Genomic DNA, 57,671 nt, shown 5'->3' with positions numbered 1-57,671 from the left:
CAATGGTTGAACTTTCATCACCATGCCAGGACCACCACCAAAGGGGCGATCATCGACTGTTGATCTTTTATCGGGTGCGTAATCTCGTGGATTCCAAAAGTTGACCTTGGCTATTTCCCGGGTAAATGCTCGACCTGATACACCTTGTAAGGTAATCGCATCAAACATTTCAGGAAATAAGGTCACAATATCGAACCGCACTAAAACTCCGGATCCCAATCAACCGTCATTTGCTGTGCTTTGAGGTCAACCTCTAACACAACGTCATCTGGCAGAAACGGTAATACGTGTTCTTTTCGCTCGCCTTTATATTGGCCACGGATCACAAGAACATCGTTAGAACCGGTTTCCATTAAGTGATGAATTTTGCCAAGCGCGAAACCTTCGCGAGTGACAACATTCAAACCTTCCAGGTCTGTCCAGTAATAATCGCCTTCATCTAAATTGGGCAGTAACCTGCGTTCAATTAGAATATTGCTTCCGGTCAGGCTCTTCGCCTGATCGCAGTCGTTACTACAATCAACCTTGGCAAGATAATACTTGCCACTCGGACGTCTGCTCTCCACCTTTACCTGAGTACGCTGGCCATTTTTCTCCAGCACCCAGTTCGGGTGTTTAAAAACAGTTTCAGGGTCATCAGTAAAAGTCTGAACCCTTACCCAACCACGCAAACCATGCGCAGCACCAATTTGACCGAGAACTACCATTTCAGATTCAGACATCTTAGCCATTTCCAATTAAGCAGCTTGCTTTTGCTTGATCAGATTCGCTACGCGAGTAGAAGGCTGGGCACCTTTCTCAACCCAGTGAGTAATGCGATCCATGTCCAGACGCAATTTTTCCTCACCACCTTGAGCGATAGGGTTAAAGAAGCCAATACGCTCGATGTGACGACCATCGCGCGGGCTACGGCTGTCGGCTACCACGATGTGATAGAACGGACGTTTCTTAGAACCGCCACGAGACAGACGAATACTTACCATGAGTAATACCTCTTAGTTACCAGGTACCGGCGGTACAAATGCCCCGGCATAGCTGGTGGTTTACAATTGTGTCTGACGGAATGACAGACACAACGAAGCGGCGGATTCTAACGGAAAACAGCTGCCGATAAAAGCACCTTTTGCCGGTTAAACCTGCCGCTATCAATGAACGCTGAACTAGAACGGCATACCGCCACCGCCCGGTGGCATCATGCCTTTCATTCCACGCATCATATTCTTTAGACCACCCTTGCGGGTCATCTTTTTCATCATCTTTTGCATTTGCGCGAACTGCTTGAGCAAGCGGTTAACATCTTGCACCTGAGTACCAGAACCCATTGCAATACGACGCTTGCGCGAACCCTTGATTAACTCTGGGTGTTGGCGCTCTTTTGGTGTCATCGACTGGATCATGGCTTCCATTTGCTTCAATGGCTTATCACTGATCTTGCCTTTCATCTCTGCAGACATATTGCCCATACCCGGCAATTTATCCATCATCGACATGACACCGCCCATGTTGTTCATTTGCTGCAACTGGGCCATAAAGTCTTCTAGATCGAAGCCTTTACCTTTCTTTAACTTGGTCGCTAGCTTTTGCGCTTTTTCTTGGTCAACCTTTTGCTCCACTTCTTCGATGAGCGACAATACATCGCCCATGCCAAGAATTCGTGAAGCCATGCGGTCTGGGTGGAAAGGCTCTAATGCATCGAGCTTCTCACCACTACCGAGGAATTTAATCGGTTTGCCAGTTAAGTGGCGAATCGATAACGCTGCACCACCGCGTGCATCACCATCGGTTTTGGTAAGGATGACACCGGTTAATGGCAAAGCTTCATTAAATGCTTTGGCTGTATTGGCTGCATCCTGACCGGTCATACTATCGACCACGAACAAGGTTTCTACCGGATCAACCGTTTGATGAATGGCTTTAACCTCATCCATCATCGCTTCATCTATATGAAGTCGGCCGGCGGTATCGACAATCAGCACATCGGCAAAGCTGGTTTTGGCGAGCTCTAAAGCGTTGGCAACAATATCGACTGGCTTGGAAGTCAGTTCACTTGGACAGAATTGCGCACCTACTTGACCGGCAACTGTTTCCAGCTGCTTGATTGCCGCTGGACGATATACGTCAGCCGACACCATCAAGACAGATTTCTTTTCCCGTTCAATTAAGTAGCGCGCTAATTTACCGGCACTAGTGGTTTTACCTGCGCCTTGTAAACCTGCTAACAAAATCACGGCAGGTGGTTGCGCTTTTAGGTCGAGGCTTTCATTCGCCGCGCCCATTACGTCAACTAACTGTTCCTTGACCACTTTGATCATCGCCTGACCAGGCGACAGAGATTGTTGAACCTCCTGACCTAAAGCCCGTTCTTTTACGCTAGAGATAAATTCTCTAACCACAGGCAAGGCAACATCAGCTTCAAGTAACGCCATACGCACATCGCGCATTGCATCCTTAATGTTTTCCTCGGTCAATCGCCCCTGGCCGCTAAGATTTTTTAGCGTCCGATTGAGCCTTTCAGTGAGGTTCTCAAACATGAAACAGTTTCCGTAGATCAAAAATCAACAAAGTCGGCAATTGTAACGCGTTGCTTAACCTGACGACAGCCTGAGCGCAGGAATAGTCAAATTGAGCGATATTTTTTTGTTTTGAATGGCCAATCTGCAAGGTTTTCACTCACAACCTCAGATTTTCCTTATTAACCTTGAGTGCGGCGCTTTTACGGCGTAACCAATTGTGTAATCATTCAAGAATCATTCTCAATTCAGGCGCTCGCGTGACTGAGCTCAGTATTATTGCCGTTGCCGGCTACATTGCTGCCTTCGTGCTGATCCACCCAAAAGTGGTGACACCTTGCCCCACCAGCAGGATTTTTACTCTGCTCGCTGGCTTTATTGCTTTGGCCGCCCACGGCTGGCAATTGCATATGTGGATTGATACCGCTGCCGGACAAAACCTGAGTTTTTTTAATGTCACATCGATGGTGGCCTGGATTGCTGGCTTAATGGTCTGCTTGGGCGCTTTGCGTTATCCGCTCCATAATATGCTGTTGTTCACTACACCAATGGCGGCTTTATCTATTTTCTGTGCCAGTTTCATCGCCGGCGAAACCTTGCTGGTGTTAAAAGACAACCCACAGGCATTGGCACATATTCTGATTTCTCTGGCGGCTTACAGCATTCTTTTAGTGGCGGCGATTCAAGCTTTACTATTGCTTTATCTTGATCGACAACTTCACAAACATCGCAAACTTTCAATACTGAAGCTACTGCCTCCATTGCAAACCATGGAGCAGTTGTTATTCCAGATTCTATGGATTGGCTTTACCGCATTAGTGATCGCTTTAGCGACCGGCATCAGCTTTATGACCGATATGAGCCAACAAAAAGTTGCTCATCACACCGTGCTATCGATTATCGCAGCAACGGTAATTGGCGGTTTGTTATTCGGTCGCCACAGATATGGCTGGCGCGGTAAAACCGCAGTACGCTGGACTTTAATTGGCTATGGTTTATTACTGCTGGCCTATTTCGGCAGCAAGGCTGTGCTTGAGATGTTACTCGGTGCTTGATCTTGAGCCCAATTCCAATACCATCGGAATTTCAGCACTTTTAATATTCACTCAAAAAAAGGATCCTTAATTGGACGAGATCTCCACTGGTAGCATGTTGTTACTGCTGCTATTTCTGATTCTCTGTTCGGCTTTTTTTTCCAGCTCAGAAACTGGAATGATGGCACTGAACCGCTATCGGCTTAAGCATCTGGCAAAACAAGGCCACAAAGGTGCCAAGCGAGCTAGTAAGTTACTGGAACGGCCAGATCGATTGCTTGGTCTAATCCTTATCGGCAATAACTTCGTCAACATTTTGCTGACTTCTTTAGCCACCGCGCTAGCCATATCTCTATTGAGCGATGACAGCTTAGCCGTTGCCTTAACACCGGTAATTTTAACGCCCATCGTATTGATTTTTGCTGAAGTCGCGCCGAAAACACTGGCGGCACTCAATCCCGAAAAATTGGCATTTACCAGTTCAATTATCTTAAAGCCTTTACTGGTTTTAATGTATCCGCTGGTTTGGTTGGTCAACTGGATCTCCAATATTGTGGTTCGCATGCTCGGTGCTGATCCAAATAAAATGGACGGCGATAGCCTAAGCCAGGAAGAACTTCGCACTGTAGTTCATGAAGCTGGCGGCATGATTCCCAAACGCCACCAACAAATGTTGCTGAGCATTCTTGACCTGGAAAAGGTCACCGTAGAAGACATCATGATTCCGCGTACCGAACTCATCGGCATTGATCTGGAAGATGACTGGCAAGATATCGTTGAACAACTGGCAAATACTCAGCACACTCGCATCCCGGTGTTCGAAGGTGATATCAACAATATTCAGGGCATAGTTCACGCACGTAACGCACTGCATTTATTGGCCAAGGGCCGCTTCACTCGTGACACCTTGATGCAACAAATGCGCGATGCTTACTTCGTTCCTGAAGGCACGCCTCTGCATACCCAACTATTAAACTTTCAGCGTAAAAAGCGCAGAAATGGTCTGGTAGTTGATGAGTATGGTGATATTCAGGGCATGGTCACGCTGGAAGATATTCTGGAAGAAATTGTTGGTGAATTTACCACCGATACCGCTTCTTTAGATAAAGGCGTTCACCCCCAAGAAGATGGCTCATTTGTAGTTGATGGCGGTATTAGCATTCGCGAATTAAATCGCCTGTTATCTTTAACATTTCCTGAAGATGGACCAAAAACTTTATCTGGATTAATTACCGAATACCTAGAAGAAATCCCAGAGCAAGGTACCAGCATGCGCTTGGCAGGTTATCCGGTGGAAGTCATGCAAACCAAAGATAATACGGTAAAAAAAGCCCGGGTTTTACCCGAGCTTTTCGATGAAGCGAAAGCTAAACAGTTTTTAGATAATCGCTAATATCACCTTTTAGAACTTGCCGCTTAATAGGCCAGATTGAAATAGATCTGGCCTGACGTATTTTCTATTTTAACCAACGTACACCGAGAAAGATCGCCACCTGCTCCCACAGAACATTGATCCGGATTGGTTAAATCTGAATGGTTTCGACGACGATAATCCACCGAAAAATTAACGCTAGCAACCGATTCAGACAACCAATTATCCAATATTGGCCAACTCAAAGTTACACCCAAAACATTTTCTTCAAAACTGCTATTTTCAGGATCTCGAGTAAGCTCAGGTACGCCTAATGGCGCATCATTATAATAAAAAGATGCTTTGTTCCGATTATGACTACGGACCCTTAAACTTAATCGGCCGTCAAAAAATGGCTGTTGATAATTGATCGCAAAGGTCAACCCTGTTCGCCCCCAGCTATCAGATAAATACTCAGTAGATAATTCTACCCAACGATCGCCGCCCAAATCGCGAGTCGCATCGAAGCTAATCTGATTTGAGGTTCGAGAATAAGGCAAGCGCTCTCCTGTAGGAGTGCCCAGCTGATAAGCCAAGACATAAGGATCGCCAACATAACCCCACGAGCGATTTAGGATATAACTTAAAGAAACCCGCCAATCTGGATTCATTTCTTGCTGCAATTGAAACCAGTACAAGTCTCTAAATTGTCGATTGGTGAAATCTACGTCTGGCCGGAATAAATCTAATTCATAATGTTTTAGACCATAACTAAAAGCGGTCATCTCACCATAAAATTGGTGGGCACCAAAAACACCAAAACCAGTCCCTTCAATTGGGTCGCTTTCGATATTTTCTAAATCCAACGTCCAGACCCCTACACCAGAACGGTAACTGGTTTTTAACTGTGCCGTGTTAACTGAATAATCAATCGCTAACGCGCGGGAGCTTAAGCTGACATCACCTCTTTTAATATCATCTTTTGCCAGATTCAATTGATAGGAAAAACTTTTAAAATGACCTTGAGCATCCAGTTGATAACCTGTGATATCCCAATCATCACCTTGGGAGGTATGACTGGAAATGCCAATTTGGTCTTTATTTTCAGAAGCTAAAGAAGCTGTACCAGCCAGCGCTAATGTCAGAGATAAAAATGAATAAGCAGCAAACGGTTTATTAAACAAAGACATTAAACGCACCCCACTGAAATCATCGTTCCAGAGCGGAGTTTCTCCGTTCGGCAACGTAATTTGAGTTCTTGAACTGCTTTGGAATTAATATCTTCAGCCTCTTGCCAAGATCGTTGCCAGGGCTTAATCCAAGGATCTGGCACTGGCTTTTCATTGATACTACAACCACCTAGCATAACAATTATTAAGCTAGGGAGTATCCAGCCAGCGATGAAGTTGTTGCTCATATTCCTTTACCTGTCGACGACTGAATCCTTGATAAATGGCTCTTACCACGCCATCACGATCAATAATTAAAGTGTATGGCAGTTGTGGCACCCGCAGCTTTTTCGATATTCTTGCTAAAGGATCTCGCAAGCTAACAAAATTAAAGTCTATATTGTCGATCGCCGCATGATATGCCGCGTCAGACTCATCTAAATTAATGCCTATCCAAGTAGGTTTATTTACCTGACCATCAAAGCGTTTAGATAGATCGGACATCGCATCAATTGATCGATCACAAGCGTCACACCAGCTAGCCCAAAAATGAAGAAAGACTACATCACCAAGCTTCGATTGAAGATTAAATGCCTCTCCTCGATACGGAAGAATAATTCCAGGCATGTTTTTCCCTTCATTTAATCCCCGACCTGGCGCTTCATTTACCGCTTGCGCAGAAAAACTCAGCGATGGTAAAAGAAGTAGAATACTAAAAAGTAATTTCTTCATTGCTCGCCCTAAAAAGAAATGCCCAAAGCCACAACTAACTGCATATTATTGCCGTATGAAGTTTCGCCAATCTTCTCAAATTTAAAAATATGATCTTTAATAGCCAATTCCAAACGATAACGGTCATAAGGAATTCGAATACCCCCACCAAGTACAAGCGTAGGGTAATACTCATCAGAAAAGTGAGTAATACCGGCACCAAACTGCCAAAACAAACCAGTGTTGATATAGGTATTTTTAGAAAATTGCCACTGCCCTTGTAAAAATGAATCAGAAAACATCAATTCAGACCAGACTAATGTTTGCTCTCCACCTTCCAGTATTAATGATGGCGCTGGCACTCCCTGACGATAATTTTCATCGGTTAGCGTGACAAAACCGGTAGTTAATTCAAGTTCAAGACTAGAATCGAGCCGATAACCCAGAGTGAACTGCGCACCCGCAGTACTATCAAAACCCACCGTGCGATAACCGGCATAGCCTGCAGATAAATGCCAGTTATATGCTGGAACATCTAACTGGTAACTTTCTGCCTTTACTGCCGTAGTAATAGTCACGGTCAACAAACTGACGAAAAGTAGACAAAGTCGCAGCATCATAGCGTTCTTCACCTTCATATTTAGAATTTATATTCGACTAAAAAAAACAAACCTTTTAGATTGTCTGCTTCATTTAATCTTGCTTTAAATAGGCTGTGATATTGCGCCCGTGCCACGATATTAAATCGATCACCTAAACGGTAGCCAATTGCTCCGGCGATACCGATATGGGGCCGGTGGGATGCGTCTATTGTATCGTCATCAAATGATCGATAATAACCGCCGCCTGAAAACTCTAAATAAGTTTTCCATGACTCAGTATCCAATGGGATAATCTGCAAACCGCCCTGATAAAGCACGGCACTACCGGTGTCTAAACCAATGCCTGCAACACTTCCATTTAAAGCTAAAAAGTCATTTAACCTACGAGTTAAACTCATCTGAATTGCAGGACTATCGGCTACTACACCACCACCAAAACCTAGCTGGTGTAAATCGGTAAACCAATTCTTAGGTAAAATGCTAGATAAAAGAGGTCCATCAGGTTCAGTTCTACAACCTAATAACTGCTGGTAAGAAATCCAGTAATGGCGCTTTTCCCTAGTTTCAACTTGAAACCAGTTGCCCTGTTGCCTAGTTAGATCAAGCCAGTCTCCTCTTTGAGCAACATCTATCCGCTCAAAATCTTCATCTGGCCCAGCAAATAAATTAATAAAGCTTTGATCAACCCAAATCTTGTTGACTTTTACTGTTTCAGCCTGCAAAACCGCGCACTGAAAAAGCAATAAAGCAGTCAGAAACAACTGTCGCATAAAAGCGCCCCTGAAAATTATTCTTGTTATTAGCTGCAGCCCTCTAGGTGCAAATTTAAAGGGCTGCAAACAGTCAGGTCGTAAATTCAATCGTGAAGGTGTTATCCCAAACGTCTACGTCTTTTTCGCCAAAATTGAATGAACGAACTCTGGCTAAGATTCTGCGCTCCATTGCCGAATCTTCTAACGAACTGGAAACCAACTCAACTTTGCTTACTGCCCCATCTGGTGCAATCACAATTCGAATAACCATTTGCCCAGCTAAGCCAGGATTTTTTCGTAGCGCACGATTATGGATCAGCTTGAGCTTTCCGTAATTACGGTTAATAACCAGACGAATTTCTTCGCGAGTTCGATTGGTCGCAATCTGATTACCTTCAGCAGTAATCTCATCCGCACCGCCAATGGTACTTTCTACTGCAGTCGCATCCAGTCCACCTAAAGCCTCACCGGCAACACTCGTACTGGCTCTGGCCACTTGAATACCACCGCTACCGGCAGCTGCATTTCTAGACAAGGTATTGCGAGCCACGGTTGTTGCCTTGCCGCCACCAGATTTCAGTTGCTTATTCGATGCTTTTTTCAAGCTTTTAAGTGCCTGATTATTTCTCAAGCTCGCCAAAGCATTTTGGACATTTTTTAAGCGCTTTTTAGCTACTTTTTTTGCCTTGTTAGGCTTCTTTACATCCGGCTTTTTAGGCTTGGGCTTTTCCGGCTCCGCTTTCTTTACCTCTGGCTCAGGTTTTTTCTTTTCAACCTTTGGCGGTGGAGGTGGCGGCGGCGGTTTTCTCACCACAAATTTGGCTAGCCGGGGTGGCAATTCTTCAATTCGTTCCAGATCTTCAACCGGAAGTGGAATACGAGGAATTAATAAACCCAATACAACAAAACCTAAAACCAATGGAATTAAAAATACTCGAAAGCGATTTTTTTCCGCCGTAGGCACATGCCATGGTAAAACCGGCATTGCATGAATTTTAGATAAACTCATGATGCCTCCTTTTTAAATGGCACTCGATTTACTGCAAGCGAAATCTGGCTATAACTTTGCTGAGAACAAGTATTCATGACCTTTCTGAGCAGCTGATAAGACAATCCTTTATCAGCAAGAATGGTTACTTTACGTCCATCCTTTGGCATTTCCTCTGTTGAATGCAATGCCTGCCAACGTTGAGTTTTCAACTGCAATGCTGCAGCCAAAGGCGCAATTTGATCACTATCTTGTTGCAGCAGGTTTTCTATACGTGCGACTAACTTGCCATCAATTAAAATCTCATCACGATTGACCTGAACCACTACATTTTCTTCAGGAATTTTTTCCGCATGTGACTTTGGCAGTTTAATTGTCTTACTACTGGGTAATTGATGTGCATTGGATGAATTTACCAAAAGGAAAAAAACCAAAATGGTAAAAATATCCATCAATGAAACCAGATTTAGCGCTACACCACGCTTATGCTTAGAACGAGAGCGACTCATCCGTTTAGCCCGACGAGACATTTTCATCCTGCATCTCCTTTAGGGGCCTGAGGTGCGTCACCGATCGATACCTCTGGAAATAAAGGCAGCAAAATTGTCACTGCATCTGCAGCAAGCTCTTGTTCCTTATTTGCAGATTCGTTTTCAGCTTCAGGGAACCGAACTCTCACTGCATCCATCGCCTGAACCAGTACGTCATACTCAACCTCTGGTTCAAAAAGCAATGTAATTTCTTCAGTATCATCTGGAGTATCGGCAAGGGCTTCTTTAATCGTCACCAGCTGTTTATTCAACTGATTAAAATCAAAGCCATCTTCTGTTTTTTTAATCGGCTCGCCATATGTAACACCGCTTCGATCAGCAACCTGAATGGTTTCTTTTCGAATCAGCAACTCAAGTTGTAATTTTGGTTTTGAATCTTCCAGCGCTTCACTCTGCCCTACAGGCAGATTTAGCTCGAGAATCGTGACCTGGGAAAAAACCGCTGTTAACAGCAAAAACGGAATTAACACCACCATTAAATTTAAAAAGGCAGTGATATTCAGTTCGGCGTCCCCCCGGTCTTTATGCCGGTGAAATCGAAGCGCCATTAGTTGCTCCCGTTACCTGCCTCCGTGGGACTTGCCGCAGGACGCTTGGCTTTTGCCGGTCCTTGTGACTGCGCTTGTGCTTTTTGCTGTGTCAATTTGTCTACTGACGGCAACATATTCACAAACTTCACCACGATCATTTCTAGACTGCTACCGATATCTTGCGCACGGCTTTGTAAATAGGCATAAAACAATAACAAAGGAATTGCTGCCATCAAACCAAATGCAGTGGTGTTCATCGCAGTCGAAATACTGGCCGATAATAAATTGGCTTTATCAGCAGGATCGGCATTGGCAACTGCGCTAAATGCTGCAATCAGACCAATGATGGTTCCCAACAAACCTAGCAGCGTTGCAATGTTTGCCAAGGTCGCAACATATTGAGTACGTTTTTCCAGTTGTGGAAGCACTTCCATCAGGCCTTCTTCCAAAGCCATCTCAACTTCTTCTAACCGAGTTGCAGTCTTTAATCGCTCAAGACCGTAATCTATGATGCGAGCAACTTCAGATTTACTTTCTTGGGATAAGCTGTGAGCTTGCTTCAGCTGCCCTTGTTGCATACGCGGCAAGACTTCCCGCCAGAATTTATCGTTGCGACTACGCAAAGTACCCAGACTAAATATCCGCTCTAGCGAAATTGCTAGGCCGAATACCAGCACCAGTCCGATTGGGTACATAAACGCACCGCCATCTTGAAAAAACGCGACTACCGTTTCCATCAACTACGTCCTCATATCTGCATCAAACTAAGGCTAGAGGCCCCACGGATAAACCGATGGGACTTCACCCCCGATTTTATTGTTTAGGTGTTATTTTTTTATGAATTTTTAGTGTTTGCAGGAAGTTATCCCGCTCCAGAGGCTTCCAATCGAGCGCTTTATTTGGACCAAACTGGACCTGCTGAAGGTTTGGATTCAATTCTTTCCAAGGCAATACAAATAATACCTGCGGTGCTTCTTGGTCAGCCTGAATTTGTACTCTTATGCCGCTATCGCCACTTTTAGCACTTTTTTGTTTTACTGGTGGCTGGGCTTTTTTGGCTATCGATGTTGGCTCAGCTACCTCTTTCACTGTTTCAGCTGAAACAACCAAAGGTGTCAACACCAACAACAGAGATAAGAGCAATCCATTTATGTTCACTGACTTACCTCCTGAGCTTTCACTCTTTGCAATCTTGCTTCTATGTCTTTAATCCACCCCGCAACCAGTGGGTCTGGCTCACTTAAAAGCTTCTGATGTTGGTTGTAATGTGACAAAGCTTTATCTATCTGGAATAAATACAGCTCATATAAGATGCCCAAGTTAAGCTGCGCTAACGGGTAACCCGGCGCTGCATCAATCGATGCCAGATAAAAAGTCTCAGCCTTGGCAAACTCACCTAATTTTCGATAAGCAATACCGATAGAGTTTAAAGAACTGTGATCCATCTCTGACTTGTTCGCTGCAACAACCAACCATTCTTTTGCCTGGTCGATATTTTTCTGCTGAATCGATAAAGCCGCTAAGCTTAATGGCGGCTGAGGATAGTCTGGCCACTCTGAGGCAATGGCTTTTAGTTTTTGTTTTGTTACATCCATTTGTTGGTTGGATATTATTGGTGCAATTTCATCCAGCTTCTTTTGTAATTCAGCGGGCAATATAATTGCTGGCACTTTAACTAAAACAATTTCTGCCGCAGCCTCTGAATTATCTGTAGCCGTCGTTTTACCCGGTGTTACCAGCGCTTCAGTCGGCTGTCCAGCACTGACTACCTCAGAAGATGATCCACTAGCATTCGGAATTTTAGTTGATGCGCAGGCCAATAAACTGGCAGCAAAAATCAGGCTAGAAGTGAGCCGGAAGCAAGAAGCCATCATGCTTTTCTCCTCTTTGATATCTTCCGGGTTGTAAATCACCTAATGCCAGATAACTTTTCTTTACCCACTGATCATAAACACCTTGAGATGCTCTTTGTGCATTGGTCAGATGCAACTCAATTGCCTGCTCTTCCAGCGGAAAAGCTTCATCTTCGAGCAATAAAACATATTCTTCTAAAGTATCTGCATCGAGATCTTTAGGACGCTCTGAATCCAAAAGGCCTTTACCTAACAGCCGGTATAACTCTGCAATTCGATACGTTGCTGCTGTTGCAAAATCAGCCACACCTAATTCGACAACATTGCCATATGCTTTCAGCGCTTTTTCCATCGCTTTTTGCTTGCGAGCTAGGCTTCTTTCCAAAGGCAGTTTTAATCTCAAAGATTCAAAACGATTAAATTGGGGTTCAGCTAATTCATATCCAGCCCATGCCGCTAACCATGCTGTACGATCGGTAGATAGAGACGCAGCTTTTTTATGTCCAACAGTAATTTTCTTTAGCCAGAAATTCCGTCGGTAATCATCTTTTTGTGCAGCATACAAATCAGCAAGGTACTTTCGCGCTTCCATATTAGGTGCAACTGGCGCAGGGAAGTCATAAACAAACCGTTTATACATATCAATTGCTAACTGAGTTTCATTTTGTTTTCTTGCTAATTCAGCAGCATGCCAGCGACTCTCCCTTGCCAATTGGCTACTGCCTTCACGCTTAGCAATTTTTCCTAGCACCTGAGCAGCGAGGGTAAGCTGGCCAGATTTTTCGTAGGCTAGCGCAAACTTCTCATTAATATTTTTGGTAAACTTATGACCATTAAATCGGCGATTAAATATTTTTAATTGCTCAATCGCTGACTGCCAACGTTCATTATTTAACAATAATGTGGCGGCATCATATTCAGCATTGACCAAAACACTCGACTTGGGATGCAGCTTACGAATTCTTAAATAGTCTTCAACCGCCAAATCTATTTCATTTGCCTGTGCATGGATTTCTGCTTGCTTGAATACCGCAGAGGTCAATTGATTTTGATAGTTTATATATTGTTTATTACGACGCGGCGTCAGCTCTAACAATTGTAAATAGCCAACTTCAGCTGCTAGGTAATCTTGGTTATCCAGCGCTGCCTGAGCGACTAGCTTCCAAGCTGGCTGCAATGACTCTTTATCTGTTGGCTTAGCAAGCTTAATCACTCGCTTGGAGGTTTTAATAGCCAAATCCCAATTGTTTTCAGCAGCCTGATCTTGGGCAACTTTCAATAGCACTGGCACTACACGCTTATCCGAAGCAAAAGTATCAGCAAATTTAAGCGCATAAAAGGTTTCTTGCTCTAGAGAAAAATGCCTTTCCTCTTCAGTTTGTTGCTTTGCTTTAACACCTATCTGCGCTTGATAAGCAACCAAAACTGCGTAGGCAGATTCTGCCGATTTTTCATCGGTAGGATAATCATATGCACTGACAGCAAAAGCTTCTGCAGCTTTTAAATACTGCCCAGACTCCATATAAACTTCTGCTAACTGATAATTTTTTTGTGCATTACCACCAGAGGTTTCTAAATACTGGAGATAGTATGCGGCTGCTTTATCTCTAAATAGCGGATCACTTTTCTCACGTGCTGCGGCATGATAATGCTCAGCTAGCTGAATTAGTTCTGGGGTTAATAATGCCGCCAGTTCTTTTTTCTTTTCTAATGGCCGTTTGAGCCAAAACTGGCTACCTGGGCCAAACTCTAAAGCTAATTGCTCTTTTGCTGGCAATAATTGACTCGGAAAACCGCCGTTTTTGAAAGCCTCAATAACTTGAAGCTGCATTTTCAATGCTTCTGATGTGCCCGGATGACGTTTGGAGTAGCCTCTAAAAACATCTGCAGCATCTAAGTATCTGCGCCCTTCAAGATAGAAATTGCCCAAATTATTAAACAGCTGGAATTCATAAGGACGAATACCCTTTTGCTCTAATAAAGCAATAACCGATTCATTACCGTCCTGGTAACTAAATGTCAGAGATAACAAGTAAAAAATATCTTGCCTTAAACTAACAGCAGTATCATCGCTGAGATTTTCGTCTTTCCATAGCTCAGTAACATCTAATAATTCAAGCAACTGCTCAGTAGACTTCTGATATTCATTGTTTTTGTATAGGCTCCAAGCATATTTATAACTAGCTCGCCGCCAGAAATCACTACCTTGCTTAGTATTTGAAACGACTTCCAGATATGCTTTTTCTGCATCAATGAATTGGCTTAACGAAAACTGCAACTCTCCAATTCGAAACCATTGCTCGTTAAGATGTTTACTGCTTGGAAAGCGAGCAACACTCAGCTGAAGAACTTCCAATTGATCTTCTAGCTTACCTTGCAAATCTAAGACATGGGCAAGCTGGTAATAGAGGCGATCTAACTCGTAATAATCAGGATGATCTTCAATCACTTTACTAATCTGCTCTTGAGCAAACTCAAAAGTAAAGGGTGCTAACGCTTCAGCCAAAGGATCGGTAGCTTCAATCAGCTCTCCAGCAATCAAATACCAATTAGCTTCTGCTGCATCCAATGCCAATAAAGCACTTCGCACTTGTATTCTGGCTAAAAGCTCTGGTTTTTTAGTTATTTTTGATAACTTTTGATAGCGCTCTAATGCAGCCAATACATTATTGACCTGCTGCCTTTCAGCAACAATATCTGATTCTATTGAGTTAGATTCAGCCGAAATTATTTGTGCTTCAGTATTTTTTTTAGGCAAGTCAGTTTGTGCTTGAGCGTTAATAGCAACGCCAAGACATGTTAATAAAATCAACATCGATTTTTTCATAAACTAGCCCCCTGGCGGCGACTAATGCTTTGATCATAAAGCCTGGCTGTTCCATCTAGAGCAACTTCCAGCAAGTTATTTAACAATGTTCTTCTTTGTACAATTTGCTGTTGCATGTGATCTTGCAGCTGATTCTTAATTCGATCTTCAACACCATTTTTAAATGCCAATATGGCATTCAATCGCGCTGAAGCTTGAGTGAGTAATTGACGGGACTGATTCAGCTGAGTGGGAAGTCCATCAGCTAAAGCTTGTAATTCTTGAACTTGTTGCTGCAAATCTTTAACCAACACTTTAGTTTGCATCACTTGCTTGTCTAAGCGACGTAAATTTGAGTAGTAATCCTGCTCAACCTGCCATAACAAACGCCCCTTCAAGAATCTAGCTCTTTGTTGCTCTGATTTAACATCACCAAGGGAACGCTGCAGCTTTGAGCTAATCGTTTCAAGTTGTATTAGTTGTTGTTGCTGTTGATTGTCAGCAACCAGAGTTGATGCTAATTCACCGCCCTGACTTGCCAATATTTTCTTGCCTTCAATTTCTTTCAAGCGTTGCATAAGCAGGGACTTTCGCTCCATTAACAATGGAGAAATTTGCTGGTAACGCTGCTGTTTTTTGATTCGGAAATCCAGCTGAAAGATAGCTTGACTCAATTTTGGCTGCCAAACATCTAAACCATCACCCAGAAAATTAAGCTGCTGGTAATTTGCTAGCAAATCCTGAAAGTTATTATTTTCTAGCAATGCAATAAAATAACCTGGATAAATTAATCCCTCAGCACCGTTTTCAACCAATTGAGCAATCCACTGCTGCTGATCCAATTCCAATTCAATCTGTTTCAGCCGAATCAATTCATCATTAAAATCCAGCAAAGCCTGCTCATAAAAATCGATAGCTTGGGTTGGTTTGCTAGCCTCTAACAAATAAGGCAAAGCTATTTTTGACTCTAAAGTAACCACATTAGATAAATTTCCTCGAGACAGTTTTTTCCAAGCTAAAACAGATTGCTGCTGACGGCCTGCTTTTGCTTCACTCCAACCAATACCTAACAGCGCCCGGGTACGATCTGGAGATGTTTCAGAGACTTGTTCAAAATAACGTTTCGCTTCAGCGTAATTTTCTTGCGACAAAAAAAACTGCCCGAGCATTAAGCTAGCTCTTGAGCTAACAGCAATTTGCTCATAATTTTGATTCTTTTGACGCGTCAACTCGATTAAACGGTTTAATTCTTGCTGCTGTCCTGTCTCTGAGCCCAATAAGAAACGCTGGATTTGTAAATAAGGATATTGCGAATGTTGCTTTGACAATTTTGAAATTGATTGATCCAAAAGAACAATATTGCTCTGTAATTTAGCCAGTTCAGCCTGATATAACCAGAACAATTCCTGCTCATCTTCAGTTAGCTTTTTGACATCTATTCGTTGCAAAGCATCTGCTAGCAATTGAGTTCGAGATGCCTTGGCCAATTGACCTGACAAGGTTAACCAAGCTTGAGCGGAAACATCATTAGTGGATTGTCGCGCTTTCTCAAATAAAGGCTGTGCTCTTTCAAACAAACCTAGCTCCAAGAACAGCCCTCCTAAAAGAAGGTCACTTTGAGCTTGATACAATTCAAGATCTTGATTTCTTTCTGCTAGCAAAAGCCGGTTTAATACTGACTGTTTTTCATCTTGCAGATGATAAAACACCACCTCTCCCCAACCAGGATTCTCAAATCTTGGCTGCTCTTGCGCGTTAGCGAGAGGCGTTAATAGCAAAAGAGATAAAAGCAGTTGTTTCACTACTGCTTCTCCGGAGAGTGATCGATGATACTTAACTGGCCGCCCTGTTGAACATCTTGTAAAGAAAACTCAAGGGAAACTACTTGACCTTCTTTATTAAATACATGACTAACAGCTCGTCTTAATTCTCGTTTTTGGTGTTGCCCAACCAGCAAAACACGAAGCTCATGCTTACCTTGGGAAACATTACCAGTAAAGACTGGATGAACTGCGCCTCGAGTTAATGCCGCCTGCTGTCTTTCAGTGTAAAGATGGTGAGCTATTTCTTGATCATCTAGATAAATAGTCATCGCATCAGGCATTAAGCTTTGGCCTAAATCCATCGAGAAAAACACGTCAAGGCGTGATGATGGCGGTATTAGAATCTGCTGTTCCAATTCAAGTAAATCAGCACGTAAATTGACTAGCTCATCTTTGAGAACTGATATATCTCGGTTTAAATCCTGCGATGGCAAAAGCACTATTTCACTTACAATTCCAACAGGTTGATCGATTGTCGACAACACATTTTCTTGAGCCTGAGCTGAAAATGCTGATAAACAAAATGCCAACGCTAAAGTAAAAGCTGTTTTCACTGGGTTCTCCTAAAACAGAATTCCAACACTCAATCCAATCATCAATGCATGCTCAGTTGATTCCTGCCCAAGCATAGTTCGTTGAAACAATTGATCCGTTAAATTTATTCGAAGCGCGGCACCATCAGCACGAGTTACCCGAAGACCACCACCCCAACTAACAACGCCTCCGGTTTCACCTAGAAACCGGTTTTCTCCAACAGAAGACACTAGATAGAAGTCAACCAGCATGGGTTCACCGACCCAATGCCGACGCCAGCTTCCAAATGGATAGCAGCCAAAGCCGATTTCAGCAGTTGAGTAACCACCTGATGAATCAATTTCTTGAGCAGCAATGCGCGTATTTGTGCTTGAACTAGTTGCAGAATAGTTTGCTGCGCCCATTACAAAGCAACGACTATTAGGGAGGTTTTGAATAAGATTGAAGCTGGCGCCAGGCTGGGGCTTGAAACCATCAGGTTGCACCAGCGTAATACCGAAATAGAGTTCAGTTGTCGCACTCTCGACTTGTGGCAATTCCAGCTCGATCCTGACCGGAAGCTCTGGTTCAGCCGCAGTCAGGCCTGGCGAAACCAGCCAAAGCGATAGGCAAACAATCTGCAATAGGATATGAGGCAATTTATTTTTATATTTTTTCACGATCTTTAGGCTTAGGCCGGATCTTTTTATTCTTTGACTAGAAGGCTAACACGGCATTTAGAGATCGCCTACTGTCACTGCAAATTCCAAACAGTCGATAACAGCTAATTTGTGAAGCTTCGCACTCAACGACTATTTTCGCTCACCTACACTGTGCCTTAACTATTTTCATTTTTAAAAGTTAAAAACTAATGATTGAGCAATCAGTTAGCAGGAAAAGCATTTCCAGAATTACTATAGAGCAGTTAGAAAAATTGCACCCTATGTCAACCATGGATCCTGCAGCGCTAAGACAATTGTTAGCAATTGCAGAATTGCACAAGACAAATGAAAAAAGCCTCTTGTTTCGAAAAGGATCAGACAACCGCTCTATTATGTTTCTTATTGAAGGTGAGTTAGCGCTTATTGACGATAAAAAGAATGTGAAAAAAATTCAGGCGAACACTCCCAATGCCGCCGTTTCAATCGATGACGCTTACCCCCATCAATATTCTGCAATGTCACTTAGTAAAGTTCGTTACATACTGATCAATCGAAAAGAATTCGATCGAATCGCTAGTAGTGATGCCTCATCGACCAAGCCGTATATTGTTCAAGAGCTAAATAATAAACCAGCTCATTCTGGAGCTGATTGGATGACCACTCTACTTCATTCCAAACTCTACGAAAAAATTCCACCGAGTAATATCCAGACACTTTTCATGTCACTAGAAAGCCGTACCGTAACAAAAGGTGAGGTAATTATTAACGAAGGTGATCAAGCCGATTATTACTTCATCATTGCTAAAGGTGAAGCTGAAATAAAGAGAAAACTGCCAAAATCAGAGCGTTTAGTCAGAGTCGGTAAGGTCGGCATTGGCAAGAGCTTTGGTGAAGAAGGATTGCTCTCTGATGCACCAAGGAATGCTACCGTTGTTATGCTAACTGATGGTGTATTAAAGATTCTTTCAAAAAAAGAATTCAAACGCCTGCTTCAACAAGCCATCATAAAAAACGTCGATTTTAACCATGCTAAAGAGATTATCACTAGCGGTGGGCAATGGCTCGATGTTCGCCTAGAGTCTGAACACGCGAACACCCCGCTCTCTCCTTGTATAAATATCCCTCTCTACCGTTTGCGCGAGAGTACATCACTACTCGATAAAAACACTCAGTATGTCATTATCTGCGACACCGGAAAGCGAAGTCACTCCGCGTTATTCCTATTATCTGAGCTTGGTTACAATGCAGTAATGCTAGAAAAAGGAATCAATCATTACCCATCCCAATTTTCTACTTCCTGAAACACGCCATCCCACTCGCTATCAATCGGATGACGCTCTAACCAATCCAACCTTCTTCTATACAGACCGACTAAAGGTTGCTCAGATTCAAGAATGGCAAACATTCTTGATGCTGCATTGAAGCGCCCCTGGAAATAAGTTTCTTGGGCATCGTGAAATTTCACTAACCTGCCAACCTCTTCACCTATAGGATTTTGCGAAATCGGCTGATAAATAAACTCCGGTTTTTGCCGTCCCCTCACCCGGACACAATCTAATCGTCGGCATAGCCATTCACTTGGCAATAGCTGCTGCGTGTTTTCTCCAACGATTAGCTCTACTGAATAATTTCTAGTCAATGATTCCAATCGACTTGCCAAATTCACATTGTCGCCCAGCACGGTATAAGCACGGCGATAACGAGACCCCATATCACCAACACTCATATAACCGCTATTGACTCCTATTCCTAGACGAATCACTGGCAAGTTTTCTCTGGCAAATGACTCACTTAGCGATGCTGCTTTTTCGATCATCTCTAACGCTGCCTTCACCGCATTTTCTGCATGCATAGGATCTTCTGTTGGCGCGCCCCAAAAGGCCATAATCATATCGCCAACATATTTATCTACCGTGCCACCATGATTGAAAATCACTTCAGTCATCGGGGTAAAGAAACGGTTTAATAATTGCTGCAACTCTCTGGGAGACAACATTTCTGATATTTTAGTGAAGCCTTGAATATCCGCGAATAGCACTGTCATTTCACGATTCTGAGAAATCTGAAATTCTGTACTCGAAGGCCCTTCCATTGAACTAACCAATGCTTCAGGCACATATTGACCAAACGTGTCTTTTAACTGAACTAGCTGACGCCTTTCAAACAAGAAACCCCAGCCAAGATTAATTAGCATTAGGCCGATTACAATCACCAAAAGTGGCGACCAATTCAGTAAAATCCCCAAGCTGCTCCATAGCCAACCACTCACTGTCCAAAACCACAGCAGCAATCCAGAGACAGTTAACAGTTGCCACAGCGGGCCAAACCTTGGAAGCAGCAGCATTAATAAACCAGCAACGCTGATCAACAGCATCCAGCCAATAATCGGTTCCCAGACAGGTTGATAGTTATGGTGCTGGTTAAGCAGCAAATCGCCAATGAGCATCGCTTGAATATCACCAGCACTTAACCGCCCACCAAATGGAACCGAGAGTGATTGCCCCGGTGCACCCGGAGGCTCGATTACAACCAACTTGCCACGAAAGATGCGTTTAATATTTTCATCAATCATTCCAAGCCGAGGCCATGAAATTCGGTTGTATGGAATTGAAAAATCGATCATCAGATCTGATGCAACACCAGTATTTAAGCGCTTTTGGTCAAACTGTAATGAAATACCAAAGCTTTCATCGATCAGCTGCGGTGTTGCCCCCAAATAATTAGCCGCAGCGATTAACCCCAGCGAGGGATAAACCTCTCCTTGATAATTTACAAACAGATGGGCTCGGCGAATTACGCCGTCTAGGTCGGGAATCACATTATAAAAACCAGCTGATTGATTTTGCCCTTGTAGACCAAAAATACCGCTGGCTATCGGCAACTGATTAAAATTCTGATTGACTGAAGAAAAAGGCTGGGGCAATTGTTGCTGTGCTTGTTGCTTGCGGTCAAAGAAGAATCCGTAACCTTTAATTGGCTTTAGTCCACTTTCTTCCTGCACTTCAACCATCGACAAATAAGGCGCTAAAAGATCTAATGTACCGGGAGGTAAATTGGGAAATCTTTGCGCTAACCAATCTTGAGGCGATAAACCATCATCGGCGATTGATGGCAACACCACCACCAGTTTGGCCCCTGCTTGATAACTAGCATCGACGATTGCATCTATTTCATTTTCAATTGCCAGCTGCCCCGGATTTGCTTTGATCAAAACCACTGGACTGCCCAATTGCTGGCTGTTGCCCAAACTCAGGTTTTGCTGCACATAGCGTAAATCATAAAAAACCAAATCCAAACGGTCGAGCAATCTTGCCAATATACCTTGTGGATACACTAACGGCGAAAGCATCGCCAATAGAAAAACAAAGCTGATTAAATAAGGGGGTAGAGAATTAAATTTGCGCAATCGATCTGAAGTCCATTTACTCGCTATGCTCGAATTATAGAAGGATTGAAAAAAAAGCCTTCACCGTTGGACAAACCAAAGCCACAGCGTATCTGACACACTAAAATAGCAGCACAAAAAAACCTGACCAATGCGCCTTTTTTTTCCACCGAGACATCGTCATACTCGATCGCCTATTGACTAATTGGATGTTTACAGCATGAGCTGGTTACTAATTGGAGGCACTATTGGTGCCCTTCTGGTGCTATTGATTGCTTTTAACGGGTACCAACAAGCCCGGGAACAACAGCGAGTTAAAAAGCTGGAAGAAATTTTTAAGCGCCGACAACAAGTCGACTTCCTAAGCCAGCTACTCACCGCAATCCCTACCCGCTATCTCAACAAAGAAGTGTGCGGTTTGCTCAATCAGCAAATCGATATTCAGCTGCAAAATATTATGGCACTGGATCCTGAACAAAAAAGAATTCGCGAAGAGATTGCTGAAACCGAAACTCGTGGCCAGCAGATTGAATCGGGACAATTCAGTATCGACAGCCCGGTTAACAGTAACGACCAAGCACAAGCGCTTAGCAATCAACTTAACCGGTTACTGAAATTACTTAGCCAGTGGCAAAAACGTAAGTTGATTAGCCCGACACAATTTCAATTACATAAAACTCGACTGGAATTAGCGGTAAAGCAAATCAGCATTGAATTGCTATTACTACGCGCTAGTAAAGATCGTATGTCTGGCATCTTAACCACCGCAATGAAACATATCGAACAGGCAATTGAAGCGCTGGAAAAAATCCCTGGTGTTGATGAAGACTGGCGAAAAAACCGCTTTGAACAAGCCAATAGCATCAAACAACAGCTCAAAAATGAAATGATTAGTCGTGATGAAAATCGCAACAAGCCCGCTTCGATAGAAAAAGATATCTTTGAAGTATCAGCCGAACAAGATTGGCGCACTCAGGTTGAATAATCATTGAGAAAAAAGCCACTCAGCTTTAACAGTTGAGTGGCAGTAAAACTGCGCTAAGCCATAAAATTTCGAACCCCGGTAAAGATAATTTGCGCAGCAATTGCACTCACGAACAAACCGGTTAAACGAGCAATTACTTCCATCCCTTGTGAGCCTAAACGACTTCCCAAGGTTCTTGCTAAACGCAGAATCACCCAAAGTGCAGCACTCGCCATCGCAATCGCCGCAACTACTTTGAGTTTTTCTGTCAACCCGACGTGTTCAACACCTAAAACCAATAACACACCAATTACACCCGGACCTACCGTTACCGGCATCGCCAGCGGCACCACTGCCATATTGATTACACCATCATCTGTTCCAGGGCGCTTTGGTCCACCACTACCACCATTGACCATTGAAATAGCAGATAAAAACAATACTGAACCAGCGCCAATTCGAAAAGCATCCAACGTAATGCCGAAAATTTCGAAAATATAGCGGCCAGTCAAGAAAATCACCACACAGCTAATCAGCACTGCCATTGCCAGCCGGTTTGCCAGAATCTTTTGGGTATGCGCCGAAACATCCCGAGTGAGCGAGATAAATACCGACAATACAAAGAACGGGGTCAAAATGAAGAAGACCTTCAAAAATAACTGAACCAACTCAGCCACGCGTTTTCTCTCCAGAATTAATAAGCCAACACCCCTTTAGGTTACGCCCAAATTAAAAAGTTGTTGGCAAACTTCCGATAACTGATCGCTTGCTGGTATCAGACTGAACCAGTTACAGTTGTCTGGTTTTTTAAGCTGCATTCAGGACACAGTCATGCTCGAGCAAACTAATAACAATCACTTGATGAACAACTACGCCCCGCTACCAGTGAGTTTCAGCCACGGCAGCGGCGCTCGACTGTGGGATGAACAAGGCAATGAGTACTTGGATGCGTTAAGCGGTATCGCCGTTTGCAACCTAGGGCACAGCCATCCGGCAGTCACTCAAGCAATTCAACAACAAGCTGAAAAGCTGCTGCATTGCTCGAATGTCTATCAGATCGATCTGCAACAGAAACTGGCTCAGCAACTCACAAGGCTGGCTGGTATGGACAAGGTTTTTTTCTGCAACTCAGGTGCCGAAGCCAATGAAGCTGCGATTAAAATGGCTCGGCTGCACGGGCATCATCAAGATATAGCAATGCCGCATGTTGTGGTGATGAGCCATGCCTTTCATGGCCGAACCCTCAATACCTTAACCGCAACCGGCAATAGTAAAATTCAACAAGGTTTTGAACCACTGGTGCAGGGCTTTATTAGGATTAATTACAACGACATTGAGCAACTTAAAGCACTTGCAACAAGAACCGATATTGCCGCAGTACTGTTAGAACCCATTCAAGGTGAAGGCGGATTGACGGTTGCCGATAATCCGTTCTTAGCTACGATTCGCCAATTATGTGATGAAAATAACTGGCTAATGATGCTTGATGAAATTCAAACTGGCGTATCCAGAACCGGTAGATTTCTAGCCTATCAACACAGTGATATCACACCAGATATTATTAGCATGGCTAAAGGCCTCGGTAATGGCGTTCCGATAGGCGCTTGTTTGGCTAAAGGAAAAGCAGCCGAGCTATTTACCCCCGGAAGTCATGGCACGACGTTTGGCGGAAACCCTTTAGCTTGTTCTGCTGCCTTGGCAGTATTAGAGCAAGTAGAAAAAAATAATTTGTCGGCTCATGTCGAATTAATTGCTGATCGAATGTTTAGCAATTTAAAAGAAACTCTGGCTGATGTACCTGGAGTCATTGATATTCGCGGCAAAGGACTAATGCTGGGAATTGAATTAGACCGCCCCTGCGCTGAGTTAGTAAAAACCGCTTTAATTGAACATAAAATCCTGATTAACGTTACAGCGAGCAATGTTATTCGTTTGTTACCACCATTAATCATTAACCAAAAAGAAGCCGATGAAATTGTTGCCCGAGTTAGTAAATTGATAAAACAGTTCCTATCAAATTGATCTTTGTCACGAAATGATTGGGCGGGTCAGGCCAACGCCTGACCCAGCTGTTAGCATGTAGCCATTCCAGTATTGGCGCTATATTTAAAAACATGGATAAGCAGCAAATTGTTACCGAGTTAGCTGAAAAAATTGAAAAAGGTCAGCTAAAACTTCCCGGTTTTCCTGAATTGGCAATGAAAATTCGCCAAGCAACCAATGATCCAGACAAAGATGTTGGTGAAATCAGCAAAATTATTCAAACCGACCCTTTGCTGGCGGCCTATTTAATCAAAACCGTAAATAGCCCTATTTACCGCGGACGGGTGCCTATTAGCAGCTGCCGTGAAGCCGTAATGCGTCTTGGTTTGAAAATCACCCGCAATTTAGTTGTCGCATTTACCATGCGCCACTTCTTTCAGCCTAAGGCCGATCGTTTCAAAAAGAAGATGCAAGATCTTTGGCAGCACAGCACACGTGTAGCCGCTTTGGCCGCCGTGCTCGCCAGAAATGGTAGCCGCTTGAATCCTGACAAAGCAGTCTTGGCTGGTTTGTTACACGACATCGGTACCATTCCACTGCTTCAAGCGCTTTCTTGCCAAAAAGATTTGCAAGACGAAGAACTGGATCAGATCATCATCAGTTTGCGCGGTCAGATTGGCCAAATGATTCTCAAACAATGGGAATTAGACGATGATCTGGCACTGGTTTGCCGCGAAGCAGACAACTGGAGCCGGGATCATGACGGTGAATTAGATTATGTCGATTTAGTTAATATTGCCCAGCTACACAGCTTTATTGGCACACCAGAAATGGTTCGCTGCCCAACACTCGATAAAGTCCCTGCAATGGGGCGTTTAGGAATGGCTGAATTAACACCTGAATCCAGTTTGTTAATCCTGGAACAAGCCAGAGAAGAAATTGCCGAAGTGGAAAGCCTGCTACGCAATTAGAAAATTGCCTCGTACTAAATAGAATCAAATAGAATGCCGTGTTTTTAGTGCCTTTTAGTGGGGTGACTTAAAGCGCGGCATTTTTATTACTGCACTCTCTGATGCATTATTAAGAACAGTTAGCTCTTTGGCTTAAGCAATTTGCTGATTGAGCAAAAGCCGTTATGATTGCCGACCTTAATTTTCTCAGCCACTGATTTAGCATCTTATGTCTCTTAGCAATATTCGCATCGTTCTGGTTCAAACTTGGCACTCAGGCAATATTGGTGCAGCCGCTCGCGCTATGAAAACCATGGGGCTAAGTGATCTATGGCTGGTAAATCCGGTTGATTATCCTTCCGATGAAGCAACGAGTAGAGCAGCTGGAGCCATTGATTTATTACAAAACGCCCATGTGGTTGAATCATTGGATCAGGCCGTTGCAGATTGTTCACTGGTTATCGGCACCAGCGCTAAACAGCGGGACAACAAACGTCCGTTAATTGATGCAGAAACCAGCGCTGGAAAACTCCTGCAAGAACAACAAAATGGACCGGTTGCATTAGTGTTTGGCCGTGAGAGAAGCGGATTATCCAATGAAGATCTAGCTCGCTGTAATTACCATGCATGCGTACCGGCTAACCCGGAATATCCCGTGTTGAATATGGCTTCGGCAGTGCAATTGTTTTGCTATGAAATCTGTAAGCAGAACCGACGCCCTGTCCCATTCAATCCAGCAATTCAAACCACCAGCATTTCTGTAAATGATCAAGCCTACCCACAACGCCAACAGTTGGATCATCTACATAAACGGATTGATCAGTTAATGGATTTAACCGGTTTTGCACCATCAGATAGTCATTTACAGTCGGCAGAAAAACTACAAAATCTACTTGAGCGAGCCAGACCTAACCATAAAGAATTGAATTTGCTGCAGGGTTTTCTGGAAAGCCTAAAAAATCATCAAGATATAAAAAACCAGAGCTAACCGCTCTGGCTATTTTAAAGCTATGTCGATGGCGCCGGTTTCGTCGGTTGATCTAGATGTTCTCTGGCGGTGTCGATAATCAATCGACGCAACCAGCGATGGCCTAGGTTGTGGTGCAACATCGAACTCCAAGCCATGGTCAGTTCAAATTTAGGGATATCAAACGGCGGCGGCAGCATCGCCAATCGGCCTGTCTGTGAATATTGCTGGGCAATACGGCTAGGCAAGGTCGCCAATAAATCTGAGCTTCGTGCCAAAATGGCTGCGGTCTGATAATGGCGAGTTAGCAAGGCAATGTTTCGCCGGGCACCAATTTGTTCTAATAGCGCTTGGTCAACCCAACCCAACTCTCGTGGCTTTCTCAAGTCAACGCCAGTTCCAACACCCATGCCGGTTTTACTGACCCAAATATGCTGCGCTTCGAGGTAATTTTCCAGCGTATAATCATGTAAAATTGGATGGTCGGGGCGCATCACACAAGTAAAGCTATCTTGCCAGACCGTGGCTTTATGAAAAGAATCTGGCAACTCACTAAAGCGATTGATTGCCATATCAATTCTGCCCTGCTCCAGATCCTGCACATTCACATCGCTAGGCGTTAAAAAATCCAGCGTAATGCCTGGAGCCTGCTTTCGCAGTAAAGGAATCAGATAGGGAATGAGCGTGGCTTCGGCATAATCACTAGCCATAATCCGAAAAACCCGCTGACTGAGGTTAGATTCAAAACCCTCCCTAGGCTGAAGTACCGCTTCAACATCGCTTAATATATGTCGAATGATAGGCTGCAACTGCATTGCCCGTTCAGTCGGCTGCATGCCCTGACTGGTGCGAATCAACAACGGATCATTAAATAAATTACGCAATCGCTTAAGCGCATTACTGGTTGCTGGTTGGCTCAAACCAAGATTTTCTGCTGCACGAGTCACATTACACTCTCGTAGCAGTACATCTAGATAGGCCAGCAAATTCAGATCGACTTGACTTATATTCATATGATCTATGACCAGCTTTCTTTTTATAGTTTGAAGAAATCATACGCTGATTTATTTGCAAGGTCACTGGTATGACCAGTGTTTGTTGCTAAATAATAAAAGCCCACCAAAGACGTTCTGGCAGGCTTTGCACTTCAATTAATCAGCACTCAATCAGCCAGCAATTGAATGCCACAGTCGATTCATCAATCCTTGCTTCGCATGCTGCGTTTTAACGCCAACCGATATAAAGTGATCAACATAAGCCATGTCATCATCCAAAATATGCTTGGTTAGCCAAGTTTTTAGGAAATGCAGTAACTCAAAAGTAATCGATTTATGATCATCACGAAGCTTTTGCTGCAACCGGCCTATTTCTGTAATCAGCATTTCATGATGTTCTTTATGTTCTTCGTAATCGGGGTATCCCAAAATTCTCATCAAACTTTCTTCAACTGCAAAATGAATCCGTGTGTATTCAACTAATTTATCAAGCGTTTGCATCGCTTGTTCACTACCATGATGCTCAACAATAGATCGATGTAAATCGTTTAATAGCCCAACCAATATTTTATGTTGTTCGTCAATTTCTTCAATGCCAACACTGAGCTGCTCAGTCCACTCAACTAACAATGCAGGTTGATCCGACTGGTTATTTTTAGAAACTTCAGTAGCTTGAGACACAGTATCACCTTGTTATTTGTATGTGTTAACTAAATTATAAATAACGTTTCTACTGCCATAAAAGCCTTAGTAAAAAATAAAATACCTGTCACGATTTGCAAACTCAAAATCTGTATCCAGTTCGATAGCAGTGATATGCTTTGCTACCACCTCCTGATTGATCAATTCTAGCCATGCAAGATGAAGAAAACCTGTTTCAAAGTGAAGTGGGCAATGTCAAACCTCTGGCCCCAAGTCGAAAAGCCAATATTCAGAGCAAAACTGAAATAACGCCTGGCCATCAAATGCGAAAAATTTCGGCAGTGCATGAGAATAAAGAGACCAATCCATTAGGAAATACCGGTATTGAAATGGTCAACCCCAATGACTTTTTGCAATTTAGGCGACCGGGTGTTCAGGATCGGGTGTATAAAAAGCTTCGGCAAGGTAAATTCCCTATAGATTCACGCCTTGACTTGCACCGTCGGTCGCTAGAGCAAGCCAGACAAGATGTGTGGGAATTTATTTCAGACTGTGTCCAATCTGATTTGAAGGTTGTACTGATTACCCATGGTAAAGGGGATCGAGGCGAACAACAGGCCGTGATAAAAAGCCATGTAAACCACTGGCTACCAATGATTGATGAGGTGTTGGCATTCCATACTGCACAACGTCATCACGGTGGTGCAGGCTGCATGTATCTGCTGTTAAAAAAGTCTTCATCCAGCAAACAGAAAAAACGTCAAAATTACGACGACAATTAACTTAAAAAGTCAACAGCTACAAAATGATCTTAAGGGGTTATTTTGCAAAATAAATGTAATAGAATGCGCCGCTCTTGGAGCCGAAGTCGGCCCTAAAGGTGTGTTTTCCATGCAATCTGGAACTGAAGTAATACAACAACGCTCGCCACAGTCTCACTTTTTAAAATGGGTCGCTGTTGCAAGCATGATTTATCTAATCCTACTTGCTGTAGGTATGATTGGCAGTGGCTTTAAATGGGCTTCTGGCGGCAAAGACGGTGCAGCTGAACTGTTCGCTTTTGCAACCAATCCATTTATGGGTCTGATCATCGGTGCATTAGCAACCGCTCTGATTCAATCATCCAGTACGGTAACTTCGGTAATTGTTGGCCTGGTGGCTGGTGGTTTACCTGTAGAAACTGCAATTCCGATGATTATGGGCGCCAACATTGGCACCACAATTACTAATACGCTGGTGAGCTTGGCTCATGCGGGTAAGCGTAAAGAATTCCGTCGGGCTTTTGCTGCTGCGGTAATTCATGATTTCTTTAATCTGATGGCGGTTGCTATTTTTCTGCCGCTGGAAATTATGTTTGGCATTCTTGCCAAGGTCAGCTTCTACTTAAGCAACTTGTTGGTGGGTGGTGACTCTGTCAGCATAAAAAGCTTGAATTTTATCAAGCCAATTACCAAACCTGTGGTTTCTGTATTTAAAGACCTGCTCCATGATCTTCCTGGCATTGGTGGTGGTGTCGCATTGGCCGCTATCGGCTTGGTGATGATTTTTGTTTCTATCACCTTTCTGGGCAAGCTTTTGAAGACCCTGATGGTGGGTAGAGCAAAAGAGTTATTACACAAGGCAATTGGCCGCGGCCCTGTTGGTAGTATTGCTTCGGGTACTTTGGTGACGATTGCAGTTCAGTCTTCTTCGACCACCACCAGCTTAATTATTCCGCTGGCGGGTAATGGTTTGTTTAAATTGAAAGAGATTTATCCTTTCACTTTGGGCGCCAACATTGGTACTTGTATTACTGCATTATTAGCAGCTACCGCAGTGAGCGGACCGGCCGCTGGTGCTGCATTACAAATTGCTCTGGTTCATTTCTGCTATAACACATTATCTGTGGTTGTAATTTATGGGACACCTTTTTTAAGGCAAATCCCATTAAAGGCAGCAAGGCTATTTGCACATCAGGCTAGTAAACATAAGTGGATCGCGTTGGTTTATATGATTGTCGTGTTCTTCTTGCTCCCAATAAGCCTGATCATGTTAACCAAGTAATTCGACGGAGCGGCAATGAATCATTCATTGAAAGAATTTAAGGCGACCAAGAAAGAGCTCAAAGCTCAAATCAAGGAAACCAAACGCCTGCTTCGCTCCCTTGAACGGGAGTTAGAGCGTGAAACGCGCCAGGCTCAACACAAGGAAGTTGATCATTTAGAAGAAATTGTCGAAGAAAGTCGCCCAAGGCTTGGCGTTATCGGCGAATTCACAGGTTCAGCAGTCAAAGAGCTTTCTAGCTCAATGCGTAACTTGCTAGATATGATCAAACCACATCATCACGATGAAAAGGATGAGAAAGACCAGAATAAATAATCTGGTACTGGAAAATCTGATGATAAAGGCCGCATAATCTGCGGCCTTTCTTTTTTTAATAGTTCAGCTGCTACGTTATATTTCTGAATCAGCTGACCTGCCATTCTGCTTGATAGGTATTGAGATGAAGAGCACGCTCACCCAGGTAATTCCTGGTCAGCAACAACAACAATCAGTAGAAGTTTCTGAAGCTATCGGTCAACAAGTTCAACACACTCTGAACAGTTGGTTCCAAAATCAGCAGGTCTCTTCATCTGGCCGCCTGACCGAGAGCTCTGATTTTCAGGTGCAAGATCATTCTGCTGAGCAGTTACAAAATTTATCTTTGGCTACCGCGAATAACATCTCAGATCAGCTGGGCGAAGATAGTCTGTTTGAAGGTGGCGTACTGATCAGCCTTAGCCAAGACGATGAACTGGCCTTTGCCATTGCACGTCGCTTACCGGGTTTTGCAATTTCATCTGAGCTGCTACTTAGTCAGACAGAAATGCTCGATTTATCCGGAATCATGGTCGGTGCGCGAATTACTTCTGCTGGTGATATCAGTTTTTATCGTGGCCGCTCAGGCGCTCGCTTTGAAAGCATTTTCCAGCAATTGCTGCAAACCGAAGCTTTACAAGACAATCGCCTGCAAGCAAAAATTCTTAACAGCACATTAGATGCTTTCTGTAAGGAAGAAAACTCCTCAGAAAAATCACGTCTGTTAAAAAATGCTGAAGAATATTGCCGTGACCGTTTAGAGCAAGAGCTACCGATTGAAACTAAAGATCTGGCACGTGCACTTGATCAGCAAAACCCAAGTCGATTCTTAGATTTTGCTCACTCACAAGATATCAGTCTGCAGCCAGAAATCCCTTCTAGCAAAACGCAATTGCGCCAGCTGAGCCAAATTTCTGGTCGTGGTGACGGCATCAGTTTGACCTTCAAGCAGGAATTGTTAGGTGACCGGGTTATTTATGATGTGGCCAGCGATACCTTAACCATTAAGGGTTTGCCTAAAGGCTTGAAAAAACAACTAAGTTAATTTCATAAACAAGCCGCTTTAATTCAATCATTAAAGCGGCTTGATTTACCCCTACTTTTTAAATTTTCTTCGGAAAAGTAAAACACCTAGCATCACTAGCCCGCCACTCCAAATCACACCTGCACCGCTAATAGAAGTTTGAAACGGAGTTTCAGAAGTATCCTCTGGTGGTATATATGGTGGTAGCGCTGAAGCATCGACTGGAATAGATAATATCTGACTTAATCCAAGAAAATCTGTTGCAACAACCGTTATTTGGTCAATAGAACGAAATGTTTCTGGCACTTGGTAAGTAAGCGTTACTTGATTGCCTGTAGATAAATCTAGAGAAGCAGCCTCCGACATCACTTGTGAGCTAACAGCCCAACTGACATCGTCCAACTCTAAATCTACCGCTGTTAAATCGATTGTTCTAACTAACTGCGCAGCCTGTGGATTCAACCCACTATCGTCAGCAATCGTAATTTGAGGCGCGGTATTCGTTGGTTCAGTATCGTAATACCAATTAACATTTTCTTCGACAGCAACAGTCACTGATACCAGCACATCGGTATCTGCTGCTAGCTGTCGTTTAGAATATGAAAAACGTGATATCGCATTATCAATACTGGCGGTTCTGATTCTAATATCTGCTGGCTGATTTCGGCCAACAAAATTAAAGCGAACTCGATAGTCGTCTTCTGTATTTGCAATTCTATCAATTCCAGAGCGAGCCAACCTCAATGTATTCGCATCATCCGCAGCCAAACGTCGACGAGTGAAATTATTTGGCAAAGGGTCAAACATCACTGAACTAGTGTATTGACCATACCCCCCGCCTCTAGAAACACTTTCATTAGCATTTGATGCAAATGAATGACTAGAAGGTAAGTGCTCCAAGTCTACAGACATGGTGCTAGAATCCGCTATTTCTGGCGCAGCAAATGGGTTATTTCTTCCTCGTTCAAACCAAAAATAATTAACATCATCTCCGCGAATATCATCATGTGATCCTGAGCGAGAATCTGGACCTTTGCTTCTATTTAGCATGCCATCAGCACCAGCACCTGCAACGGTAAAATACCCATCCGCAGAGCTGGTCAAGCCTTGAGAAAAACCAAATAGTTGCAATAACACTGCTTGCAAATCATGACCAAAAGGCAAAGACGCGTCTAATTGGGCGTTGTTATTGCTCCATGTTAATCGCGTGTAGTGATTGAGCGTGTTAATCAAAGTTGCTTCAAATCGATCTGGGTCTGACAGTTCAGCATCATCAAAAGAAACCGTCAGAGTTACTACACCACCTTGCCCGGTATAACCCATTGGATGAGTAATACGAGTTGGCTGGGAGGGATTGGCACTAATAAAAACACCTGCAGTTGCAGATATACTGAACAACAATAGTAAACCGGCACCCAGACTTTTGATTTCAATCATAATTTAAGCCTTATAAAAAACGAATCGCTGTTGCTACTCGGCAGTTCGAAATTAAACAAACAGGTCTAAGACTAGGCACCCTCCCCCCGAGAATCGACTAACCAGTTAACAACATTGATTTTTTAAAGGCTATTTTTTTCAAATTAAAACATTCATCACTGAATGCTATGTCGCAACAGCATCCTGTCTGCATGCAAAATACATTACCTGTAAATAAAAAAAGCCGATCATAAGACCGGCTTTCAACTACATACTTAAATTTTTTAACGATCTATCGATTCTAAAGTGGCTGATAACAAGGTCCAAAATTGCTGCACTGAAGAAATACTCATTTTCTCAGCTGGTGAGTGAGGATATTTAATCGTCGGGCCAATCGAGATCATTTCCATTGCCGGATAAGCCGCAGAGAAAATACCGCACTCCAAACCCGCATGGATTACCTTCACTTTCGCTGGCTGATTAAATAATCGCTGATGAACTGCCTGAAATTGAGTCAGCAGGCCAGAACTAACTCTTGGTTGCCAGCCAGGGTAAGCACCTTCAAATGCTACATCGGCATTCATTAAACGGAAGCAATCAGCGATCGATTCCGCTAAATTTTGCCGAGCACTATCTTTCAAACTGCGAACCAGCGAGAAAACTTGCAACTCACCTTTTTTCAGTTTTACGATACCAATATTGGAAGATGTTTCGACAACGCCAGCTACTTCATCAGACATTTGTTGCACACCATTTTGTACTGCATGCATCACCTGCAAGAACTTACGCTGTTCAACCATATGTAAGCCGAAAAGTTCGATATCCCGGTCAATCATTTCAGCTTGCAGCTGCATGTTTGGTTCGCTAATCGAAGACTCACTGGCAATGCTGGCAAAAACACTTTGCACCAGCTGCTGAAATTCAGCCACTTTACTGGCGGTTACAGCAACCACCACATCAGCAGTTGATGGAATTGCATTTCGTAAACCACCGCCATCCATGCTGACCAAACGGAAGTCAATCGATTGAAGCTTTCGCAACAAGCGAACCATTAATTTAATCGCGCTGATACGACCAGAATTAATATTGATGCCAGAGTGGCCGCCCTTTAAACCGCTAACACTCAATTTAACCGGAATGAACTCTGGCGCTAATGGTTGCTGCTCCAGCGAGGAAGTCACTGTGACATCAACACCGCCGGCACAACCGACATACACTTCACCTTCATCTTCCGAATCTAGGTTAAGCAGATATTTACCTTGTAATAGATTTGGCTTGAGTCCAAAGGCACCGTCCATGCCATCTTCTTCATTGACTGTTAGCAACACTTCCAAAGGACCGTGCTGTAAATATGGATCGTCCAGAATAGCCAGAGCTGCTGCAACGCCTGCGCCATTGTCGGCACCTAAAGTAGTGCCATTAGCCGTAACCCAGTCACCCTCAATCAGAGTCTCAATTGGGTCCATCTTAAAGTCATGCAAGCTGTCCGGCTCTTTTTGCGGCACAATATCTAAGTGTCCTTGCAAAACAATACCTGGTATATGCTCTTTACCTTTACGTGCAGGCTTGCGAATGATCAGGTTGCCGGCTTCATCTTTGATGCATTGCAGACCTTTTCGATCGGCATACCCCTGAATCCATTCGCTGACCCGTGCTTCATGACCTGAAGGACGAGGAATCTGACACAAGCCTTCGAAATGGCGCCAAAAGGATTCTGGGACTAGTTGGCTGAGAGACATTCATTACTCCTGAGGTAAGCCCAAGCAGATAACATTTAGTGCAAAGACTGCTTGTTTCGGCCTAATAAAAAAATTCAATTTAATCTATGACTATAGATATAGCCCACAAGCACCAAGCTCAACCGACCCAAGTCAATAAAAGGCTATAGCTGACATTCACTCGTTTTATCAGGCCTAACTACCTTCCATTTGCCACAAAACGGTCACAGTTAAATTGTTGAATATAAAAATCAGCAAGTTATTCTAAGACTGGACAGGCTAAATCACCTGACACCCTGCAGTCACTCACCAACCTTCATTCTCCAGGAGGCAATATGCAGCGGATTTCACCCGATAGGTTTTGTATTGCAAAGCAGCAAGGACGACTGGTAAGCGCGACCGTTTTAGGGAAACGTCGAGATGGCTATCTACTGGGAAATAAATTTGTTTTTACCAAGCAACAAGATTGCTGGCTTGAGTGCCAACCAGGAGAATTCGCTCAAGTTAAGGTTTGGCGGTAGTCAATTGAAAGGACATTCCTACAAGAAATAAAAATAAATTATTCTAGACAAAATGCAGACAAAAAAAAGGCCCGGGTTCCGAGGATAGCAGCCAGGGCCGAAGGGGGTATGAGTCAAGGCGTTGACTCGATTTTGCCATGCTAACCAATCGGTCAGCCAAGGTCAATTTCACTAAGATAAAATCCTGAGCGATATCAGTGAGCCAGCTCAATTACGGTAGCGCTTTGAGTTGCTGATATACCCAAACTACTTCAAGGTGTGCGTCTTGAAGTAGTTTGGGTATATACTCCGCCGCCATACAGACTTGTCATTTCAGAACATCATGCCAACACCAATCATTACTGAAGAAGAAACCTTTTTAGTCGGCCAGGAATTGGTTGTAGAGTCACAAGCCAGCAATGGTCGATGGGGCGTCATATTTGAAGATGACGGTGTCCAAGGCATGCTTCATATGCTGGATTCCTCACTGACCGAGTCTCCTTTGCTAGAAACATTGACCATTTATTATGTGGAAGGTGTTGATAAGCCAGACCAGGATGTAGAGCTACAAATCGCTTGGTCAGAAAAGGAAGATGCCGTGGTATTAGTTTTAAATGACTACCCGCACGCCGTGGTAGATTTTTCCAAACAACAAGCTTGCTGTCGCTTAAATCGTGCGGTGAGTTATAACAATTGGAATGTAGACTATCGGTGGGATGACCAATTACTACAGCCGTTCACTAGCTAACGGATAGCCAGCACACTGGCTGCAGCAATCAATACTAATTCTACTTATAGAATGCGTTTTCAGTCACGCTGTGGTCAGTCATATCCTTAACGCCTTTCAGCTCAGGAATACGTTCTAGCAAGGTTTTTTCGACACCATCTTTTAGCGTCACATCGACCATGCCACAACCCTGACAACCACCACCAAACTGCAAAATAGCAACCGTGTCATCTTCGATCATTTCTATCAGTTGAACCATACCACCGTGAGCTGCCAGCGACGGGTTGACTTCATTCACTAAGAAATAAGTCACCTTATCTGATACCGAGCTGTTTTCATCAATATGAAAACGCTTGGCATTCGGCGCCTTAATGGTTAACTGGCCACCACCTAATTCATCAGAATCATAATCGACACTTGCCTCTTTCAAATAAGGCAGGCTTGGTTGATCAAGATGCATGATAAAACCATCAAATGGCAATTTAATATCCGCTTCTTGCTCTTCGCCTGGTCGACAATAGGCAAAACAGGTTTGGGCTTGTGGCGTACCACCTTGGCTGACAGAAACTCTGACCCCCATACCTTCTACATTTTGCTTAGCTAAAAGCTCAGCAAGGTAGGTGATTGCTTCAGGCGTTACTATGATTGAATCCAAAACTTGCTTACTCAATCTGGAATCTCCGTTAATTATGGCTATTACCAGCCCAACTCGCTCTTTATACGCCCAAAATTAACAATTTCAACCATAGAACAGATATGGATAAGACGAACTGCTAATTCTAGCTCTATGCTTGAAGGATGATTTAATAAACTCAAGCAGTATGAGCGAACATCTTCTTGCAGAATTTTTGGTGATGTTATCCGCTTCAGTGTTGGTGATTGCACTGTTGAGCCGACTGGCATTACCGGCAATATTGGGCTTTCTCTTGGTCGGTTTGGCAATCGGCCCACATGCATTAGCATTAGTGAATGATCAGCATAGCGTCGAATTAATAGCTGAGCTCGGCGTGGTACTTTTACTATTCACCCTTGGTCTGGAATTTTCAATCCCTCAGCTTTACGCACTGCGCTATCGAGTGTTTGGCATCGGCGGTGCACAAGTAATTATTTCTACTGGCTCAGTTTTTTTTATTAGTTTGTGGCTCGGTATTAGCTGGCAAGCTGCATTTGTTATTTCAGCAGCTATGGCACTTTCATCAACCGCTATAGTGACTCGCCAATTATCACAACAAGCCAAGCTACACACTCAATCTAGCCAAACTGCCATTGCAATCTTGTTATTTCAAGATCTCGCCGCGATTCCATTTCTGATTATTGTCCCGGCATTAACACTCGGCAGCGGAGATCAACTCGCCAGTGAACTTGGCTGGGCAGTAGCCAAAGGTGCTGTGATTTTTTTAGCACTGCTGACAGTGGGCCGTTGGTTATTGCCAAGAATTTTTCATGAAGCAGCACAGACGGGTTCCGATGAACTGTTTGCCCTTGCCGCTTTATTGGTTGCGCTATTAACCGCTTGGATCACCAGTTTGGCTGGCCTTTCAATGGCACTCGGGGCATTTTTAGCCGGTGTAATGCTAGGTGAAACTCACTTCCGTCATCAGATCGAAGCTGAAATACGCCCTTTTCGCGATATTTTGCTCGGGCTGTTTTTTATTACCATCGGCATGAAGCTTAGCTTCCCTTTCTTGCTAGAACATCCGTGGACCATTATCGGCCTGACCGCCGCGATTATTGTCTGCAAGGCCGGACTAGTAACGATCTTAAGCATGATTTCTCGTAGCTCAATGATCGACTCTGTCAGGGCCGGTTTATATGTCGCCCAAGGTGGAGAATTTGGTTTTGTAATTTTAGCGCTGGCTGATCAGCACCATTTGGTGCCAGATGCTTTATCACAGCAAGTGTTAGCCAGTTTGATTTTCAGCATGCTGATTACGCCATTTTTAATTCGAGAAGCCGACTGGCTGGCCAAAAAGTTACCCAGTCAACCGTGGAAGCTCGATACCCAACAAACTCCCGAAGAAGTGGTGATTCGTGCCAGCACTATGCGCCAGCATGTTTTAATTTGTGGCTTTGGGCGTTCTGGCCAAGGGCTAGGCCGGTTGTTAGATCAGCTGTCTATTCGCTGGCTGGCACTCGACAGAGACCCGATACGAACTTCAGAATCACTGACTGCAGGTGAACGCGTGGTTTATGGCGATGCGAGCCACCGAGCTATTTTATCAGCAGCCGGTATAGAGCGCGCCAGTTTATTAGTGATCAGTTTTGATAACTGGAGCTTGGCTTGCAAGGTGATTAACCATGCTCGAAGTCTAGCACCTGAGATATCCATCTTGGTTCGCTGCCGCCGTAGCCGTCATCTAGATGAATTAATTGCAGCCGGAGCCAACTCCATTTTACGAGAAGGCGATGAAAGTACCTTGCAGTTGGCCAACAGAGTGCTGCAGCAACTAGGTACTTCACAAACTGTGATTGATGAATTAATTCACCAAACCCGCAATCAAGATTACCAATTATTACAGGGCTATTTGCCGGGTATTCGTCTAGAAATGCAAACCCAACAACCAAGGCGACACGCCATCACACTCGACGCCAATGCTTGGGCAATTGATAAACCATTAATCGATGTGAAACAGAAAATGAAGCGCGGCGGCGCGATCATCAAAACCATTCGCCGCCGTAACCGTAGCATTAACGCTGAGCAGGCTGACTTGGTATTACACAGGTTTGATACGGTGGTTTTACTTGGAAATCAGGAACAGATAGAAGCCGCAGAAGAAACCTTACTCAGCGGCAACTAAATTTGACCATTTTGAATTTTCCTAGTGCAGGTTTTGTTCAAAGCAGTTATCAATCTGCTTGAGGCTTTTCAGAAATGGCATGACATCCTTCAGACCCTTTTGACCCACAAAATGAATCCCCATACTGGCCAGTTCACATTTACCGGGCAATGGCTCGCCTTGCTCGATCATCTGACGAATTTTTGGCAAGAAAATAAACTGCAGCCACTGGTTAAATCCCATGGTGTCGCAACTAAAAGGCGCAGTACTAGCCATCGCTTCAGCAGATGGCATTTCTGTTTCCCACAAATCTTTCTGTTTCATTGATGCTTCCAGAGCATCTAAAGCACTGACTAGGCGATCCATAACACTTCTCACAATTCAATTACCCGGCATTTTACCAAATACAGTCATATAAGTTTCAACTGATTGTCACCGGAAAGTCCCATTAGCCAACCAACCTTGCTGTGACGCTTTGTTATATGGAATAGACCATGCGACACAATCAGCAGAACACACTACAAGTTGATGCTAGCGAGCAATTACCCGCGAAGTCGCTTTCGCAAACATCATCAAGCGCGACTCAATTGACAGCCATTTTTACCCGTGACCCGCTGTTAATCGAGCAAGCACAAAGGCTAAGGCACCGAGTATTTAGCGAAGAATATGGCGCTCAATTTGATCACCCTGAGCTAGATAAAGATCAGTTTGATACGATTTGCGATCACCTGCTGGTTTGCGACCAGCAAAACAAGATCATTGCCTACACCCGTTTAATCAATGATCAACAAGCCATCGAAATTGGCCATTTTTATTCCGAGAACGAGTTTGATTTGCAGGAAGTGAAAGCATTGCCGGGTAAAAAAATGGAGTTGGGGCGAACTTGCATTCATCCAGACTACCGAACCGGTGCAGGACTAACCACGCTGTGGAGTGCACTGACCAGTTACTTAGTTGAACACGATTATCAGTGGTTATTCGGCTGTTGCAGCATTCCGTTAGATGATAATTGCCATGCATTACATTCCACGCTCAATACATTACAAAAAAGTACCATTGGGCAATCTGAAACAGCCAATAATTATAGTGTTTCACCGGCTACCCCGCTGCCGTTTCATATTGAACGACAACTATCCCAACTGATCAATGCTGAAGACTGCTCTAACTTATCGAATAAAAAAAACAAAACACCACCTTTATTAAAAAGCTACTTACGCATGGGAGCCAAAGCAATTGGTGCACCCTGCTGGGATTCGGATTTTAATTGTGCCGATATTTTCATCCTAATGAATATTAATGACATGCCCGCCAAATACCTCAACCACTTCGCTCGCCATGTACTGCTGAAATAGGTGTTATTTATGATCAATCGATTATTAATCCAAGCTACAATTCCAATTAAGTTATTGTTGATTGTTTTTCTTTTAATTTATGGCTATTTCTTGGCGATATATGTAGCAATTGTAAAATGCCCACAGCAGCAACGACGACTTCAATTAAAATTAGCGCGACATTGGCAGCAGCTTTTTCTAAAGATTATTGGCGTTAAAGTAAAAACTTTTGGTCAGGCTCTGCAGCCGGGTAGCCTAGTAGTTTCTAACCATATATCCTGGTTAGACATTGTCATTACCGGTAGTCAGCAATCGGTATTTTTTCTGGCAAAAAGTGAAGTTCGGCAATGGCCACTAATTGGCAAGTTAGCCACGTTGGCCGGCACTTTGTTTATTAATCGCCAAGGACATTGCAGCCGTTCAATTAACCGACAAATCGCTGAAAGTCTGCACCGACAACAATCTGTTTTGATTTATGCTGAAGGCACTAGCAGTGATGGTCAATCGGTACTGAATTTTCATCCAAAACTTTTTAGCTCAGCCATTATCGCCAAAAAACCGATTCAGCCAATTTTGATTCAATACTTCACTGGCCAGAGCGCAGATTACCAAATTGCACCTTTTATTGGCGATGATACATTTCATCAGCACTTATTTCGCTTGTTAGCTGCACCGCCTATTACTGCCCATATTCATTATTTACCCTGCATCAATAGCGAGCTATTAACTGATGAAAATAATAATGCTCGCATATTAGCGCAGCAAAGTTGCATAAGCATTCGAGCGAAACATCAACATAGTCGTCATCAAATACAACAGCCTTCACCCGTAAAAGCCTTGCTAGATTCACTATGAATTGATTTTTTATTGATAGTTTCGATTGAGACTAGCGGGGCAGAGTCGTACTATGAGCTCCCTTTTCTTTTGTGTATTTATCCAGATGTTTGAATATCGCCAGTCAGACAAATTGTCTGACGTTTGCTACGACATACGCGGACCGGTTATGACTGAAGCCCAGCGAATGGAAGACGAAGGTACTCGTATCCTCAAGCTGAATATCGGTAACCCGGCGCCCTTTGGCTTTGACGCTCCAGATGAAATCATCAAGGACGTGATCCGTAACCTGCCGCATGCGCAAGGTTATTGTGAGTCCAAAGGTATTTTCGCGGCGCGTAAGGCGGTAATGCAATACTACCAGCAGAAAGGCGTACAAGATGCGGATCTGGATAACATCTGGTTGGGCAACGGTGTTAGTGAATTAATTTTAGTAGCAGTTCAAGCGTTACTGAACAATGGCGATGAAGTGTTATTGCCAGCACCGGACTATCCGCTATGGACTGCAGCTGTCAGTTTGGCCGGTGGCAAGCCCGTACATTATCGTTGTGATGAAGCGGCTAACTGGTATCCAGATATTCAAGATATCGAGTCTAAAATCACCGATAAAACCAAAGCTTTGGTGGTAATTAACCCGAACAACCCAACCGGCTCTGTCTATCCAAAAGCGGTGTTGCAACAACTGCAAGAAGTCGCTCGCAAGCATAATTTAATTGTCTTCGCCGACGAGATTTACGACAAAATTTTGTATGACGGCGCAGTGCATCACAGCATGGCCGCTTTGGCAGATGATTTGTTAACTGTCACTTTCAACGGTCTTTCTAAAGCATATCGCGCGGCAGGTTTCCGTTCCGGCTGGATGATGGTGACCGGCCCACGCCACAAAGCCAAAAGCTATTTAGAAGGACTAAGCACTCTTACATCAATGCGTTTATGCGCTAACGTGCCAGCCATGTTTGCCATTCAAACTGCATTAGGTGGCTATCAGAGTGTTAATGACTTGGTGTTGCCAATGGGGCGGTTGTACGAACAACGTGAAATTGCTTGGGAAATGATCAACAGCATCCCTGGGCTTAGTTGTACTAAACCTGATGGTGCGCTCTACTTATTTCCGAGAATGGATAATCGATTTGCCGTTAGCGATGACCGGCAGATGGTGTTGGATTTACTAAGAGAACAGCAAATTTTATTAGTAGAAGGCACCGCCTTTAACTGGCCGGAACCAGATCACTTTAGAGTGGTATTTTTACCTCGCAAAGAAGATTTGAACGAAGCCATGGGCAAAATCGGCAATTTCTTTGAAAACTATCGTCAGGCCTAATACGGAATAAGGATCGACACCAATATGGCAACTACCGGCGCATCGGCTAGAGAATGGCTAGAACAAAATGGCGCTAATGCGCCCATCGAAAAACTGGAAAAAATTCTCTCTAGTCTGCAACAAAAGCTAGAGCAAATGGATGAAACCAATCCAGAGCTTCAGGGTATTCTCGATGCGATTGATGAAATGGAAGGCTTTATTCTCCATCGACAAATGCCAGACGCTGCGGTACCGATCGAAAGTACCTCACTAGATAGCAGCCCAACTGAACAATCTGTTGCATTGGATACCTCTCAATTAGGTGACCCGGTGCTAGAAGACATAATCGCGCTGGAAGGCGAAGAAAAACAGCATAAATTTGCTTCACTGAAGCAACAATTAGGATTAACCACTATAAAGGCTCCAGTGAAACCTGACGCTGGTCAAAAGCCATAATTTGTTTAAGGTTACTCTAAAATAAAGATTCCCGTGACAGATACTCAGATGAAAAAACTACTTTTGATCTATGCCAGCTACGACGGGCATAGCGGTAAAATCTCACGTCATGTTTCACAGCATCTGCAAAGCCTTGCCCAGGTTCAGGTAGATGTCGCCGAGCTGAAAGATGGTAGTGAAGAGTTCCGGCTAGAAAATTACGATAGCGTCTTTATCTGTGCGCCAATTCGTTACGGGTTTCATTTATCGCCTGCAGCAGTTTTTGCTAAGCGACAACATCACCGCTTAAATACGATGCATAGTATTTTTTGCTCAGTCTGCTTAACAGCTCGTAAGGGTGAGAAAGGCAAAAAAACTAGCCAAAAATACATCACCAAGTTTCTCGACAAAGCTAATTGGCGGGCCACATCAGCACTGTCGGTTGCCGGTGCTTTATATTACTCAAAGTACACTTGGTACGACAAAATGATGATTCGCTTCATTATGTGGCTGACCAAAGGCGATACTGATACCTCACAAGATTATTGCTATACCGACTGGAAACAACTGGAAAGCTTTGCCCAATCTTGGCAAGACACTATTCTAGAAAAACCCTTACAGTCAGCATTAATCAAGTAGATCTTTAGAATATTAAAAAGCCGCGATATAGATAACTATATCGCGGCTTTTTTAGTTGTTAGTCGCTTATGTTTTTAACTGTTAATCACTTGAGCGATTAATTCACGATAAGTATTTTGCACCGATTTATTATGAATTGAGAAACGGTGCAACCATTTATGATTCTTTTCTACTTCAGATTCAATATCTGTTGCTGCTAATGCCTCGCTACAAGCCCCTGCACCTAAACCCACTTCAAACTCTGGGTAGTAATAACCAACTTCTTTCATCATTTCAGAGTTGTGAACTAAAGGCACACCTCTATACAGTGCTTCGCAATAAAGATAATTCAGCTCACAACCCCACTGGTGACCTAACAAAACGTCCGGTCTTTGGAAAGCTTCATCAAAAGTACAACGAGTAGAAAAATACATTTTTTTCGTTTCAGCCCACGAAGACTTTAAATTAACAGCGATATTATCTAAAAAATAAGGATCAGCATGGAACTCTGCGCCATTTACAATCGTAGCTCGACCAAAACTATCGGCATCATTTCGGAAAGTTTGCTCAATAATAGACATTGGAATTAATGCATTTTTTAACACACTAATATTAGGTTCCATAACATAAATATCTTTACACGATGGTCTTTCAGAGTTTTTAAATGGCTGGCCAATAAAATCTGGCTCCCATATATATGGACAAACCTTTACTTCAGTATCGTAAAGTGTCGCAAAATAACTTTTACCGAATGCTAAGTGTGGCGTTGTCCATAAAACATCAGGCTGGGAAATATGCAAGCCTGGCTGAAGCGTTGTGTTTAAAAACAACTGTTCCATATCGATAATCAAAGAACAGCCTAATCTTAATGAAACAATTTTCGCATTTGTTTTATTTTTAATGAGTTCTCGAACGGGTTTATCGATAGTGACTCCCGCTTCAAAAACCAAATCCATAGAAGTTTTCTTTTCATATAATGAAGCAGTAGTTTTTGCTCGATACTTCTTTCCGTGGAAATTAAACATAGCATCGTTAGGTTCTCCACCAGTTAAAAACCAAACTCTATGCCCTAGTAATTCAAATAAATCATAAAGAAATTTTAAGTTTTGTGAAATGCCATTGCTAAAAATTGCATAGTGCTGGTCTACATCATCTCGAAATGTGATCCCTATATTAAACCCCATCTAGCGGTCTCCTTATGCTAAAAAAGCCAGTCAACGATGCTGACTGGCTTTAAGTACAATCTTATGTTTATTCGGATGTTCAGACATTACCACTGATAAGAATAGCCTAATGCACCGGCAGTATTTGAGTTATCAAGCGAAGTACCAAAACTGAACTTCACAGTATGCTCATTGTAATCGCCATAGTTGTTTGACAGGCCAACAGCAACAGCAGACGAACTCTGGTAATTACCTAATGAGAATCCAAATGAACTACGCCCGTGCGTCGCTTGCGGAATATTGGCGAATGCCGATGAAATAGCAACGCCATCTAATAACAGCTCGCGGTTTTTTTGGCTATAAACTTCTAGAGCATCAATTCGACCGGTATTCTCTTGAATCAGACCATAATTTCGGTTGATATTTGCACCATTGGTTGCAATATTACTCTGGTTAATATCAACACGAGTATCTAGACGACTGACTTCAGTAGTCACCCTAGTATTGACTGTATCCACTCGGCCATCCAATCGATTTACTTGACTGGTCAGGGTCGTGCTAACGCCGTTCACTCGGCCATCCAATCGATTTACTTGACTGGTCAGGGTCGTGCTAACGCCGTTCACTCGACCATCTAAGCGGTTTACTTGGGTATTTACATGAGTGTTAACGGCATTTACTCGACCATCCAATCTGTTAGTTTGAATGGTCAAAGTAGTGCTAACACTCGTAAGACGACCCGTTTGAGTATTCAAATTAGAATTAACATTAGATAATGAAGTACTGACATTTCCAACAGTAGTAGAATGAGTAACCAAAGTTGAAGCATTCGTGCTAATGCTAGCTCCTTGGACAACATTGGTTGATGCATTCGTACTAATGCTAGCTCCTTGGACAACATTGGTTGATGCATTAGTGGCTGCGTCTGCCGCATACGCTGTTGTCGCTGCCATATTCAACAATATAACTGCACTTGAAGCTGCAAGGATAATTTTTCGATTCTGAGTTTTCATTGTTCACCTTCATTGATAATCTTGCTTACAAAAACTCGGAATTAAGATCCCACTTTTCTACCAAGACTCCCTGTCTGCTTACCAAGTCATTCAATTCGAGAATAAGTCTTGGCCAGAATTTCTTTAATCGCAAAAATGTTAGTCGTCATTACTTAAATCTTGAGACGTAGTTGACAAAAAACATTATTTTCGAGAACTGTAACATACTGAATTAAAACACCAACCAAAAAAAAATTAATACATTTACCATTGAAACATCGTTCGTCGCTTATTTCTTCACCCAAGACAGAATAGCCAATAAAATAATTAACAATGAAAACAATTAAGTAGAAAAACAAGGCTTTACTCTATTTTATTAGTTTTGTTTTTATAAGTATCTAATTAAAAAAACATCTCGAGTTTTTAAGAATGTTTTACTAAGCGCAGATATTGACTAATAACAATTACATTTTTATAGAAGAAGCTTAGCCTCCCTATTAATTAGCCAGCAGACAAGCGCAAGCATTCAATGGCGACACCTAGCTTGCGAAGCAACTTGGCCAATAAAACCAAATAGAAAAGGCAACAACAGACAAAAGCAAACCCTCATAATCAATCACCCTATTTCAGGTGACTTAACAAAACCATCAATTAACTAAACCGTCCCAATCAAACTCCTTATCTGTGCGGCGCTAAACAACTGACCGAAGTTACTTGTAAGCCTGTTTTTTTCTGATATTCTCGCCGCTCTTTTTCTCCCCCAAGTCCTATATGGACTGTAATTGGCAGGTGGTTATGGTTGATGGAAAAACAAGTCTCTCCCATCATCAAGCTGTCGAATGTCAGCAAACACTTCGACGGTAAACAAGTCGTTCATCCAATCGATCTAACAATCAATGATGGTGAATTCATTACCTTGCTCGGCCCATCTGGCTGTGGCAAAACAACTATTTTGAGAATGATTGCCGGTCTGGAAGCTCCAGATCAGGGTGAGATATGGCTTAAAGATCGTAAAATCACTCAGCTCGATGCTAGCCAACGTCCGATCAATACCGTTTTTCAAAGCTATGCCTTGTTCCCGCACATGTCGGTATTTGAAAACATTGCTTTTGGCCTGCGGATGCAAAAAGTAGCTGAGTCAGAGATACGACAACGCGTTAAAGAAGCACTGGAGATGGTTCGATTGCCTGACTTGGCAAACCGGAAACCCCACCAGTTATCTGGCGGTCAACAGCAGCGAATCGCAATCGCACGAGCGGTGGTTAATCGCCCTCGCTTGCTACTACTCGATGAACCGTTAAGTGCTCTAGATTACAAACTGCGTAAACAGATGCAAAACGAACTGAAAAGAATCCAGCGCGAGCTGGGTATTACTTTTCTGTTTGTTACCCATGATCAGGAAGAAGCACTTTCAATGTCTGACCGGGTTTTGGTGATGCGCAATGGCACAGTTGAACAATCCGGTACCCCTCGCGAGGTTTATGAAACACCTCGCAATATGTTTGTCGCCCGATTTGTAGGTGAAATAAACGTTTTCAACGGCAAGCTGATCCGTCGACTATCTGAAAATAGAATAAAAGCCGATGTAGATGGTTGGATTCGTTCGCTAAATTGCGACAATCAACAGCTGCAACCAGGTGATTCAATCAAGGTGCTATTGCGCCCGGAAGATTTAAGAATTAGTGATTGGCAAGATAATCAACCTGGGCTGGCGGGAACAATTGTTGAACGTAACTATAAAGGTATGACACTAGATTCAGTGATTAAACTGGATTCAGGGGAAACCTTACTCTCCAGTGAATTCTTCAATGAAGATGATCCAGATTTCGACCATGGGTTAGGGGACAGGGTACTAGTCAATTGGGTTGAAAGCTGGGAAGTGGTATTGCCAGATGAATACTAACCTAGGGTTCAAGCACATCAGCTTGGCATCGATGGCGATCTGGTTGAGTATTTTTGCCTTATTACCTGCCTTGATGCTGCTTCTCACTAGCTTTCTTAGCCAGGACAATCACCAGTTTGTGGCTTTGCCGCTGTCTTTAGATGGCTACCAACGATTATTTAACCCTTTGTATCTAGAAGTTTTTGCTCATTCATTAAAAATGTCAGCAATCACCACTTTATTCTGTCTGATTTTGGGTTATCCATTCGCTCAAATATTAGCCAGCATGCCACACAAAAAACGCAACTTAGCACTGTTTTTATTGATATTACCTTTTTGGACCAATTCACTGATTCGCACTTATGCAGTCAAAGCTGTTTTGGCCACCAAAGGCATTTTAAATAAGTCGCTACTCACACTTGGTATTATCGATACACCACTAAGGCTTGTTTACACTGAAAGTGCAGTAATTATCGGTCTAATTTATATTCTACTGCCATTTATGATTTTACCGCTTTATTCCGTTTTAGAAAAACAACCCCAGCAGCTATTAGAAGCCGCCAGGGATTTAGGTGCTAGTCGCTGGCAAAGCTTTTGGAGGATTACCGTTCCTTTGTCTATGCCAGGGGTAATTGCCGGCTGTTTGCTGGTGTTCCTACCTGCAATGGGCATGTTCTATACCGCAGACTTATTAGGTGGCGCTAAAAATCTACTAGTGGGTAATTTAATTAAAAATCAGTTTCTTGATGCCAACAACTGGCCATTTGGTGCCAGTATCAGCGTAATATTGACCTTGCTGATGGCACTACTGATGTATATTTATTATCGAACCAGTAAAGCAGTTGGCAATAAGGAGTTGCAATTATGATCAAGCAACTTCAAAAAACTTACTTAGCGATTATCTATTTATTATTATATATACCGATTGGCGTTTTGATTGTTCATTCATTCAATCAGTCTCGCTATAGTCATCGCTGGGGTGGCCTTAGTTTTAAGTGGTATGAAAAACTTCTCGGTAACGAAACCTTACTCAACGCAGCTTACAACTCGATTGTAGTCGCCTTTGTCTCAGCGACTTTAGCGGTAATCATTGGCAGCTTAATTGCTTCAGCATTGCATCGTTATCAATTTCGCGGTAAAAAAATTGCCGGTGGGTTATTGTTCGTTTTAATGATGTCACCCGATATTGTTCTAGCAATCTCACTGCTTATTTTATTTTTAATGCTCGGCATTCAATTAGGGTTTATTTCTCTACTATTGGCGCACATTACATTTTGCTTGCCATATGCTGTGATCACTATTTATTCTCGCCTAAGCACTATGGATAATCAGCTGTTAGAAGCAGCAAAAGATTTAGGCGCTAGTGAGCTACAAAGCTTAATTAAAATTGTATTACCGCTCGTATTGCCGTCTTTAATTTCTGCTTGGTTACTCAGTTTTACCCTTTCATTGGACGATGTGATTGTCAGCTCATTTGTCACAGGTCCTTCATATGAAATATTGCCCTTACGGGTTTACTCGATGGTTCGACTAGGCGTGACACCAGAAGTCAACGCATTAGCCACCATTATGTTGTTGTCATCACTTGTTTTAGTTGTGTTATCCCAATGGATATCTAGGAAATCTCTATCATGAAAAAATTCCTCTGCCTGATTGCCGGCCTAATCACCCTTGGAACCAGTTTGGTCGCCCAAGCTCAGGAAACGGTTTATTTCTATAACTGGTCTGAATATATTCCAGAAGAAATCCTAAGTGATTTCACCAAAGAAACTGGCATAAAAGTGGTTTACACCACTTATGACAGCAATGAATCAATGTATGCCAAGCTGAAATTACTGGATAAGAAAAACAGTTATGACCTAGTGGTACCTTCCACTTATTTTTTAAGCAAAATGGCCAGTGAAAAACTATTACTGCCATTGGATAAATCACTGCTAGGTAATTTCAAACATCTCAATACAGAATTACTTAATCGTCCATTTGACCCGATCAATCAATATAGCGTGCCTTATCTTTGGGGTAGCACCGGCTTGGCGGTGAATAACGAAGAGCTAGATGGAAAAACCATTACATCATGGCAAGATCTGTGGAGACCAGAATTCAAAGGTCAGGTACTACTGCATAATGATGTGCGTGAAGTTTTCCACATGGCATTAAGTATTTTGGGCTACTCAGGCAACACCCAAGATCCTAAGCAAATAGAACAGGCTTACCAAAAGCTGACTGAATTAATGCCTAATGTTCGCGCCTTTAATTCAGATGCACCGAGAATTCCATATATAGAAGGTGAAGTTAACCTAGGCATGATCTGGAATGGTGAATCTTATATTGCACGGAATGAAGGTTTTCCTTTGCAATATATCTATCCATCTGAAGGGGTTATTTTATGGATGGATAATCTAGCGATTCCTGCTAATGCTAGAAATCCAAAAGGTGCACATCAATTAATCGAATTCCTACTGCGCCCTCAGGTCAGCAAGCAAATTGCTGAGTATGTCGGTTATGCCACACCAAACACCGCAACCATGAAATTACTTGCTCCGGAAGTTGCTAATGATCCGAGCATTTATCCTTCGCCAGAAATTCTCAAAGCAGGTGAATTCCAGGTGGATGTAGGCGATGCGGTCAGCATTTATCAAAAGTATTGGGAGCAGTTAAAAACCGGTAACTGATCTCCATCATTTCCTGTAGGAATCCGGGGTTGCATTCGCTAGCCCCGGCCCTACAATAGTTTCCTTTACGAAAAGTTAGATTAGCTGTTAGCTCGCTTGGTGAGAGCCTAGTGAAGGTTTAAGACGATTTTTGTTAAGAAATGATCGTTTTCAAACAACAGCTTGTTCTGCGTCATCGCATACGCACCTCAAAAGAAGTAAATTTCGAGTGTGCCTTTAGTGTTATTTAGAGTGTGGAAATCCAAATGATTAAAATTGCAATTAATGGTTATGGTCGTATCGGTCGCAACGTACTGCGTTCTTTATATGAAAACGGCCGCACAGAAGAATTCCGTATCGTTGCTATCAACGATTTGGGTGATGCGAAAACCAATGCGCATCTGACCCAGTATGACACCGTTCACGGCCGTTTCGCTGAAACTGTAACTGCGACTGACGACGCACTGATGATCGCGGGTCATGAAGTTAAGATCTTCGCTCAACGTGATCCTGCTTTATTGCCATGGGCTGAGCTGGAAGTTGACGTTGTTCTGGAATGTACCGGTATTTTCCGCTCTAAAGAAGCTTGCCAGGCACACATCGATGCTGGCGCTAAGAAAGTCATCGTTTCAGCTCCAGGGCAAAATGTTGACGCGACCATCGTATATGGCGTTAACGAAAGCGAAATAACTGCAGACATGACCGTTATCTCTAACGCGTCTTGTACTACAAACTGCCTGGCACCAATCGCCAAGCCATTAAACGACGAGTTGGGCATTGAGTCTGGCGTGATGACCACCATCCACGCTTACACTAACGACCAAGTGCTAACTGACGTTTATCACACTGACTTGTACCGTGCACGTGCGGCAGGCCTGAACATGATCCCTACCAAAACCGGCGCTGCAGAAGCGGTTGGCCTGGTAGTACCAGAGCTGCAAGGTAAGTTTGCAGGTATGGCGGTTCGTGTTCCTACTGCTAACGTTTCTTTGATTGACTTGAACTTCATCTCTGGCCGTGACACGACGGTTGAAGAAGTGAATGCAATCATCGAAAAAGCAATGGGTCAGGGCAACATGGGTAAAGTGTTACACGTAAACACTAAGCCATTAGTTTCAATCGACTTCAATCACAGCGCATTCTCTTCAAACTTTGACGCGACTCAAACTCGAGTACAAGGCCGTCTGGTTAAGGTAATGAGCTGGTACGACAACGAGTGGGCTTTCTCCTGCCGTATGTTAGACACTGCTAAAGCGCTGATGGAAGCGAAGTAGTCGTCATAGCTTTAAAAAGCGACCTTCGGGTCGCTTTTTTTATGTCTGCAATATTTAGCATTCTTCACTACCGATAAAAAAATTCAATGTGAGTTTACTCACTATTTCTTGGCCTTCTTTTTCGAGATATCTAATTATCAGCCAAAATCTACTTGGGCTATTTTAGAAGGATCGACCCGTGAAAAATAACGTATCTATATCAGAGCAAATTCAGCGCTATGCACTGAGTCCTGAAATGCATCAAAATATCATTGAACCCATCTTGAAATCCGGCAAACTAGAAAATCCTCTGCAATTTCTAGATTTGTTAAAAATGCTAAACAAACAGCTTTGGGAAAGTACCTCAACGAATCAGCAACAAGTGAATCAAGGCTTATCTGAATTAGCAGAAATTTACCGTTTCACTGTAACGCTTGGCCAAAGCGTACATCTTTGCGAGCATACTAAGCCGCACTTCGGCGTCCAGGAGTTAGAAGTAGAGACCAACCGATTAGAATATTCAGAATCTGACGATGCAAGTTTGCTCGAACATATTTCACGCGCAGCAGCCAGCATTCATAAACCCAGCAGTAGAAAAACTCGGGTTAAATCTAGGGAAAAAGTAATCGACATCGTTTTGCCACAGCGAGTCGATAAACTAGGGATAGATGACGAAATTGATATGGCAACTCCAATCGCTCACTTCAAGCAGATCATCAAACAAGCACTTGACCAAAGCTACCAAGAAAAAAATGAACAAGTTGAACTCGCAGAGCTTTATTCGATCACTGATAAAGTCATCATTTCAACACCAATATGCAATTTAAGCTATCGCATCGATAGTGCTGGAAATGTATCTTATTCGGGAAGCAGCCTCTCAAACACTCCTCCTCAGTTGGCACGAAAATCATTGATGGCGCGCCATTGGAAGTCTTTGCACCACAAAGCTTCCAATAAGCCGCTTGCAGAACGAAAAAAAGCTGCTGAAGAAGGAATCGAATTTACCCCCACATTAATGACCGCCTAGCGAATATAAGGTGCTGGCTATTACTTGAAAAAAGCCAGCATCACCCCTATTTAACACTCAATAGTTATTGTTTGGTTAAATCATGCGTAGTTTGCTTATCTTCTTCATTTTGGTCCCTCTACTTGAGATGTTCCTATTGATCCAGGTAGGGTCTTTAATTGGAGCATTACCTACTATTGGGTTAGTCATTTTAACTGCCACGGTAGGCATCCATTTAATTCGTCAGCAAGGTTTCAGTATCCTCTCCCGTTACCAACAAAAACTAGCTGGCGGGCAAATGCCTGGTAATGAGCTGATCGAAGGACTGATGCTGGCATTTGGTGGTGCACTATTGCTAACACCTGGCTTTTTCACTGATGCCATTGGTTTTGCGATGGTCATACCAGTAACTCGTCAGAAAATAGCCAGTTACATGAAATCTAGAATCAAAATTGCCACTCCTGTATTTACCAATCCGTCAGCCAATCAAACAGATTCACCCCACAGATCAGATCAAGGCAATATTATTGATGGTGAGTTTAAAGAACTGGATCGCTAGTTGATTCAGCGCACCTAAATTCCTTTGCCTGCGCAATAAGATGGCCGCCCTCTGAAATGCGCACTGTGCAGGCAACTCTCTTGTATAAAACAGTATTTGATTATCCGCTTTGCTGCCGACTTCTTTACAGTCTGGGCATGATTGGGCTGAAAATATCTGGCTGGAAAATCGAAGGGATTACCCCAACCCAGTCTAAGTTTGTACTGATTGCTGCGCCCCATACTAGCAACTGGGATTTTCCAATTGCGATGGCAGTTGCATTCCAACTTAAATTGGGCGGTTTTTGGTTAGGCAAATATGCGCTATTCAAAGGCCCTTGCAAGTATTTATTCCGCTGGTTAGGTGGCATTCCTATTCGTCGTAATAGCAAAACAAAATTTGTTGAACGCGCAGTTTGCTTGTTTAAAAATCGTCGCAAGTTCGTATTAGCACTTTGTCCCGAAGGCACTCGCTCAGAAACTACTCACTGGAAAACCGGCTTTTACCACATTGCATGCGAAGCAAAAGTGCCAGTAGTACCAGTATGCATCGACCGCCAGAATAAAATCGTTACTCTAGGTGCAGCCCGAGATATGACAGGCGATCAATCTAGAGACTTAGCTCGACTGGTGCAATTTTATAAAAGCCATTCGGCACCGGTTCCTAGAGATTACCAAAATCTAGTAGGCAGTAAATCCAGATAGGTTAGACTAACAATCAACCCGAAAAGCAAGCCGACTATGACCTCTCAAGACGAACACTGGATGCGCCATGTAATTTCTTTGGCGCGAAACGCTGACCAGATGGGTGAAGTGCCTGTTGCCGCAGTATTGATTTCTGATGACAACCAGATTATTGCTGAAAACTGGAATCAACCCATCTCCAGCTGTGACCCCACTGCGCATGCAGAAATCAAAGTACTGCAACAAGCAGGTAAAAAATTACAAAACTATCGCCTTTTGAACACCACGCTCTACGTCACCATGGAGCCTTGCATTATGTGCGTTGGTGCACTAATTCATGCCCGCGTTTCAAGGGTAGTCTTCGGTGCTTATGAGTATAAAACTGGGGCTGCGGGCAGTGTTGAAAACTTATTTCAAAGTGCTGCCAGTAATTTTCAGATCGAAGTAGATGGTGGCGTATTAGCGCCCGAGTGCAGCCAGCTCATTTCAGATTTTTTTGCGCGACGCCGCCTTGAAAAACGCGCTGAAAAATTAGCTGCCCGCACATCCAAAAACTAACTCTAGTCAATTACTAGCAAGTTTATCCTAACAATATCTCCGCTACTGCCGTTAACCCCTGTATTAATCTGGTTATCAACAACTCAGTTTTGGAGCGTCCTCAATGAATTTGAAAACAAGGATAGGGCTCGGCATAACCGCCTGCATACTGCTCACTTTTTCGGTAATTTTTGGTGTAATCAACTGGGTTAGTAAACCAAAACTAATTGAACAGCAAGAACATTTAGTCGCTACAGCTAGCAAAGTCATTCAAGAAAGATTACAAGGCCGAATCATTCAAATTGAAGCCTTAACCGGCGCGATCTCATCAGAAGCCTCTACCCTGCCAAAAGACTTTCAATTATGGAAAGGCGCTTTAAATCAATTAATCGATAATTATGGTGACCAAGGAATTAGCGGCGGCGGTGTTTGGCCTGAACCTCGCGCATGGGATTCTATTTCCGAAAAACATAGCTTTTTCTTCGCTCGTGATGGCGGTGGAAAACTAGTATTTCTTGATGATTTTAATGCCTCTGATGCAGCACCATATTTCCAGGAAAGCTGGTATTCCAGCGCAAAAAACCTAACACCAGGTAAGTGTGTATGGTCTGAACCTTATTATGACTCGATAGCAAAAATCACTATGGTTACCTGTTCAGTTGCGATCTATAGAGAAAATACATTCTGGGGTGTAAGCACTATTGACCTTTCTTTAGCTAAATTAAAAAGCGCTCTAGATAAAGCAGTGCAAGAAGTTGGCGGTTATTTAATGATTGTCGATCAAACTGGGCAATTACTGGCAATTAGCGGTCAAGATATTGGTAATGGTGGATTACTAAATCAATCGGAAATCATCCGTGCAATGCCATCTATTGAACCGGTTTTAAGCCAACTTGGTTCGAGTAAAAACCAGCCACTAAAGCGGGTTAGAATTGATGCTGACGATCGTCTTTCAGGTCAGGCATCTCTCGCTACTTTAATTAATGTTCCCAACGTAAATTGGAGTGTTATTGCCGTAGTCCCGCAAAGCCAAGTAGAAAGCTTGGTTGGTAGCATGCTGTCCCAACTGTTAATTTGGGTTGCCATACCTATGTTGCTAATGCTAGTTGCTGGTGTAATCGGTACATCAAGAATTCTCAGCTTAATTTCAGAAACTGCATCACAAATTAAAGCCCTAGCCCATGGCGGCAAGCAGCAACAAATTCAATTAGCGATCCATCGCAATGATGAAATTGGCGCATTACGTTCAGCAGTTAATGAATATAGTGAACAATTAAATCAATGGTTCCAGCAACTTCATGGTGAATCGGTTAAATTGGCTGATCAAGCAGGTCAAGTCGGCAAACTAAGTCATCAACTCACTGGCAGCGCTGAAAAACTGAATGATGAAAATACATTGTTGGCTAGTAGTGTTACTCAGTTGAATACTGCCGCCAGAGATGTTGCACAAAATGCTAGCGAAGCCGATCACACGACTCGAAAAACTTTTGAAACTTTAGGTGATGGCAGAGAGTCATTGCATGAGGCTGAAGGTGCGATTGATAAGCTTTCAAATACTCTGAAACAAACCGCTAATGTGGTCGCAGAACTTGAAAATGACAGCCAAAACATCAGCCAAGTTTTAGATGTTATTAAATCGATTGCTGATCAAACTAACCTCTTGGCATTAAATGCTGCAATAGAAGCAGCCAGAGCCGGTGAAGCCGGACGAGGCTTTGCTGTTGTTGCTGATGAAGTTCGATCGCTGGCAGCAGAAAGCCAATCTTCAGTAGGCAAAATTGAAGATATTATTGGCCGCTTACAGCAAGCATCATCTAATGCAGTTAAAACCATGAGTAATGGCCAACAATTAAGTGATGAAACTCGATCTAAAGCCTCAGAGGCAGGCAATGCAGTGCAAGCTGCTGTTGATAGCTTTAATGAGATTACCGCTAAAGCATCACAAATTGCAGTAGCTGCTGAAGAACAAGAAGCGGTTGCCCGTCAACTTGATGAATTAGTTCATCGAGTACAACGCTTGGCAGAAACCAACAATGACGATGCCCAACAAATGCTACAGCAAAGCGAAGAGATTCAAGCGATGGCTAAGCGACTAGAATCTTTTTAATTGAGCATGTGTTTGAAACATTAAAAGGAAAGCTTCGGCTTTCCTTTTTTATTGTGAGAGCATCGAAATACCTGCAAATAGCGACCAAAAATAATCAACTGAATTCAATAAAAAATACTTTTTGTCAAATAAGCGGAGATAACAGCATAAGAGACAATCGCGGTGAAATAATTGGCGTACGATCACAACACATTTTGCCTTGGTGGGTTCTTTCATGTGAATTACACAACTAACCTTCTTATCAAATCAGAATTAGTTATTCTGAAAACTTCCCTTTGACCAACCACTCTTCCAAATACTCAGATGAACAATCGATACCATAACCACGAACATCATGAGCTAAAGCGCACATGGCCATTAAGGGTAATGAGCGATAGCTGTCAGATATCAATTCGCAGTCTTCATCCATCATATAATGCGCTCGATGGTGTTGCAGTGAATCCTGTAACTCATCCTGAAAAGCTTTTTCGCCGTCTTTGGTATAAATATGACTTAGCAATTTTGCTATTGGTAGCCAAATACTATGGCAATATTCCAACCGCATCATATTGCCATCAAAAGACTCAACAGTAGAAGATTCCACTACCTCACTCAGTAGCTTAGGCATATCAGAATTTGCCCCTTTAGTGATATCTAAAGCAACACCTTTGAGTAGTCGGTGTAATGCTATGTCAAAAGGGTCTGATGACATGTCAGAAGCCTTAATATAAAAGTCTTCATCAAATTCACATAAGCGCCGTAAATCATCGGTTCGCCTTAACAAAATTGCCAACACAAAAATTCGACTCAAGCCCGACAGGCCAAGGGAAGATACTAGACTGGGCGACGCTTTATTTACATAAGTACGCCCTTCAATCTGGTATTCCAACTCAAGGTCAGCACAACCAAAAGTGGCCGAATGAGCAAGGTCTACCGATACGATCCAGGTATCAAGCATCAGATGGTAATAACGCAATACATCAGACCTGGCTCCACCAAGTGCCATACAGTCATTGGCTACTCGGGAAAGTTCATTGTTCCACAGACTGTTACCGCAGGGGCCTTTCTTTTCCATGACTCCGCCAGGTAAAAAGGTTTTCCATCCTTCGTCAAAATTAATTAGGTCATTTTGAACAATGAATGCCTTAAGTGGTTTATTGTGAATACAAATTTCCGTTTGGCGATCAAGCTTACTGGTATTCATTAACAAACTCATTATTAAAGAGAAAAACGTGTTATTTCAGTATGATCAGCAACTTGACCAGACGAAGCACTAATAGGTTTGCGGATTTTATAATAATCGAAAAGGTTGTTTGCATCTTATTATTTTATCAAGAAACGCTTACACCCCTTTCTGACTTACAGGATCAATATTGTGATTATTTTCTGAGCGTATAAAAAATTTAGACTCTACCGAATCTGTGATTTTCTCTTTGGCGCTTAGCGGTGACGAAACACAAAAATGTGTAAATGTCGCGCTGCCATGGATGGCAAAGAGCGACCACATTCACATGGCCAAGCCCCACACTACCCTCGGCGCTAAATGGTTTTATTTCTGCTAAATTCGGGAATAGCGGATGGATTCAGGTGATTTTCGATAGATACCAATCGGCGCTGGAATGCTTGAGTAAACGTCGTACCGGCATCCTGCCTCTATACAACATATATTCCATCTCTGGAAATAAATCTAGTGCGGCCATCGGCGCTAAGCAGTTTTACTTCTATAGATTCAAAAACATGTCGGCTTGGAGATTATATTTAATGCCCGCCCAGCTATATACGGATTTTAAATCCACCATGGTCAAGTTGCAGCTCGCTAACGCTCGGTGTCAACCTACCGAAGATTCACCTAAAATTCATTGCTTGGCATCGTAGTAGCCGTAGGCGCGAGCGACGACATCCGAGGATTGCAACGGGTTCAGGTGGCTGTTTTTTCTTAAATCACTTTTTTGCAGACATAAAAAAACCCGACTGCTTTTCAGCAATCGGGTTTTGTTTGGCGCTTGGCGGTGACCTACTCTCACATGGGGAAGCCCCACACTACCATCGGCGCTAAGTGGTTTCACTTCTGAGTTCGGGATGGATTCAGGTGGTTCCCACTCGCTATTGCCGCCAAGCAAAC

58 protein-coding genes and 1 rRNA gene (1 of these 59 running past the window's edge) are annotated in these 57,671 nt (G+C 43.1%); 29 read left to right on the top strand and 30 right to left on the bottom strand.

Annotation, left to right across the window (positions count from 1 at the left end):
• From trmD to ffh, 4 genes are all read right to left on the bottom strand, one after another.
• Positions 1 to 201 carry the start of a tRNA (guanosine(37)-N1)-methyltransferase TrmD gene (gene trmD, locus DC094_RS21725; protein WP_116689230.1) on the bottom strand. It extends 537 nt beyond the left edge of the window, so the window shows 201 of its 738 coding nt (coding positions 1–201); it begins with the start codon at positions 199 to 201; its stop codon lies beyond the left edge, outside the window.
• Complete coding sequence (gene rimM, locus DC094_RS21720) at positions 201 to 722, bottom strand: ribosome maturation factor RimM (protein ID WP_158527425.1); 522 nt, start codon at positions 720 to 722, stop codon at positions 201 to 203. The genes trmD and rimM overlap by 1 nt, the downstream gene beginning before the upstream one ends.
• Before the next feature lie 15 nt (positions 723 to 737).
• Positions 738 to 983 carry a 30S ribosomal protein S16 gene (gene rpsP, locus DC094_RS21715; protein WP_116689228.1) on the bottom strand — a complete coding sequence of 82 codons (246 nt, stop codon included), beginning with the start codon at positions 981 to 983 and terminating at the stop codon, positions 738 to 740.
• 177 nt (positions 984 to 1,160) lie between these two features.
• On the bottom strand, positions 1,161 to 2,531 hold the full coding sequence (ffh, locus tag DC094_RS21710) for a signal recognition particle protein (protein WP_116689227.1): 1,371 nt from the start codon (positions 2,529 to 2,531) through the stop codon (positions 1,161 to 1,163).
• A 239-nt stretch (positions 2,532 to 2,770) separates the two neighbouring features.
• On the opposite strand from ffh, the gene DC094_RS21705 reads away from it, so the two are divergent.
• Both DC094_RS21705 and DC094_RS21700 read left to right on the top strand, forming a co-directional pair.
• The gene (locus DC094_RS21705; protein WP_116689226.1) at positions 2,771 to 3,565 is read left to right on the top strand and encodes a cytochrome C assembly family protein; all 795 of its coding nucleotides are present in this window, start codon (positions 2,771 to 2,773) and stop codon (positions 3,563 to 3,565) included.
• A 70-nt stretch (positions 3,566 to 3,635) separates the two neighbouring features.
• The gene (locus DC094_RS21700) at positions 3,636 to 4,937 is read left to right on the top strand and encodes an HlyC/CorC family transporter (protein ID WP_116689225.1); all 1,302 of its coding nucleotides are present in this window, start codon (positions 3,636 to 3,638) and stop codon (positions 4,935 to 4,937) included.
• Positions 4,938 to 4,960: 23 nt separating this feature from the next.
• On the opposite strand, the gene DC094_RS23030 is transcribed toward DC094_RS21700, so the two are convergent.
• The 14 genes from DC094_RS23030 to DC094_RS21630 form a co-directional block, all read right to left on the bottom strand.
• Entirely contained in the window at positions 4,961 to 5,680 is a 720-nt protein-coding gene (locus DC094_RS23030; protein ID WP_422615597.1) for a DUF3570 domain-containing protein, read from the bottom strand.
• A gap of 594 nt (positions 5,681 to 6,274) precedes the next feature.
• Positions 6,275 to 6,796 (bottom strand): TlpA family protein disulfide reductase, encoded by a 522-nt coding sequence (locus DC094_RS21690; RefSeq protein ID WP_116689223.1) that lies wholly within the window; start codon positions 6,794 to 6,796, stop codon positions 6,275 to 6,277.
• 8 nt (positions 6,797 to 6,804) lie between these two features.
• The gene (locus DC094_RS21685) at positions 6,805 to 7,395 is read right to left on the bottom strand and encodes a porin family protein (RefSeq protein ID WP_116689222.1); all 591 of its coding nucleotides are present in this window, start codon (positions 7,393 to 7,395) and stop codon (positions 6,805 to 6,807) included.
• Positions 7,396 to 7,415: 20 nt separating this feature from the next.
• The gene (locus DC094_RS21680) at positions 7,416 to 8,147 is read right to left on the bottom strand and encodes an SH3 domain-containing protein (RefSeq protein ID WP_116689221.1); all 732 of its coding nucleotides are present in this window, start codon (positions 8,145 to 8,147) and stop codon (positions 7,416 to 7,418) included.
• A 73-nt stretch (positions 8,148 to 8,220) separates the two neighbouring features.
• Positions 8,221 to 9,138: an AgmX/PglI C-terminal domain-containing protein gene (locus tag DC094_RS21675; protein WP_116689220.1), complete on the bottom strand. Its 918-nt coding sequence runs from the start codon at positions 9,136 to 9,138 to the stop codon at positions 8,221 to 8,223.
• Positions 9,135 to 9,653, bottom strand: coding sequence for an ExbD/TolR family protein (locus tag DC094_RS21670; RefSeq protein ID WP_116689219.1), 519 nt, complete (start codon positions 9,651 to 9,653; stop codon positions 9,135 to 9,137). The genes DC094_RS21675 and DC094_RS21670 overlap by 4 nt, the downstream gene beginning before the upstream one ends.
• The gene (locus tag DC094_RS21665; RefSeq protein ID WP_116689218.1) at positions 9,650 to 10,216 is read right to left on the bottom strand and encodes an ExbD/TolR family protein; all 567 of its coding nucleotides are present in this window, start codon (positions 10,214 to 10,216) and stop codon (positions 9,650 to 9,652) included. The genes DC094_RS21670 and DC094_RS21665 overlap by 4 nt, the downstream gene beginning before the upstream one ends.
• On the bottom strand, positions 10,216 to 10,935 hold the full coding sequence (locus DC094_RS21660) for a MotA/TolQ/ExbB proton channel family protein (RefSeq protein ID WP_116689217.1): 720 nt from the start codon (positions 10,933 to 10,935) through the stop codon (positions 10,216 to 10,218). Before DC094_RS21660 ends, DC094_RS21665 begins: the two co-directional genes overlap by 1 nt.
• A 76-nt stretch (positions 10,936 to 11,011) precedes the next feature.
• On the bottom strand, positions 11,012 to 11,356 hold the full coding sequence (locus DC094_RS21655) for a hypothetical protein (RefSeq protein WP_116689216.1): 345 nt from the start codon (positions 11,354 to 11,356) through the stop codon (positions 11,012 to 11,014).
• Positions 11,353 to 12,072, bottom strand: a complete 720-nt coding sequence (locus DC094_RS21650; protein ID WP_116689215.1) for a tetratricopeptide repeat protein — start codon at positions 12,070 to 12,072, stop codon at positions 11,353 to 11,355. Before DC094_RS21650 ends, DC094_RS21655 begins: the two co-directional genes overlap by 4 nt.
• A complete protein-coding gene (locus tag DC094_RS21645; protein WP_116689214.1) occupies positions 12,041 to 14,878 on the bottom strand; it encodes a tetratricopeptide repeat protein in 2,838 nt (945 codons plus the stop codon). The genes DC094_RS21650 and DC094_RS21645 overlap by 32 nt, the downstream gene beginning before the upstream one ends.
• Complete coding sequence (locus DC094_RS21640) at positions 14,875 to 16,659, bottom strand: tetratricopeptide repeat protein (protein ID WP_116689213.1); 1,785 nt, start codon at positions 16,657 to 16,659, stop codon at positions 14,875 to 14,877. Before DC094_RS21640 ends, DC094_RS21645 begins: the two co-directional genes overlap by 4 nt.
• Complete coding sequence (locus DC094_RS21635; RefSeq protein WP_116689212.1) at positions 16,659 to 17,234, bottom strand: hypothetical protein; 576 nt, start codon at positions 17,232 to 17,234, stop codon at positions 16,659 to 16,661. Before DC094_RS21635 ends, DC094_RS21640 begins: the two co-directional genes overlap by 1 nt.
• 9 nt (positions 17,235 to 17,243) lie before the next feature.
• Positions 17,244 to 17,873: a porin family protein gene (locus tag DC094_RS21630; RefSeq protein ID WP_116689211.1), complete on the bottom strand. Its 630-nt coding sequence runs from the start codon at positions 17,871 to 17,873 to the stop codon at positions 17,244 to 17,246.
• Positions 17,874 to 18,064: 191 nt separating this feature from the next.
• Between DC094_RS21630 and DC094_RS21625 the strand changes: the two genes are divergently transcribed.
• Positions 18,065 to 19,156 carry a cyclic nucleotide-binding domain-containing protein gene (locus DC094_RS21625; RefSeq protein ID WP_116689210.1) on the top strand — a complete coding sequence of 364 codons (1,092 nt, stop codon included), beginning with the start codon at positions 18,065 to 18,067 and terminating at the stop codon, positions 19,154 to 19,156.
• Here the strand turns inward: DC094_RS21625 and DC094_RS21620 are convergent.
• Entirely contained in the window at positions 19,129 to 21,261 is a 2,133-nt protein-coding gene (locus DC094_RS21620) for an adenylate/guanylate cyclase domain-containing protein (protein ID WP_133245658.1), read from the bottom strand. The genes DC094_RS21625 and DC094_RS21620 overlap by 28 nt on opposite strands.
• Before the next feature lie 199 nt (positions 21,262 to 21,460).
• Between DC094_RS21620 and DC094_RS21615 the strand changes: the two genes are divergently transcribed.
• Positions 21,461 to 22,225: a hypothetical protein gene (locus tag DC094_RS21615; protein ID WP_116689208.1), complete on the top strand. Its 765-nt coding sequence runs from the start codon at positions 21,461 to 21,463 to the stop codon at positions 22,223 to 22,225.
• Positions 22,226 to 22,278: 53 nt separating this feature from the next.
• On the opposite strand, the gene DC094_RS21610 is transcribed toward DC094_RS21615, so the two are convergent.
• A complete protein-coding gene (locus tag DC094_RS21610) occupies positions 22,279 to 22,881 on the bottom strand; it encodes a MarC family protein (protein WP_116689207.1) in 603 nt (200 codons plus the stop codon).
• 154 nt (positions 22,882 to 23,035) lie between these two features.
• Here DC094_RS21610 and DC094_RS21605 point away from each other — a divergent pair, with 154 nt between their 5' ends.
• The 3 genes from DC094_RS21605 to DC094_RS21595 all read left to right on the top strand — a co-directional run bounded on the left by DC094_RS21605 (position 23,036) and on the right by DC094_RS21595 (position 26,125).
• On the top strand, positions 23,036 to 24,226 hold the full coding sequence (locus tag DC094_RS21605; protein ID WP_116689206.1) for an acetylornithine transaminase: 1,191 nt from the start codon (positions 23,036 to 23,038) through the stop codon (positions 24,224 to 24,226).
• A 92-nt stretch (positions 24,227 to 24,318) separates the two neighbouring features.
• On the top strand, positions 24,319 to 25,158 hold the full coding sequence (locus DC094_RS21600; protein ID WP_116689205.1) for an HDOD domain-containing protein: 840 nt from the start codon (positions 24,319 to 24,321) through the stop codon (positions 25,156 to 25,158).
• Positions 25,159 to 25,366: 208 nt separating this feature from the next.
• Complete coding sequence (locus DC094_RS21595) at positions 25,367 to 26,125, top strand: RNA methyltransferase (RefSeq protein ID WP_116689204.1); 759 nt, start codon at positions 25,367 to 25,369, stop codon at positions 26,123 to 26,125.
• 20 nt (positions 26,126 to 26,145) lie between these two features.
• Here DC094_RS21595 and DC094_RS21590 read toward each other — a convergent pair whose 3' ends face one another.
• Together DC094_RS21590 and DC094_RS21585 are read right to left on the bottom strand one after the other, a co-directional pair.
• A complete protein-coding gene (locus DC094_RS21590) occupies positions 26,146 to 27,117 on the bottom strand; it encodes a LysR family transcriptional regulator (RefSeq protein ID WP_116689203.1) in 972 nt (323 codons plus the stop codon).
• Positions 27,118 to 27,270: 153 nt separating this feature from the next.
• Complete coding sequence (locus DC094_RS21585; RefSeq protein WP_206605725.1) at positions 27,271 to 27,780, bottom strand: bacteriohemerythrin; 510 nt, start codon at positions 27,778 to 27,780, stop codon at positions 27,271 to 27,273.
• 173 nt (positions 27,781 to 27,953) lie between these two features.
• On the opposite strand from DC094_RS21585, the gene smrA reads away from it, so the two are divergent.
• The 4 genes from smrA to DC094_RS21565 all read left to right on the top strand — a co-directional run bounded on the left by smrA (position 27,954) and on the right by DC094_RS21565 (position 31,123).
• Complete coding sequence (gene smrA, locus DC094_RS21580; protein WP_116689202.1) at positions 27,954 to 28,523, top strand: DNA endonuclease SmrA; 570 nt, start codon at positions 27,954 to 27,956, stop codon at positions 28,521 to 28,523.
• 109 nt (positions 28,524 to 28,632) lie between these two features.
• Positions 28,633 to 29,784: a Na/Pi symporter gene (locus DC094_RS21575; protein WP_116689201.1), complete on the top strand. Its 1,152-nt coding sequence runs from the start codon at positions 28,633 to 28,635 to the stop codon at positions 29,782 to 29,784.
• Between the two features lie 15 nt (positions 29,785 to 29,799).
• Entirely contained in the window at positions 29,800 to 30,099 is a 300-nt protein-coding gene (locus DC094_RS21570) for a hypothetical protein (RefSeq protein ID WP_116689200.1), read from the top strand.
• A gap of 124 nt (positions 30,100 to 30,223) precedes the next feature.
• Positions 30,224 to 31,123: a nucleoid-associated protein gene (locus DC094_RS21565; protein ID WP_116689199.1), complete on the top strand. Its 900-nt coding sequence runs from the start codon at positions 30,224 to 30,226 to the stop codon at positions 31,121 to 31,123.
• 51 nt (positions 31,124 to 31,174) lie between these two features.
• On the opposite strand, the gene DC094_RS21560 is transcribed toward DC094_RS21565, so the two are convergent.
• On the bottom strand, positions 31,175 to 32,539 hold the full coding sequence (locus DC094_RS21560; protein WP_116689198.1) for a hypothetical protein: 1,365 nt from the start codon (positions 32,537 to 32,539) through the stop codon (positions 31,175 to 31,177).
• A 263-nt stretch (positions 32,540 to 32,802) separates the two neighbouring features.
• Positions 32,803 to 34,257: an aminoacyl-histidine dipeptidase gene (locus tag DC094_RS21555; RefSeq protein WP_116689197.1), complete on the bottom strand. Its 1,455-nt coding sequence runs from the start codon at positions 34,255 to 34,257 to the stop codon at positions 32,803 to 32,805.
• A gap of 314 nt (positions 34,258 to 34,571) precedes the next feature.
• Here DC094_RS21555 and DC094_RS21550 point away from each other — a divergent pair, with 314 nt between their 5' ends.
• Positions 34,572 to 34,757, top strand: a complete 186-nt coding sequence (locus DC094_RS21550) for a hypothetical protein (protein WP_116689196.1) — start codon at positions 34,572 to 34,574, stop codon at positions 34,755 to 34,757.
• Between the two features lie 322 nt (positions 34,758 to 35,079).
• Complete coding sequence (locus DC094_RS21545) at positions 35,080 to 35,484, top strand: DUF2251 domain-containing protein (protein WP_116689195.1); 405 nt, start codon at positions 35,080 to 35,082, stop codon at positions 35,482 to 35,484.
• Positions 35,485 to 35,524: 40 nt separating this feature from the next.
• Here the strand turns inward: DC094_RS21545 and DC094_RS21540 are convergent, their stop codons facing one another.
• Complete coding sequence (locus tag DC094_RS21540) at positions 35,525 to 36,133, bottom strand: NifU family protein (protein ID WP_241504110.1); 609 nt, start codon at positions 36,131 to 36,133, stop codon at positions 35,525 to 35,527.
• A 151-nt stretch (positions 36,134 to 36,284) separates the two neighbouring features.
• On the opposite strand from DC094_RS21540, the gene DC094_RS21535 reads away from it, so the two are divergent.
• The gene (locus DC094_RS21535) at positions 36,285 to 38,261 is read left to right on the top strand and encodes a monovalent cation:proton antiporter family protein (protein ID WP_116689194.1); all 1,977 of its coding nucleotides are present in this window, start codon (positions 36,285 to 36,287) and stop codon (positions 38,259 to 38,261) included.
• Between the two features lie 21 nt (positions 38,262 to 38,282).
• Here DC094_RS21535 and DC094_RS21530 read toward each other — a convergent pair whose 3' ends face one another.
• A complete protein-coding gene (locus tag DC094_RS21530) occupies positions 38,283 to 38,606 on the bottom strand; it encodes a YqcC family protein (protein ID WP_116689193.1) in 324 nt (107 codons plus the stop codon).
• Between the two features lie 128 nt (positions 38,607 to 38,734).
• Between DC094_RS21530 and DC094_RS21525 the strand changes: the two genes are divergently transcribed.
• The 5 genes from DC094_RS21525 to hemG are packed head-to-tail and all read left to right on the top strand — an operon-like array spanning position 38,735 to position 42,779.
• Complete coding sequence (locus DC094_RS21525; RefSeq protein ID WP_116689192.1) at positions 38,735 to 39,592, top strand: GNAT family N-acetyltransferase; 858 nt, start codon at positions 38,735 to 38,737, stop codon at positions 39,590 to 39,592.
• Positions 39,593 to 39,601: 9 nt separating this feature from the next.
• Positions 39,602 to 40,426, top strand: a complete 825-nt coding sequence (locus tag DC094_RS21520) for a lysophospholipid acyltransferase family protein (protein WP_133245657.1) — start codon at positions 39,602 to 39,604, stop codon at positions 40,424 to 40,426.
• A gap of 52 nt (positions 40,427 to 40,478) precedes the next feature.
• On the top strand, positions 40,479 to 41,726 hold the full coding sequence (locus tag DC094_RS21515; protein WP_422615596.1) for a pyridoxal phosphate-dependent aminotransferase: 1,248 nt from the start codon (positions 40,479 to 40,481) through the stop codon (positions 41,724 to 41,726).
• 24 nt (positions 41,727 to 41,750) lie between these two features.
• Positions 41,751 to 42,161, top strand: coding sequence for a hypothetical protein (locus DC094_RS21510; protein ID WP_116689189.1), 411 nt, complete (start codon positions 41,751 to 41,753; stop codon positions 42,159 to 42,161).
• 48 nt (positions 42,162 to 42,209) lie between these two features.
• Positions 42,210 to 42,779, top strand: coding sequence for a menaquinone-dependent protoporphyrinogen IX dehydrogenase (hemG, locus tag DC094_RS21505; RefSeq protein WP_116689188.1), 570 nt, complete (start codon positions 42,210 to 42,212; stop codon positions 42,777 to 42,779).
• 74 nt (positions 42,780 to 42,853) lie between these two features.
• Here hemG and DC094_RS21500 read toward each other — a convergent pair whose 3' ends face one another.
• Together DC094_RS21500 and DC094_RS21495 are read right to left on the bottom strand one after the other, a co-directional pair.
• A complete protein-coding gene (locus DC094_RS21500) occupies positions 42,854 to 43,942 on the bottom strand; it encodes a DUF2827 family protein (RefSeq protein WP_116689187.1) in 1,089 nt (362 codons plus the stop codon).
• 86 nt (positions 43,943 to 44,028) lie between these two features.
• A complete protein-coding gene (locus tag DC094_RS21495) occupies positions 44,029 to 44,934 on the bottom strand; it encodes a YadA C-terminal domain-containing protein (protein ID WP_116689186.1) in 906 nt (301 codons plus the stop codon).
• Between the two features lie 781 nt (positions 44,935 to 45,715).
• On the opposite strand from DC094_RS21495, the gene potA reads away from it, so the two are divergent.
• The 10 genes from potA to DC094_RS21445 all read left to right on the top strand — a co-directional run bounded on the left by potA (position 45,716) and on the right by DC094_RS21445 (position 55,570).
• The gene (gene potA / locus DC094_RS21490; protein WP_116689185.1) at positions 45,716 to 46,816 is read left to right on the top strand and encodes a spermidine/putrescine ABC transporter ATP-binding protein PotA; all 1,101 of its coding nucleotides are present in this window, start codon (positions 45,716 to 45,718) and stop codon (positions 46,814 to 46,816) included.
• Entirely contained in the window at positions 46,806 to 47,663 is an 858-nt protein-coding gene (gene potB, locus DC094_RS21485; RefSeq protein ID WP_116689184.1) for a spermidine/putrescine ABC transporter permease PotB, read from the top strand. The genes potA and potB overlap by 11 nt, the downstream gene beginning before the upstream one ends.
• Positions 47,660 to 48,430 carry a spermidine/putrescine ABC transporter permease PotC gene (gene potC / locus DC094_RS21480; protein ID WP_116689183.1) on the top strand — a complete coding sequence of 257 codons (771 nt, stop codon included), beginning with the start codon at positions 47,660 to 47,662 and terminating at the stop codon, positions 48,428 to 48,430. The genes potB and potC overlap by 4 nt, the downstream gene beginning before the upstream one ends.
• Positions 48,427 to 49,467, top strand: a complete 1,041-nt coding sequence (locus tag DC094_RS21475) for an extracellular solute-binding protein (RefSeq protein WP_116689182.1) — start codon at positions 48,427 to 48,429, stop codon at positions 49,465 to 49,467. Before potC ends, DC094_RS21475 begins: the two co-directional genes overlap by 4 nt.
• A gap of 245 nt (positions 49,468 to 49,712) precedes the next feature.
• Positions 49,713 to 50,720: a type I glyceraldehyde-3-phosphate dehydrogenase gene (gap, locus tag DC094_RS21470; RefSeq protein WP_116685388.1), complete on the top strand. Its 1,008-nt coding sequence runs from the start codon at positions 49,713 to 49,715 to the stop codon at positions 50,718 to 50,720.
• A 178-nt stretch (positions 50,721 to 50,898) separates the two neighbouring features.
• Positions 50,899 to 51,726, top strand: coding sequence for a hypothetical protein (locus DC094_RS21465; protein ID WP_116689181.1), 828 nt, complete (start codon positions 50,899 to 50,901; stop codon positions 51,724 to 51,726).
• An 82-nt stretch (positions 51,727 to 51,808) separates the two neighbouring features.
• Positions 51,809 to 52,264 carry an FxsA family protein gene (locus DC094_RS21460; RefSeq protein ID WP_116689180.1) on the top strand — a complete coding sequence of 152 codons (456 nt, stop codon included), beginning with the start codon at positions 51,809 to 51,811 and terminating at the stop codon, positions 52,262 to 52,264.
• A gap of 80 nt (positions 52,265 to 52,344) precedes the next feature.
• The gene (locus tag DC094_RS21455) at positions 52,345 to 52,947 is read left to right on the top strand and encodes a 1-acyl-sn-glycerol-3-phosphate acyltransferase (RefSeq protein ID WP_158527424.1); all 603 of its coding nucleotides are present in this window, start codon (positions 52,345 to 52,347) and stop codon (positions 52,945 to 52,947) included.
• 36 nt (positions 52,948 to 52,983) lie between these two features.
• Positions 52,984 to 53,484, top strand: a complete 501-nt coding sequence (gene tadA / locus DC094_RS21450) for a tRNA adenosine(34) deaminase TadA (protein WP_116689178.1) — start codon at positions 52,984 to 52,986, stop codon at positions 53,482 to 53,484.
• A 103-nt stretch (positions 53,485 to 53,587) separates the two neighbouring features.
• Positions 53,588 to 55,570, top strand: a complete 1,983-nt coding sequence (locus DC094_RS21445; protein WP_116689177.1) for a methyl-accepting chemotaxis protein — start codon at positions 53,588 to 53,590, stop codon at positions 55,568 to 55,570.
• Between the two features lie 256 nt (positions 55,571 to 55,826).
• Here DC094_RS21445 and DC094_RS21440 read toward each other — a convergent pair whose 3' ends face one another.
• Both DC094_RS21440 and rrf read right to left on the bottom strand, forming a co-directional pair.
• On the bottom strand, positions 55,827 to 56,753 hold the full coding sequence (locus DC094_RS21440) for an Imm49 family immunity protein (protein WP_158527423.1): 927 nt from the start codon (positions 56,751 to 56,753) through the stop codon (positions 55,827 to 55,829).
• Between the two features lie 797 nt (positions 56,754 to 57,550).
• A 5S ribosomal RNA gene (gene rrf / locus DC094_RS21430) occupies positions 57,551 to 57,666 on the bottom strand.
• Between the last annotated feature and the right edge of the window lie 5 nt (positions 57,667 to 57,671).

This window comes from Pelagibaculum spongiae (assembly GCF_003097315.1).
Classification (GTDB): Bacteria; Pseudomonadota; Gammaproteobacteria; order Enterobacterales; family Pelagibaculaceae; genus Pelagibaculum; species Pelagibaculum spongiae.
Note: the sequence above shows the minus strand (reverse complement) of the source record. Positions and strands in the feature narration are given on the sequence as shown.

What these genes read in the sequence shown, in the direction of transcription:
- tadA (WP_116689178.1), top strand. Translation starts at nt 52,984, where the DNA reads ATGACCTCTCAAGACGAACACTGGATGCGCCATGTAATTTCTTTGGCG.
- potA (WP_116689185.1), top strand. Translation starts at nt 45,716, where the DNA reads ATGGAAAAACAAGTCTCTCCCATCATCAAGCTGTCGAATGTCAGCAAA.
- DC094_RS21515 (WP_422615596.1), top strand. Translation starts at nt 40,479, where the DNA reads ATGAGCTCCCTTTTCTTTTGTGTATTTATCCAGATGTTTGAATATCGC.
- DC094_RS21545 (WP_116689195.1), top strand. Translation starts at nt 35,080, where the DNA reads ATGCCAACACCAATCATTACTGAAGAAGAAACCTTTTTAGTCGGCCAG.
- DC094_RS21440 (WP_158527423.1), bottom strand. Translation starts at nt 56,753, where the DNA reads ATGAATACCAGTAAGCTTGATCGCCAAACGGAAATTTGTATTCACAAT.
- DC094_RS21615 (WP_116689208.1), top strand. Translation starts at nt 21,461, where the DNA reads ATGAGCTGGTTACTAATTGGAGGCACTATTGGTGCCCTTCTGGTGCTA.
- DC094_RS21670 (WP_116689219.1), bottom strand. Translation starts at nt 9,653, where the DNA reads ATGAAAATGTCTCGTCGGGCTAAACGGATGAGTCGCTCTCGTTCTAAG.
- DC094_RS21445 (WP_116689177.1), top strand. Translation starts at nt 53,588, where the DNA reads ATGAATTTGAAAACAAGGATAGGGCTCGGCATAACCGCCTGCATACTG.
- DC094_RS21690 (WP_116689223.1), bottom strand. Translation starts at nt 6,796, where the DNA reads ATGAAGAAATTACTTTTTAGTATTCTACTTCTTTTACCATCGCTGAGT.
- smrA (WP_116689202.1), top strand. Translation starts at nt 27,954, where the DNA reads ATGCAAGATGAAGAAAACCTGTTTCAAAGTGAAGTGGGCAATGTCAAA.
- DC094_RS21625 (WP_116689210.1), top strand. Translation starts at nt 18,065, where the DNA reads ATGATTGAGCAATCAGTTAGCAGGAAAAGCATTTCCAGAATTACTATA.
- DC094_RS21475 (WP_116689182.1), top strand. Translation starts at nt 48,427, where the DNA reads ATGAAAAAATTCCTCTGCCTGATTGCCGGCCTAATCACCCTTGGAACC.
- DC094_RS21555 (WP_116689197.1), bottom strand. Translation starts at nt 34,257, where the DNA reads ATGTCTCTCAGCCAACTAGTCCCAGAATCCTTTTGGCGCCATTTCGAA.
- DC094_RS21550 (WP_116689196.1), top strand. Translation starts at nt 34,572, where the DNA reads ATGCAGCGGATTTCACCCGATAGGTTTTGTATTGCAAAGCAGCAAGGA.
- DC094_RS21460 (WP_116689180.1), top strand. Translation starts at nt 51,809, where the DNA reads ATGCGTAGTTTGCTTATCTTCTTCATTTTGGTCCCTCTACTTGAGATG.
- DC094_RS21570 (WP_116689200.1), top strand. Translation starts at nt 29,800, where the DNA reads ATGAATCATTCATTGAAAGAATTTAAGGCGACCAAGAAAGAGCTCAAA.
- rpsP (WP_116689228.1), bottom strand. Translation starts at nt 983, where the DNA reads ATGGTAAGTATTCGTCTGTCTCGTGGCGGTTCTAAGAAACGTCCGTTC.
- potC (WP_116689183.1), top strand. Translation starts at nt 47,660, where the DNA reads ATGATCAAGCAACTTCAAAAAACTTACTTAGCGATTATCTATTTATTA.
- DC094_RS21575 (WP_116689201.1), top strand. Translation starts at nt 28,633, where the DNA reads ATGCAATCTGGAACTGAAGTAATACAACAACGCTCGCCACAGTCTCAC.
- DC094_RS21600 (WP_116689205.1), top strand. Translation starts at nt 24,319, where the DNA reads ATGGATAAGCAGCAAATTGTTACCGAGTTAGCTGAAAAAATTGAAAAA.
- DC094_RS21520 (WP_133245657.1), top strand. Translation starts at nt 39,602, where the DNA reads ATGATCAATCGATTATTAATCCAAGCTACAATTCCAATTAAGTTATTG.
- DC094_RS21660 (WP_116689217.1), bottom strand. Translation starts at nt 10,935, where the DNA reads ATGGAAACGGTAGTCGCGTTTTTTCAAGATGGCGGTGCGTTTATGTAC.
- DC094_RS21590 (WP_116689203.1), bottom strand. Translation starts at nt 27,117, where the DNA reads ATGAATATAAGTCAAGTCGATCTGAATTTGCTGGCCTATCTAGATGTA.
- DC094_RS21595 (WP_116689204.1), top strand. Translation starts at nt 25,367, where the DNA reads ATGTCTCTTAGCAATATTCGCATCGTTCTGGTTCAAACTTGGCACTCA.
- DC094_RS21665 (WP_116689218.1), bottom strand. Translation starts at nt 10,216, where the DNA reads ATGGCGCTTCGATTTCACCGGCATAAAGACCGGGGGGACGCCGAACTG.
- DC094_RS21535 (WP_116689194.1), top strand. Translation starts at nt 36,285, where the DNA reads ATGAGCGAACATCTTCTTGCAGAATTTTTGGTGATGTTATCCGCTTCA.
- DC094_RS21675 (WP_116689220.1), bottom strand. Translation starts at nt 9,138, where the DNA reads ATGAGTTTATCTAAAATTCATGCAATGCCGGTTTTACCATGGCATGTG.
- DC094_RS21525 (WP_116689192.1), top strand. Translation starts at nt 38,735, where the DNA reads ATGCGACACAATCAGCAGAACACACTACAAGTTGATGCTAGCGAGCAA.
- DC094_RS21565 (WP_116689199.1), top strand. Translation starts at nt 30,224, where the DNA reads ATGAAGAGCACGCTCACCCAGGTAATTCCTGGTCAGCAACAACAACAA.
- gap (WP_116685388.1), top strand. Translation starts at nt 49,713, where the DNA reads ATGATTAAAATTGCAATTAATGGTTATGGTCGTATCGGTCGCAACGTA.
- ffh (WP_116689227.1), bottom strand. Translation starts at nt 2,531, where the DNA reads ATGTTTGAGAACCTCACTGAAAGGCTCAATCGGACGCTAAAAAATCTT.
- hemG (WP_116689188.1), top strand. Translation starts at nt 42,210, where the DNA reads ATGAAAAAACTACTTTTGATCTATGCCAGCTACGACGGGCATAGCGGT.
- DC094_RS21650 (WP_116689215.1), bottom strand. Translation starts at nt 12,072, where the DNA reads ATGATGGCTTCTTGCTTCCGGCTCACTTCTAGCCTGATTTTTGCTGCC.
- DC094_RS21510 (WP_116689189.1), top strand. Translation starts at nt 41,751, where the DNA reads ATGGCAACTACCGGCGCATCGGCTAGAGAATGGCTAGAACAAAATGGC.
- DC094_RS21645 (WP_116689214.1), bottom strand. Translation starts at nt 14,878, where the DNA reads ATGAAAAAATCGATGTTGATTTTATTAACATGTCTTGGCGTTGCTATT.
- DC094_RS21495 (WP_116689186.1), bottom strand. Translation starts at nt 44,934, where the DNA reads ATGAAAACTCAGAATCGAAAAATTATCCTTGCAGCTTCAAGTGCAGTT.
- potB (WP_116689184.1), top strand. Translation starts at nt 46,806, where the DNA reads ATGAATACTAACCTAGGGTTCAAGCACATCAGCTTGGCATCGATGGCG.
- rimM (WP_158527425.1), bottom strand. Translation starts at nt 722, where the DNA reads ATGTCTGAATCTGAAATGGTAGTTCTCGGTCAAATTGGTGCTGCGCAT.
- DC094_RS21680 (WP_116689221.1), bottom strand. Translation starts at nt 8,147, where the DNA reads ATGCGACAGTTGTTTCTGACTGCTTTATTGCTTTTTCAGTGCGCGGTT.
- DC094_RS21560 (WP_116689198.1), bottom strand. Translation starts at nt 32,539, where the DNA reads ATGATTGAAATCAAAAGTCTGGGTGCCGGTTTACTATTGTTGTTCAGT.
- DC094_RS23030 (WP_422615597.1), bottom strand. Translation starts at nt 5,680, where the DNA reads ATGACCGCTTTTAGTTATGGTCTAAAACATTATGAATTAGATTTATTC.
- DC094_RS21500 (WP_116689187.1), bottom strand. Translation starts at nt 43,942, where the DNA reads ATGGGGTTTAATATAGGGATCACATTTCGAGATGATGTAGACCAGCAC.
- DC094_RS21605 (WP_116689206.1), top strand. Translation starts at nt 23,036, where the DNA reads ATGCTCGAGCAAACTAATAACAATCACTTGATGAACAACTACGCCCCG.
- DC094_RS21530 (WP_116689193.1), bottom strand. Translation starts at nt 38,606, where the DNA reads ATGGATCGCCTAGTCAGTGCTTTAGATGCTCTGGAAGCATCAATGAAA.
- DC094_RS21685 (WP_116689222.1), bottom strand. Translation starts at nt 7,395, where the DNA reads ATGATGCTGCGACTTTGTCTACTTTTCGTCAGTTTGTTGACCGTGACT.